Source organism: Lacticaseibacillus suilingensis (assembly GCF_016861845.1).
In the GTDB taxonomy this organism is placed as follows: Bacteria; Bacillota; Bacilli; order Lactobacillales; family Lactobacillaceae; genus Lacticaseibacillus; species Lacticaseibacillus suilingensis.
The window spans coordinates 1-57,671 of sequence record NZ_BOLV01000004.1; the positions used below are offsets into that span (position 1 = coordinate 1).

The 57,671-nt window shown below is 51.1% G+C and carries 49 protein-coding genes (1 of these 49 running past the window's edge); 28 read left to right on the forward strand and 21 right to left on the reverse strand.

All coding sequences use genetic code 11. The annotated features are described in order from the left end of the window. Nucleotides 1–642: 642 nt before the first annotated feature. Nucleotides 643–1,584: a magnesium transporter CorA family protein gene (locus tag JUF11_RS03335; RefSeq protein WP_204118317.1), complete on the reverse strand. Its 942-nt coding sequence runs from the start codon at nt 1,582–1,584 to the stop codon at nt 643–645. A gap of 701 nt (nt 1,585–2,285) precedes the next feature. Then, nucleotides 2,286–2,876 carry a TMEM175 family protein gene (locus tag JUF11_RS03340; protein WP_204118318.1) on the reverse strand — a complete coding sequence of 197 codons (591 nt, stop codon included), beginning with the start codon at nt 2,874–2,876 and terminating at the stop codon, nt 2,286–2,288. 276 nt (nt 2,877–3,152) lie between these two features. Between JUF11_RS03340 and JUF11_RS03345 the strand changes: the two genes are divergently transcribed. From JUF11_RS03345 to JUF11_RS03365, 5 genes are all read left to right on the forward strand, one after another. Next, nucleotides 3,153–4,112, forward strand: coding sequence for an alcohol dehydrogenase catalytic domain-containing protein (locus tag JUF11_RS03345; RefSeq protein WP_204118319.1), 960 nt, complete (start codon nt 3,153–3,155; stop codon nt 4,110–4,112). Between the two features lie 148 nt (nt 4,113–4,260). After that, nucleotides 4,261–4,983 (forward strand): NADPH-dependent oxidoreductase, encoded by a 723-nt coding sequence (locus JUF11_RS03350; protein WP_204118320.1) that lies wholly within the window; start codon nt 4,261–4,263, stop codon nt 4,981–4,983. A 414-nt stretch (nt 4,984–5,397) separates the two neighbouring features. Then, a complete protein-coding gene (locus tag JUF11_RS03355) occupies nt 5,398–5,670 on the forward strand; it encodes a hypothetical protein (RefSeq protein ID WP_204118321.1) in 273 nt (90 codons plus the stop codon). Between the two features lie 184 nt (nt 5,671–5,854). Then, entirely contained in the window at nt 5,855–6,394 is a 540-nt protein-coding gene (locus JUF11_RS03360) for a hypothetical protein (RefSeq protein WP_204118322.1), read from the forward strand. A 95-nt stretch (nt 6,395–6,489) separates the two neighbouring features. Further along, entirely contained in the window at nt 6,490–7,419 is a 930-nt protein-coding gene (locus tag JUF11_RS03365) for an ADP-ribosylglycohydrolase family protein (RefSeq protein WP_204118323.1), read from the forward strand. A gap of 710 nt (nt 7,420–8,129) precedes the next feature. Here the strand turns inward: JUF11_RS03365 and JUF11_RS03370 are convergent. From JUF11_RS03370 to JUF11_RS03380, 3 genes are read right to left on the reverse strand one after another with little or no spacing between them, the layout of a single operon-like run. Next, nucleotides 8,130–9,065 (reverse strand): beta-galactosidase small subunit, encoded by a 936-nt coding sequence (locus JUF11_RS03370; protein ID WP_204118324.1) that lies wholly within the window; start codon nt 9,063–9,065, stop codon nt 8,130–8,132. Beyond that, a complete protein-coding gene (locus tag JUF11_RS03375; RefSeq protein WP_204118325.1) occupies nt 9,046–10,914 on the reverse strand; it encodes a glycoside hydrolase family 2 TIM barrel-domain containing protein in 1,869 nt (622 codons plus the stop codon). Before JUF11_RS03375 ends, JUF11_RS03370 begins: the two co-directional genes overlap by 20 nt. A gap of 26 nt (nt 10,915–10,940) precedes the next feature. Then, entirely contained in the window at nt 10,941–11,618 is a 678-nt protein-coding gene (locus JUF11_RS03380) for a MurR/RpiR family transcriptional regulator (RefSeq protein ID WP_204118326.1), read from the reverse strand. A gap of 186 nt (nt 11,619–11,804) precedes the next feature. On the opposite strand from JUF11_RS03380, the gene JUF11_RS03385 reads away from it, so the two are divergent. The 7 genes from JUF11_RS03385 to JUF11_RS03415 all read left to right on the forward strand — a co-directional run bounded on the left by JUF11_RS03385 (nt 11,805) and on the right by JUF11_RS03415 (nt 20,502). Next, complete coding sequence (locus JUF11_RS03385) at nt 11,805–13,394, forward strand: family 1 glycosylhydrolase (RefSeq protein WP_204118327.1); 1,590 nt, start codon at nt 11,805–11,807, stop codon at nt 13,392–13,394. 224 nt (nt 13,395–13,618) lie between these two features. Continuing rightward, complete coding sequence (locus JUF11_RS03390) at nt 13,619–14,500, forward strand: AraC family transcriptional regulator (protein WP_204118328.1); 882 nt, start codon at nt 13,619–13,621, stop codon at nt 14,498–14,500. Between the two features lie 101 nt (nt 14,501–14,601). Further along, complete coding sequence (locus JUF11_RS03395) at nt 14,602–15,915, forward strand: PTS sugar transporter subunit IIC (RefSeq protein WP_204118329.1); 1,314 nt, start codon at nt 14,602–14,604, stop codon at nt 15,913–15,915. Continuing rightward, the gene (locus JUF11_RS03400; protein ID WP_204118330.1) at nt 15,890–17,632 is read left to right on the forward strand and encodes an amylo-alpha-1,6-glucosidase; all 1,743 of its coding nucleotides are present in this window, start codon (nt 15,890–15,892) and stop codon (nt 17,630–17,632) included. Before JUF11_RS03395 ends, JUF11_RS03400 begins: the two co-directional genes overlap by 26 nt. 482 nt (nt 17,633–18,114) lie before the next feature. Next, complete coding sequence (locus JUF11_RS03405; RefSeq protein ID WP_204118331.1) at nt 18,115–18,513, forward strand: hypothetical protein; 399 nt, start codon at nt 18,115–18,117, stop codon at nt 18,511–18,513. A gap of 195 nt (nt 18,514–18,708) precedes the next feature. Beyond that, the gene (locus JUF11_RS03410; RefSeq protein WP_204118332.1) at nt 18,709–19,515 is read left to right on the forward strand and encodes an oxidoreductase; all 807 of its coding nucleotides are present in this window, start codon (nt 18,709–18,711) and stop codon (nt 19,513–19,515) included. Nucleotides 19,516–19,524: 9 nt separating this feature from the next. Then, entirely contained in the window at nt 19,525–20,502 is a 978-nt protein-coding gene (locus tag JUF11_RS03415; protein ID WP_204118333.1) for a helix-turn-helix domain-containing protein, read from the forward strand. Between the two features lie 69 nt (nt 20,503–20,571). Here JUF11_RS03415 and JUF11_RS03420 read toward each other — a convergent pair whose 3' ends face one another. Further along, nucleotides 20,572–21,615, reverse strand: a complete 1,044-nt coding sequence (locus tag JUF11_RS03420; protein WP_204118334.1) for a MucBP domain-containing protein — start codon at nt 21,613–21,615, stop codon at nt 20,572–20,574. Next, on the reverse strand, nt 21,608–23,056 hold the full coding sequence (locus JUF11_RS03425) for a hypothetical protein (RefSeq protein WP_204118335.1): 1,449 nt from the start codon (nt 23,054–23,056) through the stop codon (nt 21,608–21,610). Before JUF11_RS03425 ends, JUF11_RS03420 begins: the two co-directional genes overlap by 8 nt. Before the next feature lie 225 nt (nt 23,057–23,281). On the opposite strand from JUF11_RS03425, the gene JUF11_RS03430 reads away from it, so the two are divergent. The 4 genes from JUF11_RS03430 to JUF11_RS03445 all read left to right on the forward strand — a co-directional run bounded on the left by JUF11_RS03430 (nt 23,282) and on the right by JUF11_RS03445 (nt 29,795). Then, entirely contained in the window at nt 23,282–27,586 is a 4,305-nt protein-coding gene (locus tag JUF11_RS03430) for a KxYKxGKxW signal peptide domain-containing protein (protein ID WP_204118336.1), read from the forward strand. 21 nt (nt 27,587–27,607) lie between these two features. Then, nucleotides 27,608–28,576, forward strand: coding sequence for a glycosyltransferase family A protein (locus JUF11_RS03435; protein ID WP_204118337.1), 969 nt, complete (start codon nt 27,608–27,610; stop codon nt 28,574–28,576). A gap of 3 nt (nt 28,577–28,579) precedes the next feature. Continuing rightward, nucleotides 28,580–29,128: an AP2 domain-containing protein gene (locus JUF11_RS03440; protein WP_236000398.1), complete on the forward strand. Its 549-nt coding sequence runs from the start codon at nt 28,580–28,582 to the stop codon at nt 29,126–29,128. A gap of 130 nt (nt 29,129–29,258) precedes the next feature. Beyond that, a complete protein-coding gene (locus JUF11_RS03445) occupies nt 29,259–29,795 on the forward strand; it encodes a TMEM175 family protein (RefSeq protein WP_204118338.1) in 537 nt (178 codons plus the stop codon). Between the two features lie 55 nt (nt 29,796–29,850). Here the strand turns inward: JUF11_RS03445 and JUF11_RS03450 are convergent, their stop codons facing one another. From JUF11_RS03450 to JUF11_RS03465, 4 genes are read right to left on the reverse strand one after another with little or no spacing between them, the layout of a single operon-like run. Beyond that, nucleotides 29,851–30,501, reverse strand: coding sequence for an NAD(P)H-binding protein (locus tag JUF11_RS03450; RefSeq protein ID WP_204118339.1), 651 nt, complete (start codon nt 30,499–30,501; stop codon nt 29,851–29,853). Between the two features lie 11 nt (nt 30,502–30,512). Continuing rightward, a complete protein-coding gene (locus tag JUF11_RS03455) occupies nt 30,513–31,115 on the reverse strand; it encodes an NAD(P)H-binding protein (RefSeq protein ID WP_204118340.1) in 603 nt (200 codons plus the stop codon). 18 nt (nt 31,116–31,133) lie between these two features. Beyond that, entirely contained in the window at nt 31,134–31,901 is a 768-nt protein-coding gene (locus tag JUF11_RS03460) for a hypothetical protein (RefSeq protein ID WP_204118341.1), read from the reverse strand. Between the two features lie 20 nt (nt 31,902–31,921). Then, complete coding sequence (locus tag JUF11_RS03465; protein ID WP_204118342.1) at nt 31,922–33,262, reverse strand: MFS transporter; 1,341 nt, start codon at nt 33,260–33,262, stop codon at nt 31,922–31,924. A gap of 267 nt (nt 33,263–33,529) precedes the next feature. Between JUF11_RS03465 and JUF11_RS03470 the strand changes: the two genes are divergently transcribed. Next, nucleotides 33,530–33,967: a MerR family transcriptional regulator gene (locus JUF11_RS03470; RefSeq protein ID WP_204118343.1), complete on the forward strand. Its 438-nt coding sequence runs from the start codon at nt 33,530–33,532 to the stop codon at nt 33,965–33,967. Between the two features lie 52 nt (nt 33,968–34,019). Here the strand turns inward: JUF11_RS03470 and JUF11_RS03475 are convergent, their stop codons facing one another. The 4 genes from JUF11_RS03475 to JUF11_RS03490 form a co-directional block, all read right to left on the reverse strand. Continuing rightward, nucleotides 34,020–34,883 carry an aldo/keto reductase gene (locus JUF11_RS03475; RefSeq protein WP_204118344.1) on the reverse strand — a complete coding sequence of 288 codons (864 nt, stop codon included), beginning with the start codon at nt 34,881–34,883 and terminating at the stop codon, nt 34,020–34,022. 9 nt (nt 34,884–34,892) lie between these two features. After that, on the reverse strand, nt 34,893–35,930 hold the full coding sequence (locus JUF11_RS03480; RefSeq protein WP_204118345.1) for a zinc-dependent alcohol dehydrogenase family protein: 1,038 nt from the start codon (nt 35,928–35,930) through the stop codon (nt 34,893–34,895). Between the two features lie 13 nt (nt 35,931–35,943). Further along, the gene (locus tag JUF11_RS03485) at nt 35,944–36,405 is read right to left on the reverse strand and encodes a flavodoxin (protein ID WP_236000399.1); all 462 of its coding nucleotides are present in this window, start codon (nt 36,403–36,405) and stop codon (nt 35,944–35,946) included. 184 nt (nt 36,406–36,589) lie between these two features. After that, complete coding sequence (locus tag JUF11_RS03490; RefSeq protein ID WP_204118346.1) at nt 36,590–37,546, reverse strand: helix-turn-helix transcriptional regulator; 957 nt, start codon at nt 37,544–37,546, stop codon at nt 36,590–36,592. 78 nt (nt 37,547–37,624) lie between these two features. Between JUF11_RS03490 and JUF11_RS03495 the strand changes: the two genes are divergently transcribed. Further along, nucleotides 37,625–38,104: a GyrI-like domain-containing protein gene (locus JUF11_RS03495; protein ID WP_204118347.1), complete on the forward strand. Its 480-nt coding sequence runs from the start codon at nt 37,625–37,627 to the stop codon at nt 38,102–38,104. A gap of 406 nt (nt 38,105–38,510) precedes the next feature. On the opposite strand, the gene JUF11_RS03500 is transcribed toward JUF11_RS03495, so the two are convergent. Next, nucleotides 38,511–39,233 (reverse strand): GntR family transcriptional regulator, encoded by a 723-nt coding sequence (locus JUF11_RS03500; RefSeq protein WP_204118348.1) that lies wholly within the window; start codon nt 39,231–39,233, stop codon nt 38,511–38,513. Nucleotides 39,234–39,363: 130 nt separating this feature from the next. Here JUF11_RS03500 and JUF11_RS03505 point away from each other — a divergent pair, with 130 nt between their 5' ends. From JUF11_RS03505 to JUF11_RS03520, 4 genes are all read left to right on the forward strand, one after another. Further along, a complete protein-coding gene (locus JUF11_RS03505) occupies nt 39,364–40,740 on the forward strand; it encodes a glycoside hydrolase family 1 protein (protein ID WP_204118349.1) in 1,377 nt (458 codons plus the stop codon). Nucleotides 40,741–40,770: 30 nt separating this feature from the next. Next, on the forward strand, nt 40,771–42,093 hold the full coding sequence (locus JUF11_RS03510) for a PTS sugar transporter subunit IIC (RefSeq protein ID WP_204118350.1): 1,323 nt from the start codon (nt 40,771–40,773) through the stop codon (nt 42,091–42,093). A 33-nt stretch (nt 42,094–42,126) separates the two neighbouring features. Next, complete coding sequence (locus tag JUF11_RS03515) at nt 42,127–45,459, forward strand: LPXTG cell wall anchor domain-containing protein (RefSeq protein ID WP_204118351.1); 3,333 nt, start codon at nt 42,127–42,129, stop codon at nt 45,457–45,459. Between the two features lie 71 nt (nt 45,460–45,530). Next, entirely contained in the window at nt 45,531–49,673 is a 4,143-nt protein-coding gene (locus JUF11_RS03520; protein WP_204118352.1) for a discoidin domain-containing protein, read from the forward strand. A gap of 370 nt (nt 49,674–50,043) precedes the next feature. On the opposite strand, the gene JUF11_RS03525 is transcribed toward JUF11_RS03520, so the two are convergent. Next, a complete protein-coding gene (locus JUF11_RS03525; RefSeq protein ID WP_204118353.1) occupies nt 50,044–50,736 on the reverse strand; it encodes a type 1 glutamine amidotransferase domain-containing protein in 693 nt (230 codons plus the stop codon). 207 nt (nt 50,737–50,943) lie between these two features. On the opposite strand from JUF11_RS03525, the gene JUF11_RS03530 reads away from it, so the two are divergent. The 4 genes from JUF11_RS03530 to JUF11_RS03545 are packed head-to-tail and all read left to right on the forward strand — an operon-like array spanning nt 50,944 to nt 53,219. Beyond that, nucleotides 50,944–51,357, forward strand: coding sequence for a cupin domain-containing protein (locus JUF11_RS03530; RefSeq protein ID WP_204118354.1), 414 nt, complete (start codon nt 50,944–50,946; stop codon nt 51,355–51,357). 4 nt (nt 51,358–51,361) lie between these two features. Further along, nucleotides 51,362–51,697: a carboxymuconolactone decarboxylase family protein gene (locus tag JUF11_RS03535; RefSeq protein WP_204118355.1), complete on the forward strand. Its 336-nt coding sequence runs from the start codon at nt 51,362–51,364 to the stop codon at nt 51,695–51,697. Nucleotide 51,698: 1 nt separating this feature from the next. Continuing rightward, nucleotides 51,699–52,331, forward strand: a complete 633-nt coding sequence (locus JUF11_RS03540; RefSeq protein ID WP_204118356.1) for an NAD(P)H-binding protein — start codon at nt 51,699–51,701, stop codon at nt 52,329–52,331. Nucleotides 52,332–52,346: 15 nt separating this feature from the next. Further along, nucleotides 52,347–53,219, forward strand: a complete 873-nt coding sequence (locus tag JUF11_RS03545; protein ID WP_204118357.1) for a LysR family transcriptional regulator — start codon at nt 52,347–52,349, stop codon at nt 53,217–53,219. A 62-nt stretch (nt 53,220–53,281) separates the two neighbouring features. Here JUF11_RS03545 and JUF11_RS03550 read toward each other — a convergent pair whose 3' ends face one another. Next, nucleotides 53,282–53,773, reverse strand: a complete 492-nt coding sequence (locus tag JUF11_RS03550) for a VOC family protein (RefSeq protein ID WP_236000400.1) — start codon at nt 53,771–53,773, stop codon at nt 53,282–53,284. A 33-nt stretch (nt 53,774–53,806) separates the two neighbouring features. After that, a complete protein-coding gene (locus tag JUF11_RS03555; protein WP_204118358.1) occupies nt 53,807–54,658 on the reverse strand; it encodes a MurR/RpiR family transcriptional regulator in 852 nt (283 codons plus the stop codon). Between the two features lie 173 nt (nt 54,659–54,831). Between JUF11_RS03555 and JUF11_RS03560 the strand changes: the two genes are divergently transcribed. Then, entirely contained in the window at nt 54,832–55,281 is a 450-nt protein-coding gene (locus tag JUF11_RS03560) for a heme-binding protein (protein ID WP_204118359.1), read from the forward strand. Then, nucleotides 55,278–56,255 (forward strand): Gfo/Idh/MocA family protein, encoded by a 978-nt coding sequence (locus JUF11_RS03565; protein ID WP_204118360.1) that lies wholly within the window; start codon nt 55,278–55,280, stop codon nt 56,253–56,255. Before JUF11_RS03560 ends, JUF11_RS03565 begins: the two co-directional genes overlap by 4 nt. A 52-nt stretch (nt 56,256–56,307) precedes the next feature. On the opposite strand, the gene JUF11_RS03570 is transcribed toward JUF11_RS03565, so the two are convergent. Continuing rightward, nucleotides 56,308–56,712, reverse strand: coding sequence for a GtrA family protein (locus tag JUF11_RS03570; RefSeq protein ID WP_204118361.1), 405 nt, complete (start codon nt 56,710–56,712; stop codon nt 56,308–56,310). A 15-nt stretch (nt 56,713–56,727) separates the two neighbouring features. Next, a protein-coding gene (locus JUF11_RS03575) for a glycosyltransferase-like membrane protein (RefSeq protein WP_204118362.1) crosses the window boundary here: on the reverse strand, nt 56,728–57,671 show its final stretch. The gene runs 991 nt beyond the window's last position; 944 of the gene's 1,935 nt are visible here — the last part of the coding sequence; its start codon lies off the right edge, out of view — the gene reads right to left on this strand; it ends in the stop codon at nt 56,728–56,730.

Sequence of the window (57,671 nt, forward strand, 5' to 3'; positions counted from 1 at the left end):
CGCCACAACTTCTATTTGATAACGGCCTGTTCTGGGATTGTCCTCAACGACTGGCTAACTTGTTCTTGCAATTTACGAATCCATAATTACGAGCAAAAAGCACTCAAAAAATGTTTGCCAAATTATTTCGGCTCTACGCTTTGGGTTGAGAGATTTTGAACTAAATTTGAGTGATTTTTGAAGTGAGCCGTTGATTTTCATCAATTAATCAACGGAGTGTTCTGTCGCGTCATAGAAATTTCTTGAAGGGGGAAAGTACTAACAATCAACTTTCTGTCAAAGAGAGTTGATTGAGTGATTTTGATGAGAGAGCTTTCCCTTTTGTGGCTTCTATCGTTTTCCGGACAACGTGGAACCATTTATACACGCGATTTGCTCAACTTTTCTTCTCGTGGCATGTCTCGGCATTCGGGACTCAGCTCCAGAAGAACACCATCAGATTAAAAGGGTCTCAAGTGCAAACATCTATCCTGTGAGAAACTATGTAGCCGCTTATAAAGGCATCTGTCACTTGAATCGTTGAGAGGGTCAACATGTGTTCATAAGGTATTATCACTTTTGAAACATTATCAAATTGCCCAGAAAGTTCATCAATCGGGGCAACTTCAGCCCAGCGCGTATCCTTTGAAGAGTTAATGAATCCTACAGATCCTTCACCGACAGATTCTTCCTATGCCCTAGCCGCCAAATCAACAGCCCCGCCGGAATCACCGACAGCAAAATGCTGAATGGCCAGTCGAGCCATCCGCCGAGAATTGGCAGTTTGACGTTCATGCCATAGAACCCAGAGATAATCGGCGGAATCGCCAGGGCTAGCGACCAAATTGTCATGATCCACATGGTGGTGTTGAGGTTTTTGTCTAGGAGATTGGCGTAAGTATCGGTCACCTGTTGCACGATTTCACCGTTGACCTGGGCCAGTTCCTTGGCTTGTTCGAACTCGTTGATTAGGTTGCGTAACCAGTAACGCTCATGGCGCGGCAACTTATCCGCGTATTCATCGGAATCGACTCCGGCTTGAAGCTGGCGGGCGGTGATGAGATTGGCGCTGGCCGCTGCTTTTAGGTACACCATGCTCTTGCTGACTTCGGCGAGGCTGACGATTTGGGCGTTGGTGGGCGTGGTCTTGTAGCGCTCAAGTTCGGCGCGGAGGTCGTCCAGCGCGTTGATCCGGTCAAAATACCGGCTATTTTGCGCGGTCATGACGGCCAGCATCAACAAGGTGGGACTTGGCGCCGCGGCGCCATGGTGCTTATATTCAGTGGCGATGGCGGATTCCGTGGTATCGTCAGCCGCTTGGGTCACTGTCACCAAGGTCTGGCCCAGTAACAAAAACGCGAAAGGCGTTGTTTTCACCTGTTCGCTATCCATTTTGTCATCCACCGCCAGTACTTTGAAAATACACATACCGAACTTTTGATCAATATCGTAGTCAAAGCGGGCCCGCGTTTTGGTACTGCGCAGATGAGCGATGAAGCGGTGAGGGACATGGTATTGCTCGGTTAAAGTGGTAAAGTCGGCATCGGTCGGGGCGGTGACGCGCACCCATTGCAGCGCGTCGCCCAAGGTTTTAGTGATCAGCATGGTAGGGCTCCTTCGTTAGTGATGGAAATCGTAGACAAGGACATTCTCCACTATTATATCGCCTCCACCAAGCCGGAGATAGCGAAGCCACTAAATCTGGCGATGGAGAAAAGAAGGTTACGCTGCTCAGCGTGAAGTTATTCCTAACGTTTCACCGTGTGGTTCTGATGGCTCGGTTTCTTCAGGACGGCCGGAATATCTGCAACAAATTACGCGTTTTCAGCATAGCAGACGGGTAGACTCGGTTCAGAGAAGTGAACATATTCTTGGACATGATCGAGCCTATTTATTGTCAGACAAAAACTCCCTCAGGCAACTCTTAGACCTGAGGGAGAAAATTTTAGCTAACTGTTGAATCAGTTTGGTGTTGAGCGGCGGTGACCGTCGACATGAGTGCCGTTGGCTTTAGTGTAAGGTTTTACAACAACAATTTTTTTGTGCTGTGTGCCACTTGTGCTACTTTTCGTTTTTGCCATCTTTATACTCCTTTCGTGTTAGTCATAACCGCAAAGCAGTTGTGCAAATATAGAGTATCACAAAACGGCGCAAAACACAATATGATGTATTAAATTGTAAATTTAAAAAGCTTAACCACAAGATATAGTGTTTAGAAAAAGCGCTGTTTATGACAGCTGTTTCCTAATTCGGCTGGCAGAAGAGCTTGTGAAATGCATAGTGAGTCTGGTATGTGATTGTACTAATTAAGCCACTCGGTCCGCGTCCGCATTAGTATTCAGCCCCATGTAAATTAGCTCGCCCAACGTCGCCACCAAGCAAAGCGGCGGGAAGAAGTAGGTGGCAATCGCCAAGGTGAGGGTGAAAGTCGGCATCTTCCAACCGTTCATGAAGCGCATGGTTGCCATCTGGTCGATTTTCTCTGCGGCTTTGGGGTTGGATTGTCGTAGCACATTGCGGATTTCGACACTCAGCCACACGAAGGCGAGGCTCCACAGGAAAAAGACCAGCAGGTAGAAATACTCCGGGCCGCGGGCGAAGATGTAGCGGCCAGTCCAGGCGGTGGCCACTGGAATCATCGACATCGTTAACAGCCACATGTTATTGACCCAGTAAATGCGCTTAGTGATGCGATTAAGTAGCGCGAATAAGTAGTGATGATTGTACCAAGCGACGGCCATGAAAAAGAAGCTGACCACATAGGCGAACAGGTAAGGCACATCGGCCAAAATGCCGGTCCAACTGGGCGTCTCTGGGGTCTTAAACTCCAAGATCATAATGGTCATAATGATGGCGACGATGGCATCGGTGAATGCTTCCACGCGTGATTGTTTCATAACAATTTCCCCTCAAAATAAGATAGCACTAGCATAGCACCCGGGGATGGTCATTAACATCTTGTTATTTATCGACTAACAAGTCCGTTGTAGCGGCAAAAATGGCCCGGTATGCTAGTCCGACTATCAAGGGGGCGGGGCTTGCGTTGTTAGAGTGGGACTGAACAATGAACCCAATGATTTGGCAGGACAGCGGCCAAGCACTGGTGTCGTTATTCTGGTGTAAGATAGTGTCATCGACAAGTAGCTATTTTGCCACGAGAAGGGAGCCCCAAAATGAAAGCAATCGTTGTGACTCAGCCAGGTGGGCCTGAGGTTTTGACCTACTCGGATGTGCCGATGCCCAAGGTTCGGCCAGGCTGGACTTTGGTTAAGGTGCGCGGTTTTGGCATTAATCACTCTGAAATCTTCACACGTGAAGGTCAATCGCCTTCTGTCCATTTTCCCCGCATTCTCGGCATCGAAGCCGTGGGCACCATTGCCGAAACGAGTGCACCGGATCAATTTACGGTCGGGCAGACGGTCGTGTCGTTGATGGGCGAAATGGGGCGCGCTTTTGACGGTGGTTATGCCGAATATGTCCTGCTACCGAATCAGCAGATTTTTCCCGTGACCACCGACCTGAGTTGGCCGGAGCTCGCGGCGGTGCCGGAGACCTTTTACACGGCCTTTGGCATCTATCAGAGTCTGCAGTTGAAAGCTGGTGAGCGGGTGTTGATTCGCGCCGTCACCAGTGGCGTGGGCGTGGCCGTACTGAAACTGATGAGAGCTTCTGGTTTGGCGCTTTCGATTGCTGGAACGACCAGGTCGGACCACAAGGACAAGGCCCTCAAGTCACTGGGGCTCGACACGATTATTCATACTCCAGATGCCAATCACTTGCCAGCGAATGCAGGTGAATTCGATAAAATCATCGATCTCATTGGCCCTTCTGCGGTACGGGACACCTTGTTGCATCTCGCCGAGTTTGGCATCGCCAATGTGACCGGCGTGCTGGGAGGCGTTTGGACAATTGACGACTTTGATCCGATTATGGATATTCCGAACAATCGGTATTTGACTGGTTTTAGCTCGAATGACGTCAATGCGCAAAAAATCAACGCCCTGTTTGCCTTTATCAAGCAACATCACGTTAATGTGACGCCGGAAAAGGTCTTTCGTTTGGCCGAAACGCGGGCAGCGCATGAATATCTGGCCGAGTCTGCTGGGTTGGGCAAAGTGGTGGTGCTGCCTTAGTCAAGGCAGTGGTGATTGGAAAAAATACTGGTTTTCGAATTTGTGCTGGTTTACCTTTAACCCAGCGGGCAAGCGCTCGCACCAATTCACTCGTTCCTCGCTTTCATACTGTGCTATGCTAACCGCAGAAAAACTTTGGAGGCACAACATGACCCAACCTCACCGCAGCATTCGCCAATTCACCACCGAAAAGCTCACTGACGCCGAAATCTCTGACCTGATTGACGTCGCGCAACATACCGCGACCTCGCATTACCTGCAGTCCATGAGCGTCATTCACATCACGGACCCGCACTTGCGCGCCGCGATCGCCGGCATTTCCAAGCAACAATACATCAACCAAAATGGCGAACTCTTCATCTTCATCGCTGATCAGTACCGCGCCAGCCTCAGCGCTGCGCTTGGGCACCATCTCGGCTCCTTCGATAAGTTTTTGCAGGCGGCTTCGGATGCACTACTGGCCACTCAAAACGTGGTGACGGCAGCGGAGGCGAAGGGCTTCGGCACCGTAATTCTGGGCAGTATTTTGAATGACCCGAAGCAGCTCATCGACCTGTTGGCGCTACCGAAGTTCACCTTCCCAATCTGCGGCCTGCTTGTCGGCCATCCCGACCAGACGCCTCAGCTGAAGCCGCGGCTGCCGCAAGCTACTGTCTTTTTTGAAAATACTTACGCGCTGCCGAGCGACTATGATCAGCAGCTCGCCGCTTACGATGACATTATTCGCGACTACTACGCCACTCGCGATACCAACCGGCGAGAGGAAACCTTCTCACACCTGTTGGCCGCTAGTGCGGCGGTCACGCCGGCCAAGCGGTCAGAGCTGTTCGCAGCAGTGAAGGCGCAGGGCTTTTTGTCAGCAGGGTATTAGCTGATTGACTTGGCCTTGTGATCGACGAGAATTACGTCAAGACCCGGCCCGTCTGTTACGCGAATCTTGCGTGATTGGTGGGCCGGGTCTTGATGTTCAGCTGGTGACACGACGACCGCTTCTTGCTTGCCCTATTATTAAGCGTATGGCTTGCGCGTGCCCAATCCATGAAAGCCCTAGGAGGATGTTGGCCTGCACTAGCTCATTGCCCGCTTACCACTCGTTTCTCCCCAAAATCTGCGGCGATGCTCGCCGTGGTTAAACCAACAGTGCCTGTTAATTGTCCTCGGTGCTGAGCAACGCCATGGTACAATAAGCTCGGATTTTACTTGCGATGACGAGTGCCGGGTGCGTTGGCATGTCATTTGTGGGCATTGGTTAACGAGAAACCAAAAAATTATGCGGGGTAGAATTATGGGCGAGACGTCATCCATTCACAGCCAGGAACGCATCATGACCATCTTCATGCGTTTGCTCGCAGGCCAAAGTCTGGCCAAGCAAGCGCTGGCGGATGAGTACCACAAGTCAGCGAAGGCCATTCAGCGCGACCTCATGCAAATCAACAGCGCCATCGAAGCGGCTGATTTTGCCGACCAGCTGGCGTTGGTGCAGCGGACTGAAGGTAGATACTTGTCTGAGGATTATGGGGCGATATTTGCGTGTTACCATACTCTAACGGATAATTGAAGTTAGGAGACTACTGGCACAGAATAAAGTCGTTATGCACTGCTTTTTCTGCCGAATTCATTGGCGCAATAGGTTCATGTATCAAAGGTAGCCTTGACTGGACGTTGTTTTCTTCAACGAATTGCGACGCTAATTACGAACTGACTTGTGACCGAAATACCTTGTTGCATATGGAGGCGAGCCAATGAAAGAGTACTTTAGAATCAGAAATAGCATAGTTGGTACTGATATTTCGGCTAGAGATGACGCTGAGCTATTTCCGATCAAGGCTGATTCGCTTGGTCGCATTATAGACACTCGTAGAGAGGCAGTATTTTTAAAAGGATGGATTCGTGTCGCGTTAGTCCCACATCATGAGGTGTATGTATTATTCTCAGATCTGATTTCTGCGGCTGAATGGCTTCCTTTCGACACGTACCAAGGCATGGTGACGAATGCTAAAATAATTGAACCAACCTGGTTAGATCAGGGGCTTCATCAATTTGAGTTGGTCAGGTCACTGGCTGTCAATCAATGGATTCGTAACGATATAAACGAACCCGCAACCCTCGCACATGCCGTTCTGCGCGTGGGCACAGTGGGGCGAGTGCTACAACTTTCGTGGGACTTTGAAGGTTCAGACGATAGGCAGTACTGGATGATGGAAATTGAGACTGCTGATGGGCAGCAATACGATGTGATGTATCCAGATTTGCTTAAGGCAGCCAAACCTTATAATCGTTGAGTCGGCTCTATTTTATGGATTTCCAGGCACTTTCGATTGTTGATATGTTCGTATCAAAAGGCAAAGGCTCTGATTTCGATAGAGGGAGTAGCCGAATGATTACAAAACAGAAAATCAGAAATTTCTTTGAAGCGGGTATGATTGCTGATGCCTTGGGTGTGCCGGTTGAATTTAACCAGCGCGATACTTACACTGTTTCAACGATGCAGGGCTACGGGACGTATAATCAGCCTGCTGGCAGTTGGTCAGACGACTCGAGTTTGACGCTGTGTTTAGCTGAAACATTAGCCGAGAAAGGCGACGCCGATGCCTGCATGACCAAATTTGTAGATTATTTGGAACACGGCTCGTATACACCTAGTGGGAAACTGTTTGATATCGGTAACGCAACGCGTGAGGCCATTTTCAACTTTGAAATAAAAAGTACCTCAGCAATTGAGGCCGGTAGCCGGTCACCTTCCGCCAATGGCAATGGTGCGTTGATGCGGATTGCCCCGCTTGCTTTCGCTTGCCTGAAATGTGCGAGACCCGAGCGACAGCGTCAAATACGTGAGTTCACCACCATCACTCACGGCCATATTCGTTCAATCATTGCGAATGATCTATATGTTGAATGCTTGCGGGCAATGCTACTAGGCATGCCTTTAATCGAAGCAATGGCTGAGGCTTGGGATGTCATTGAGGTGGCTGGGTATCCGCAGAAAGAGTTGGCGCTTTTCAAGAATATTCATGATACAACTTTCGCAATAACCCCCCGTCAAAATATTCGATCTAGTGGTTATGTCATTGATTCATTTGAAGCAGCGATGTGGTGTGCGCTTAATGAGCAGACGCTGAGAGGAGTGTGTTTGCTAGCAGTTAATCTTGGCGAAGATACCGATACGATTGCTCAGATTGCTGCGAGCTTGTATGCGGCGGGGCATCTTGATGAGCAAGCCCCACCGCCATGGCGATATGTACTGATTCATACAAGGCAGGAAGAGCGAATTGTTGAAACATTTGCGGAAAAATTTTGTGATGAATGATGATTACACTGACACTACTTGCTGAAACAGATCCAGTTCGAGAATATGCGGTTGAAGCTGACGATGTTTTTGGTCGGGTTCGAATTGACAAGTTAAAGCCTATAGCCAGATACTCCGGTAACTCGCTGCTCATGTTTCCTCCAAAGTGAATTGAACAATTCGCCTCAGGCACACTTGATCTTGCCGATGCTCCAAAGCGGTTTTCATATGGTTTTGGATGGGAATTCACTTAATTTTGCTAGAGCGAAGTTTCTTTTGGGGGCATACCATTAATACAAAGGACAATCAAACACGAGCTCTTTCGGTGTGTTGCCAACTATTACAGTAGCCAGTGTGTTTCTCTTATTTATATTTAGCAGCGAATCACCAAGTGGACTTGGTACTCGCCGCTACAATCGCCTGCTAGGATAGAGTTATCACAATAAGGCGGTATATGACGATGGAGAAGCTTGCTGCACGTTATGGCAGAGGACTTTATCAGCTAAGCATCAATCGCGGCCTATCACGCCAGTTGAGAGAACACGCGAAAGATATCAAATTAAATGAGTTTTTGCGTATCGAAATGGGGACGGCATCCCTGACACTAGACACTATGAATAAGAGTAGACTGTATTATAAAAAGAGCTCAGAGTCTTAGGCATCGAGAAGTGTCAACGTCTAGGATTCTAAACTCAAAATGACGAACCGTTTAATCTTGCGAGGCAAATCTGTCAGAATATCGTAAATCCAAAATCGATATCTTTTGAAACATCAATTGTTGCTTCAGGAGTGACATCCGCGCCCCAGCTGTCAATTCCGCCGACTCCGCGAACGGCTCCCAATAGTGTCAGAACAGTGCGACGAATCGGCGGTAATTCATCCTGATGCTCTGCCGATTCGATTTCTTCTGGTGTGTACGGCAGGCAACTGAAAGCAAAATCGTTATCAGCCTGAAAAGTAAGTGTAACGGGGCTTGTATCTCGTTGGGCATTGTTCAAGGTTGTGGTACGAGTCACCGCAACCTTTTTTGTTCGCATGTGAACCCCACAATCCTGAGGTACGAGATAAGGTGTCATTGGCATTCCGGCAATTTCGAATTCTCCAGTATGGGCGCCGTGCATCCTGTCAGGATAAGTCTCACCAGATAGGCCGTTATATGCAAAGCTTTGTGCGGGCGTTGGCATCGTCCATCGATAACCGAATGCTGGTAGAGGTGGCAAAGCTTGGTCACCGGTGAAGTGAATTGCTACGTGAAGTGCCGTCGTTGTCAGCCGATAGGTTATGGTGACATTGGTGCTTGGCTTTGTTAGGGTCTCATACGTATATTTCAACACCAAAGCCTGGCTGTTGAGCGCTTCAGAAGGTTCGATAGGGACAGGTTCTTCGTCAATCGTGGCATCACAACTAACGCAGCTAGGAAACATGTCGCTGGAATACCAACCTGCCGCACGAATTGGAAAGCGTTCTTTGCCATTTCGTCCTCGATCGTTATCTGTGGTTCCTCGCCAGTAGGCAGGTTGGGGAGCACGGTAAAGCCACTCTCTGCCTTGTGTACGTAAGGAAACTAGACCGAGATGACGATCAAAGATGCAGTGCATCCGTGGCGTGCGTGAGCCAATCACTTCACCATCAGGGATGATTTCGATGCTATTTAGTGAATTGACCATAATAATAGGCTACCTCCTGAAGGGCTGGCTTTGGGGTGCGATCTGCGAAAAGCAGTCCATCTCCGGAAAATGCCCCGTTATTTGGGCGATCGTCGAAGTCACCGCCGTATCGCAACTGTGGCCGAGTGGAATTTGTATCCTTGAGCAAAAGTGCTTGGTCAATGAAGTCCCAGATAAAGCCACCGACAAAATTTTCGTGGTCTTTGATTAGTTCCATGTACTGACCTAATCCGCCAACAGAATTACCCATTGAGTGCATGTACTCGCATAGCATCACTGGTTTCGGCGAAGAAGCCAAGAACGGCTCAAGCTCCTCAGGTGGAGTGTACATCTGACTTTCAAAGTCCGAGATAGACGAAGCATAGGCTCGGTTGTGTGCCACGCCTTCGTAGTGAACAGGGCGTGATTGATCAACTGACTTGAAATAGTCGTTCATCGCTTGGATATCATCACCGGCGTACGATTCGTTTCCCAGGGACCAGAACAGAATGCTGGTGTGATTCTTGAGTGTTTCGTAGACCGTTTTTGCGCGATCCAGTACACACGGCAACCATTCCGGCAACGACCCAGGGACGTTATATTGCGGCTTGGTTGGTTGGCTAACCCAGCTACCGTGCGATTCCATATTGACTTCTGCCATCACATAAATTCCGGCCTGGTCACATAAGCTGTACCAGGCGAGCTGATCGGGATAATGGCAGGTGCGAACCGCGTTGATATGGTTTGCCTTCATCACTTCGAGATCGCTACGCATGTCAGTGAGGCTGATTGCCCGACCAGTATGACAATTCCACTCGTGGCGGTTGACACCGGTCAGTATTAAGCGTTTCTGATTTAGTAGTAGTTCGCGATTTTGAATTATGATATTCCGGAAGCCAAAGTCGTATGGTATCACCTCTGTCACTTGGCCGGTGGAATCAAATAAAGTCAAAATGATGGTGTATAAGTAGGGAACCTCATGCGACCATTGAATGGGGTTGACGACCTTTAATTGAAATTCTGTTTTCTGCTTTGCCTCAACGGTTGCTTCTTCGCAAAGGGCACCGGCCTGATCAAATATCTGAGCATGAATTCTCTGAGTCACTGGTGTTACCTGTAAGCAGGCTTTGACTTGACCGATAGTGGAATCTGAGGATACCGGATTCAGCGCAAGGTCGGTCAAGTGCGCAGCTGGCAAAGCCAATAATTCGACGCTTCGAAAGATACCAAAAAATCGGAAAAAGTCCTGATCTTCGATAAAACTAGCGGTGGAGTATTTATAAACCTGGACTGCAATCAAGTTTTCCCCACGAGTTAGAAATGGGGTTAGGTCAAACTCTGATGGGGTGAAACTATCTTCGGCATAGCCCACAAACTGACCGTTAACCCAAAGATACATCGCAGCCTCAACACCGGCAAACTGAATGTGAACATCGAGGTCTTTCCACTGTGCAGGCAGGGTTATTACTCGCCGATAGCTGCCGACTGCATTGTCACTAGCCGCACTAAACATTCCTGTTGTATCCTGCCCAGTAACCGTACCAGGTGCACGCCGCATCATTTTAGCTGCCCAGGGATAGAGTGTATTGATGTACTGGAGCTGATCATAACCAGCTAGGGCGATGTGTTGTGGCACCTTAATGTAATCCCAATTTCGATCATCGTAGTCCGTGGCTTCGAAACCCGTGGGCCGATCCAGCGGACTCTTAGCAAAATGGAAGCGCCATTGTCCGTCGAGACATAGGCGTAAACTACTTTGCCGCTGCTGTAACTCTTTTTCATTGCGGTAAGTAATGTGGTCGCTATGTGCCGGAAGCTGGTTAATTCGGAAAGTTGACGGATCATCTAACCATTGTAGTTTTGGCGTCATATGCTTCTCCTGTTCTTGTTGAATGATTAACGAAGTGCTAATAGGACCTTTTGAATGATGACGAATAGGGGAAATAGGTTTTCCCGGTCAAAGGCATTTCTTGACTGATAATTGTCAAGATTATAGTCGATACATAATGTACTAAGTGTGGTATGTAGTGGCGAGTTTCGTTTAGTAATGGCGATGATTGGAATTGTGATTGTGCTAATCACTCCATTCATGTCAGTGTTTTTGCCAGAACTGGAAATGCAGACCAAAACGTCGCCTTTGGTGAACCCTCGAGCACGTTGCTCAAATTGGAATCGGTCATTAATTTGTACTGCAAAACATCCCAAATTAATGAGTTGTCTTTCAAAATATTCGGTCGCAATGGTGGAGGCTATGGTGCCATATAGAAACACACGATTCGCCCCTCTAATTTCTAGCGCAATCGGATGCAGATGCGAGAAGGAAATCTGGGTGTTCAGTTGTTCAATACTCAGTTCAAAATCGTCTGCCTGTTCCTGCTGGCGCGAATATTTGAGCTCTGTAAAGGTATGAAAACCCATTTTTTGACACACACGGTAAATCATGGTCCTTCCGACAAAGAAGTGTTTGGCAATCTCACCTGCGGTCAGGTTAGAAATATCAGTATTGAGCAGATATTGATAAATTTCGTATTCGGCATCGGTGAGGCTATCTTCATTAAAGCTTTGACTAGTCATTATAATTACACCATTCCCGTCTGTGAATGCGCTATCACAATGGTAGTGTATATCATCTCGAACCCTTTTTCGAATGGAAAAATAAGAATGGACAAGTGAATCTTTCGGGGGACATCTGTCCACAATGAAAGCGCATTCTAAAGTCTGGTGCTATATTTGGCTCATCAAACGGGAGGTGGAGATCGATTGACTAAGTTGTTAACATTTCCGGACGGGTTTTTATGGGGAGCGGCCACGAGTGCCCCTCAAACAGAAGGGGGGTATGACGAGGACGGCAAGGCCCTGACGATTTTTGATCGGTGGAGTCTTGACCGCCCACAAGACTTTTATGAAGAAGTTGGTTCTTTAGAGGCGTCTGACGTTTATCACCGTTACGTTGAGGATGTAAAATTGATGGCTGATGTCGGTATGAATTCCTACCGAACCTCGATTTCCTGGGCGCGGTTGCTGCCAGACGGTAAACATGTAAACCCAAAAGCAGTGATCTTTTATAACGATTTAATTGATAAACTTTTGGCTAACCATGTTCAGCCACTAATGAACTTATTTCATTACGACATGCCGGTACTTATGCAGGACAAAGGCGGCTTCTTAAATCGAGAGGTTGTTGATGATTTCGTTCACTATGCCGAAACCGCATTTTCACTTTTTGGCGATCGAGTTAAGCTGTGGAGCACTTTTAACGAAGCAAAAGCGCAACCATACGGCGGGTATCTTTCCAATGGTCAACCAGATGGCTATCCGCCCTTCCATCACAATGCGGTTGAGGCAGCGCAGGTGATGGCACATTTAATCTTAATCACTGCTATGTGTACAGAACGGTTTAAGCAGATTGTACCTGATGGAAGAATCGGTCTGATTGAGGATAGCGTGCCACAAATTGCGGGGGATGACAGTGCTGAAACTCAAACAGCCGTTGCGATGCTTGACGCCCTGAGAAACAGGGTACTGTTAGATCCTGCGACTAAAGGAACTACTCATCCGTTGGTTAGCCAGTTTCTTCGAGAAACCGGATTACAGCCGGTACTGACTCCGGAGGAACGAAATTGCATCCATCAGAACACAGTAGATTTTGTTGGGCTGACATACTATAGGCCAGAGCGGGTCAAAGCCCCTTCTGTGCATTATCGTGATATTGCAGACAGAACTCAGATTGATTTGGAAAATGTTGGCATCGAGGTTCATCCTGAGGGCGTGCGTATGAACACTTCACGTGGTTGGGAAATACGCCCTGAATGTGTTTATGACATAGCCATGGACATGAAGAATAATTACAACAACATGCCATGGTTTCTTGCGGAAAACGGAATGGGCGTCGAGGGAGAGAGTGACAATATTGGGGGGACTGGATCAACTCTCGGTTTGATTATTGCTATCTTTATTGTGGGACGCCAGTCTCAGCAATATAAGACAATGGCCAAGTTGACCTTAGTGCCAGGTATTTTTGGTATCAACGAGCCTTTGATCTTCGGATTGCCAATTGTGCTGAATCCGATTCTATTTATCCCGTTTGTGTTCGGGCCAACGATTACGTCAGGTGTCTATTTCGCCTTAATCAATGCACATATCATTCCTAATATTCCAATCACGATTCCCTGGACTACGCCTCCATTTTTAAATACTTTCTTGGCGTCTGGTGGCCAGATTATTGCGCCGATTGTCCAACTTCTATGCTTAGCATTCTGCACCCTACTGTATATTCCGTTTGTTAAAGTTGCAGTAGAAGCTGAACGTAAGGAGATGCTTGATCGGGAGGCTGAGGTTAAGGCAGCATAGCACTCACTTGACGACCGTGATACTTACAATTCGAATAGCTCAGCCATTCAGGAGATAACCTCTTGAATGGCTGTTTTTATGTTGAAACGCTTCTAGATAATATTGGGGGATTAAACACCGGCGCTTGAGTTTTTGAATAGTGATTGAAACCCCGTTTAAATATATGAGATAACATGTATAAATCCAAAACTTTAGGATTCGAAATCACCTTGGAGGAAAGCACTATGGGAACAGGAAATTTTGGGTCAAGTGCCTCTGCTTATTACGAGCAAATGGAATATCCGTCAAAAAATTTTCCGGTGATTGTCAGACGGAACTCTGGCGCTCATCTAAACTACCCACACTGGCACAAGGAATGTGAGATAGTGTATGTTCTAGAAGGGACACTCACGTTCGGCATTGGGGGCACTATCAAGCATATCAGAAAGGGTGAAATCTACTTCATCCCAGCGGGCCAAGTACATTACTTTTATATTTCACCTGGTTGCCGGCGATTTGTGGTGCAGTTTTCGGTGAGTCTGTTTGGAACACTCCCGTTTTCTGGCAATGATTTTGTTGTTGATCGGCTTCTGAATTCGATTGATGGCAACGGTCACCACTGGTCGAAGCAACTTCGCCGTGAAATTCAGTCGAACATAAACAGGATTGCGGAAAGCAGTGAAGGTGAGAAGAATTGGGACCGCTTTGTCATCATTTGTAGTTTATATAACATCGTCTATCAACTAAAACTTCATGCCCCGCGGCTTGAGAAAGAAACCATATCTGAAGATAAGGTTGGCTATATTTCGATGGTCGATGAAATCTTTAAATACATCGACAATCACTATACACAGAAGATTACGATTAAAACCGCTGCCTCGGTTCTTGGCCTGCAACCGAATTATTTTTGCCGGTTTTTTAAGAAGTACACAGGCGAAAGTTTCTTGAACTTCTTGAATAAGTACCGACTGGCGAAAGCATGTTACATTTTGGAGAATAAGGAAGAATCCATCGAGGACGTGGCCTACCAGTCGGGCTTTCAGAGCTATCAGACCTTCTATGCCCAATTTAAGCGCCATTTTGGGGTGTCACCGCATCAATACAACAAAGATAATATTCAAGAGTAATTCGAATACGATTCTGCATATCCTTCGCAGAACAGTCGCTTATACTTAGCAGTGTAGAAAGCGCTTACTATTCCTAACAATTACGAAGGAGGAAACATGTGATGCGAGAACAATTTGTTAAGAAATTCAATAGTTTTCGTGAGGGCTCTGCAAAGGTCATGCTTGCCATCTCCAATCAGCGTTATATCGTTGTATTGAAAAATGCCATGCCTGGCTATGTGCCGTTCACCATTATGGGTGCGATTGTCCTGTTAATTGCTAATTTTCCATCGCAACATTACCTAGATTTTATGGCCGGAGTGTTTGGGGCTAACTGGCAAGCCCCACTCAATGATCTGATGAACGGTGCGATGAATATCGGGTCATTATATGTTATTGCCTTAATTGCATATGAAATGAGCAATTATCACAAAGATCGTCCCATTTTACCCGTCATTCTTTCAGAAGGTATCTATATTTACCTGAGTCAAATCACCACCGTCAAAGGTGTGGCCATGATTGCCATCTCTGAATTTGGAGCCAGCAACATGATTGCCGCAATCCTTCTGGGGATTATCGTGCCGGAACTCTACCACTTTCTGATTGGCCATGTCCCGACCATCAAGATGCCTGAATCAGTGCCGCCAATGATTGCACAACCATTTGAAGCCCTAATTCCGATTTTGCTGATATTTGTTTTGGCTTTCGGTGTTCGAACTCTTTCTGCGATGACGCCATTTGGAACGTTTGCTGCAGCGATTAACGGCACAATCGGATTGCCTATGCGCGCGTTGAGCAGCAATATCTGGGGTTATCTATTAGCAGTATTCTTTGTTGAACTGCTTTGGTCCTTGGGTATTCACGGGAACAACGTGGTGATGAGTATTCTGACGCCATTCCTATTGATGAACAGCGATGCCAACCGCCTGGCCTTCCAAGCCGGGAAAAAACTTCCTTATATCATCACCAACGAGTACTTTGATTACTTTGGGAATGTTGCGTTTTACATGTGTATCGCCTGTCTTTTGATTGCCAAAGCCCCTCAGCTTAAGCAGGTTTCAAGACTTGGCTTTATTCCTGGACTTTTCCATATTTCCGAGCCGTTGGTATTCGGCCTGCCAATCATGTACAACCCATTTCTGGCCACAGAATACGTTCTCTTCCATGTTGCTGGTGCTGGTTTAACATATTTCGTGATGCACATTGGCCTCGTAGCACCGCTGAACGGGACTGGCGTGCCTTGGACAACGCCAATGATCTTACATGGTTTCCTGGCCTCAGGCGGGCATATTTCTACCGGGATTTGGCAGCTTGTTCTTGCAGTCTTGTACACCGTGGGTAGTATTCCGTTTGTCAGAGCATATGACAGAAAGTTGATGAGTGATAATGCAAAGTCTGAACGAGAAATTAATGAATCTGCAAATGACCCCGTTTAGTTCCAGAGGGAGCTACATTGCATTAATCGAGAAGGGGCCGGATACCGTCACGGCCAGTGACGTGGGTGAAGTTCCTCAAGACGGACTCTATCTAAAATCACTTCACGGGATTTCAAGTCATGCGCCAGCCGTCGCACGTGTTTTTCCTACTCTAGACGGCGAAGAAGTCGACTATGATTATTTGGTTGATCCAGAAATGGTTACACTAAATACAACTGAAGGCCATGTGTACTTTCGCTTTGATGTCTCAGGCAATCTCATGATGTCAACTAAGGGCGCCGGGCTTGGAATTGGACTGGATTTTATTCCCGATCCAAAATCAAAGTTTGATCATGCGATTCAAACCCTTGCGGACGGCATCGTTGTCAACAGTTACAAGACGCTGACAAAATATTCGCTGAAATTACTACAAGGACAATTCAAACTGCAGAAGTCGTCAGCCTATAAAAACGCCTCGCTGCACCCAGACGTGATCTTAATTTCGCCAGGATCGGATGATAAGTGTCAGTTGAGCCTGGCGGAAGTCAAACACTATATGAGTTGGGATTACGACAAATTGCAGCATGCGGCTGAGGAAGCTGAGCCATCTAGCATGCACTTCCATGATTTTGCTGAGCGTTATCATGCCGCCGTGCCAGACGACCCCAATCCTGAAGTCACTGACTTAGCGTTATACACCATCTGGACCTGCATCGTCAGCCCACAGGGGAACCTTACCCGCGAAACCATTTGGATGAGCAATACTCATTTTCCGGGAATTTGGACATGGGACCAGGCCTATGTAGCGCTCGGGCTTGCCGGCATCTATCCTAAACTAGCGTATGATGAGCTGATGGGCCCGTATGATTTTCAGGATGAATATGGGCAACTACCAGGTTCCTTTAGTGATTCGACAGTTCGATGGAACTTCTCGAAGCCACCCGTTCAGGGGTTGGTCTTAGACTCCTTTATTAAGCTCCAGGAGCTTAATCGAAAGCAGCTGACTGAATGTTATATAAAGATACCCAAACAGATTGATTATTGGCTGAACTATGCTGATTTGAACCATGACGGGCTTCCGGAATATCAGCATGGGAATGATTCGGGATATGATAATTCAACCGTTTTTGATAAGTCGGAATATGTTACAAGTCCTGATTTGACGGCTTATCTCATTCGTTCCTACGACGTTCTTGGCGAAATTGCAGCTAAGTTGGGTCGAAAAGCCGATATCGTCAAATGGGATACATTAGCGGCTGAGTTGACGAAGCGGTTTGTTGATAAACTGGTGGTGAATGATCTTCCGGTCGCTCGAGATGGGTTGACGTCAGAAGTTGTGGATAGTAAATCGCAGCTACCACTAGCAGCGCTCTCCATGGGATCACGGCTGCCCGAGGCAATTCGAAAGAACATTATTGCGCTATATCATTCGACTGATTATCTTACGGATTATGGTATTGCAACAGAGAGTACCAGTAGCGCCAAGTATGAGAGCCACAGCTACTGGCGTGGCCCGGTTTGGCCGTCTGAAATGGCCAATATCTACATTGCCTTAAAGCTAGTCCATGAGGATGAATTTGCTGCCGACCTAGCCAAGCGCTTTTGCAGGGCCGTCATCCAAAGTGGTATCAGGGAGAATTTTGATGCACAAACCGGTACTGGTTATGATGATACCGCTCATACTTGGACAGCAGGGGCATACCTGTTCTTTACACGTGAATTGTTCGGTTCCAAGTAGGAGATAGCGCGCGACCGATTGGCGTTTTATCATTTTGTGCCAGCCCGTCATGAAGAAAACTACATCAGATAGTCATCTAAGAACGATTTCTTGGATGGCTATTTATATTGGTCAAGTGAAGAAGACTATTGGAAAGTAGCCAGTCTTCTGGAGGGAAAGATACAAGCATTATCCTTCATAAACACTTCGTTCGATCGCCTAAATATCGTCTTTTACCTCGCGCACCTCTCTGCTTCTCGACACGGATTGCGTGGCCAAAGCAGAAACCTATACAGTGGCGCGCAAAAACTCTGCTAAGGACTTGAGGGAGAATGCATCTTATTTCAGACATTACCCCAGATGAAACGGGGATTGCCTTTGCGAAAGCGACCTAGTGGTGAGAATACTTGTCGCGTGTGCTCTTGCTTGACCACCACGTTAGCAGTATGGTTTAGGCGAGAGTTGCCAGTCGTGGCCAGATAGTTTTTCAAAGGAGGATGGCTATGAGTCGAGCAAAGCGCAAACGTAAAAATGCCATGAAGCGACACCAGACGCAAACCATTGAGGTGAACGTGGATATGACGCCGATGGTTCAGAGTGCTATTGAGGGGTTGAAGGTGAGCCTGCAGCCTTCGATAGACCAGTGGGCGCAGCAGTTGGCCCAGTCGGTTGTCAATCAGGCAACCGCTGCCCAGGAGGACCCGGCAGATTATGCGCCGCTACCGAACCTTGATGAAACCGACGATGACGATGAAGTACCTGATGTTTCTCACGAGGACGGCGAGTCCATGGGTGAAGATGAGGATACGGACGCTTGGCAGGAAGATGAAAAGCTAGCATACGGTGATGACTGGGATGGCCTGGGTAATGAAGACGATGAGGATGACGACGATGATTACTAATCGGCATGGCGGGCTTTCGAGTCACCCAGCCAAATCTTCCAGTTCCCCTCAATCATTGAATATAGCGAAATGAAGACCGCCCAATTTTTGGACGGCCTTTTTCGATTTCACCGCAATATTGGCGCGAAATGTCATGGCCGTTGCCGTCCCGGCTCCTTATAATGAATTTCATCATCAATTCAGGAGGCAACAAACATGGCAGTTATTTTTATCACCGGAGCATCAAGCGGCATTGGCAAAAGCACGGCGCAGCAGTTAGCGCAAGCTGGGCACACAGTATATGGTGCAGCACGGCGCGTTGAGGCGATTGAAGCAATCGCGGGAGTCCACGCGGTGCGGCTGGATCTGACCGATGACGCCAGCATTCAGGCAGCGGTGGCGCAGGTGTTGGCCGAAGCCGGGCACATTGACGTTCTGATCAATAATGCCGGTTATGGGTCCTATGGTGCCGTCGAAGAGGTGCCGTTGGCGGATGTGCGCCGGCAGTTTGAGGTGAATCTGTTCGGCGTCGCAACGTTGACGCAAGCGGTTCTGCCGGGGATGCGCGCCCAGCATCACGGTCGCATCATCAACACCAGCTCGATGGGCGGGCGCTTTACGACCTACTTTGGCGCGTGGTATCATGCGACTAAATATGCGTTGGAAGCCTTCAGCGATGCCTTGCGAATGGAAGTGGCACCGTTTGGCATTCAAGTCAGTCTGATTGAACCCGGCGCCATCAAAACCGACTGGGGTCGGATCGCCGCTAGCCACTTAACTGAATCCTCGGCAGACGGCCCGTATGCGAGTGAAGCAGCGCGGGCGGTGCAATTGCTTACCGGAACCTATGAGAGCCGCTGGTTGTCCCAGCCCGCAGTCGTTGCCAAGGCCATGGTCAAGGCCTCGACAGCGCGCAGGCCCAAGCCGCGTTATCTGGTCGGCTTTGGCGCGAAGCCTTTGGTGTTCTTGCATGCGATTTTACCGACGCGGGCCTTTGATTGGTTGGCCACGCGGTACCTTTAGGAGTAGTTCATGAAATTTACGTTACCAGCTGCATTTTGCCAATTTCTAACGGCGCTTAAATTGCCTGTCGCCGATCTGTTGGCCGAGGCCCACTTGACCCAGGCGGTTAAAAACGGTGAACTCAAGCTTTCGCCACTGGAATATTATCAGTTGATTGCCGCAGTCGAACCCTACCTGACGACGCAGGATGTGCTGCGCATTTGCGAAGTGGCGAACATGCAGCAATTTGCCACGCCGGTCTATGCCGCGCTGGTAGCAGAAAATGGCTTGGCGGCGTTGCAGCGGCTGGCGACGTATAAGCATCTCATTGGGCCGGTGACCATGACTATCACGGATCAAGGAACCACGGTTGAGGTGTGCTACCGGTTTATTTATTCGGAACTAGCGCAACTGAAACTGGCAGTGCTGTTCGAGCAGCTGCTGGCAGTCAATATCCTGCGGGCAGGTAGCCAGCAGCAGATTGTCCCACTGGTGGTGGCCAGTCGCTTCGACTATGACTCGGCCTTTACTGCTCATTTCGGCTGCACCGGGACGCGGCGCGATGGCAACTGCCTAATCTTTGCCAAAGAAGATGTTCAGTTGCCGTTTACCAGCGCAGACGAGCGCATCTCGGCGCTACTCTCGCCGATTCTTAGGGCCCAATTAACCGCCAGCGATGGCGATGATCCCCTGATGGCGGCGGTCCAGCAGCAGCTGGTCACGAACCTTGCACGCGCCGATGATCGGCTCGTGAGCGTGGGCAATCAGCTGGGGATGAGTCCGCGCAGTTTGCAGCGGGAGTTCGCCCGCCGCCACACCAGTTATAAGCAGGTACTCGCGCATGCCAAAAGAATGCTGGCCATCAATTATGCGCAGAATTTTCATCTACCACTGGTTGAAATCGCGTATCTGCTCGGTTACAGCGAACCGAGCGCTTTTTCGTGGGCCTTTCGCCAATGGACAGGGATGAGTTTTTCCGGCTATCAACAGGCGCAGACTGTCAGTTAGCATTTACAATATCATCGTAAAAGAAGCGACCTAGAACTTTGGACAATCGAAGTTCTGGGCCGCTTTAGTTTATCCGCGCAGGCCAAAATTGATTTTACCCGACAGGCTGACAAAGAACGCCGCCAGTTCAGCGCTGGCCTGATCTTGGCCATCCGGCCCTTTGCCCAGGGCTGGCCGGCTGAGTACGATAGCTTTGGGCATGACGACTTTCGGCTGCTGTGGCTGTTCAGTTTCAGCCGGCGCTGCCGCGGGTTCTTTGGCCGTGACGTAAACATCGACATGCTGCGTGGCGGCCGTAAAATGATGGCCCTGGGTGGTGGCATCAGCGGCCAATTGCAAACCAGCAGGGATGTGCTTCAGACCATCGGTGGCGTGATAAGCCAAGGGTTGGCCAACGACTCCTTGCAGGCAGTGCTGGTAGAACACTTTGCCTGTCAGCAGGTCGATAAAGCGTACGGTAATCAGCCCGTGAGCCACTGGTGCTGGCGCGGGGGTGCCAGGTTTGCTGACTTGAATGCTAATCTGGCCTGCGTCTGCCTTCGTGAAATGATAGGTGAACGTGGTTTTGCCATTGATGGTGTAGCCGGCCGGGGCGTGCAAGGTGACCGTGATGCTTTGGCCGACGATTCCGTTCAGCGGCAGGTAGCCCAGCACTTTACCGGTGGCGGCATCGACGTAGGCCAGCATGGCCTTGGCCTTAACGGGTTGGGCCTTGGCTGGCGCGGCGGGGGCTGGCGCTTTTGGCGTGACTGGTGGCTTGGCCTGGGGTTGGCTGACTGGGGCCTGTTTGACGAGATGAAACGTCATGGTGCCAGGCCGGGTCGACGTGAAGCGGAAGGTTACGGTTTGGTAGCCGCCGCGCACGGTGTAACCGGCTGGTGGCGCAACTTGATAAGTGGCGCTGCTGCCGAGCGTGCCTGCGACCTGGACACTTTTCAAAATCTGGCCGGTGCTGTCATCGACATAGCGAATCGTAGCGCTGGCTTGGGTCGTGGGGGTAGTGGGGCCTTCCGCGTGCACAATCTTGGCTGCCGGGGTCCCTGCCCACACTAAACCAACCGTCGTGGCGGTGAGTAAGATCAGATGGGTGAGGGCAAGATGAGTGTCAGACATCAGCACCGCCTCCTTTGAGGCCAGCATTCGTCCGGGTAAACGTGAGGATCAGATCTGCCAGCTCGGTCCAGTCATGCGGCGTTGGCGGATTTTGCCAGATCACCTGCGGTAGCTTCAAACTTGGGGCGCGAAAATCGGCAATATAAATATCGGTTTCTGCCGTTAATTTGTGCGTCACACAGATGTTGGCGTGACTGAACGCGCGCAAGGTCATGGTGACATACTCGCTGTAAAGCGTGCCTTCGGAGAAGTCGACGCAGATGTTCACGGTGCGCCGCAAAGCGGTTTGCGGCACGGCGCTGATCAGCGCAAACATCTCGCTGAAGTACAGGTTGATGCGGCGATTGGCGCTGAGCTTGAGATCTGGCCGCTCGTCGAGTTGCCCGAGGAATTGCTGAATGATTGCGTCAAAAGCGGGATATAAGTCGGCGAAAAAGGTGATTTGGCTGGCATCGATGAACGTGGTTGGCTCCAAAAACGCCGTGGTTAACCTGATATGTACCGGCATTAGGCGGGTGGTCAAGGCCTCGATGGTGTCGCCGGTGAGGTTGACCTGGTTGCTTTGGGCCACATCGGCGATGAACTGGCGCGTGAGCTCGTCCGCTCGCGGGAACAGGCTCGGCAGCTCGGTGGCCGGCAAAGCCAAAAAGCGCTGGGTGACCAGGAACTGATACAAATAATCGAGTTCGCTTGCGGTCAAATCTTCAGCGTCACTATCCGCAACCGCGGCTTCGAGGGTCGAATAGCCGGTGGCCTGAAAAGGCGTCGGCACTGCCGGCAACGCATCACCGTTTTGACGGCGCAGCCAGCTGACTTTGAGAAAGGTGGTGAGCTTCACCTGCTGCGTCGGCAGTAAGTCATGTCCGATTGTCGCGGTGCAAGCGGCCAGGAGCGGGGCGATTTTGCCGTCTAGCTCAGGAAACGGTGCCTTCACGCCGGTATACAGTTCATAAAACAGCTGGAACAAGTACTGGCGCAGCGCAAACTCGCTGTGCTCGCTGCTAGCCCGGCCGGGGTTGTCGCCAAACCGGTGTTTCAGCGTGCTGGTTTGGCGGAAAAAGACCGCTGCGGTGAGGTAGTGGTCTTTGGCAAATGCGGTAGTCGTGGTTTGTTTCGAGTACAGGAAATAGTAGGTGAACGCCTTGAAGCTCGCCGACTGTTCCAGCAAATAGAGCGTGGCTTGTTGAACGACGAAGGTGTTCAGGTGATGCGCCTGCCACAGATCCTTGGTGGATTCTTCGATGTAGCACGGCGGCTCGCCGCCCACTGCTTTGAATGCCGCATTGATCGCCGTGAATAGTTTGTTCAACTGGTAAGTCGTGAGCTCGTATTGCGATATTAAATCGTTGCGCGTGACCGTGTTGGTTGGTGCGTTGTTGAGTTGGTGAATGACCGCTAGTGTTAGTGTGTCATCCTTATTGAACAAAAAGTCGTATCTCATGGTTGCTCCCCCAAGCTTCATTCCACTTCTCTTCGATTGTAGCGCACCAACCCTATAAAATGGGATAACGTGGGGAAATCGACACTATCGTTTTTTTAAATTATTTACAAAATAGTGATAGTCAATCCCCCTTATCAATGGCTTTTTGCAGCGGTATCATTCACTCGTAACAAGAAATCAAAAATCTTGCTGATAATTGCATAAGCAAAAGAGTGGAGGAGAAACATGTCTAAAGAAACAAATGAAGCACGTTCACGCATGATGCAGGCAACATTCGAGCGTAAGGAACATTTCCGGCTTTACAAGTCGGGTAAGCTTTGGGTGTTTGCTGGTATCTTCGCGTTGAGTACGGCCATTGGGTTGAGCCAAACCAACGACGTGTCCGCTGCCACCACGGATCAAGCTCCCGTGGCGACGAACACTGATAAGAATAACCAGGCCTCAACAGTCGCTTTGCAAAGTGCCCCAGCGCAATCCGCTGCCAGCACCGCTGCGCCAGCTGGCAAAACAGTGACAACCGCAGCCAAGTCGGCGACGGCAGCCCCAGCCCCAGCGCCAGCTGCTGCCGATGATACGACAGCACAAGATACGACAGGCACTGACAACTATGCCCAGTCACAAAAGGATTTGCAGGACGCCGCCAACGCTGCTAATGATGCTGGCTTGACCGTCACTAAGGATCCAGATGCTACCGTTGATACAACTAGTGACAACGTGCAGGCTGATGCGCAGAAAGTTGCGGACAGTACCGCTGATACGATTGCGCAGTTGCAAGCAGCAACTGAGAAGCAGAAGGCAGACAACAAGGCTTATGAAGACTCAATTGCCACGCGGCAAAACGCCTTAAGCGGTAAAGCATTCGATCCTCTTGGTAACTTTACTGATGATCAAGTTAAGGGACTGCTTGGCGATGATATCCAGAATATCACTGTTGTTCACGAAAATGTCCCCGCAGTGGCGGCTAATGACGCGGCTAAGCAAGCTGAAACTGATGGCGGCTCACTTGAAGCCGGTGCCCAGTGGATATATAAAAACAGCATGGTCGATGCAAAGACTGGCCGTCATGTGGACTTGATTGAAACAATCACAGACGCTCAGGCCATTGATCCAACTAGCCCCATGATTTTGCAAAATACGTATACTGGTGAGGATGGTGTTGGGACAAATAAGCACACATCTTATAACATCAAATCAATCACGTATAATTATCAGTATGTGGACTCAGAGACTGGCAACCCAGTGTCGCTTGATGCTTTCTATGATGTTACCAATCTGTTTACAGCAACACTAACTTTTGACAATGGTGATGCCAACGCTAACCTCTATGGACCTTCTGTGGAAGCTTCAGAGGACGGTGATAAGCAGGTATTCAGTATTCCTGTGGACAATGATCAGCTGACTAATGATGGTTATTCCTCAGAGGTATTCGTTCTGCAGAAGAACAGTCAAGGTACTACTTTCACGGTTCAGAGCAGCAATCCGAAACCTACCGCCCCGAAATTTACGACCTTGGGCGGCATCTCAATCTTGAAGCCAATCGCGCCTAAGACAATCGAAGACCCAAGTACTTATCCGGCCTCATATCAACTGACTAATCTGAAAGTCGCCACGCAATACACTGTTAACTACATCGGCGGTCCAGATGGCGATACCAGTGTGTCCAAGCCAGTCGTCTGGACATCAAGCACGGCCGCTGATGGCACTGTCACCTATACGCCAGATGTAAACTCCGTCGCAACAGCAACGCCAAGTATTGATGGCTACAAGGCTGACGCAGACACCGCATTCACTCAGACATTAACTGCCACTACTGATGTCCCAACTGACAAGACCGCTACGGTAAACTATACGAAGAATGCTGATCCAGCAAGTCTCACGGTGACAATCGTTGATGATACGACGGGCGAGGTTGCTAAAACCACAGAAGTTGACGGCAATGTGGGCGAAGCAGCAACCAAAAGCATTTCAGACACAGGTTTCGGTGGATTTGAGTTGTCAGACGAACAACCGGATGCTGCCAAGTTCAATGCGACAATAGATGGTTCGACCATCACTGTTAATCCGAACGTCACCTTTACTAGCGACGATTCTGACAACATCACGGTTCATGTTCAACACATTATTAATCACATTGGTACACCGACGGATCCGAATGATGGCAACTATGCAGCCACCCATCGGACTTTCACGGTTGATGTCACGGGTGTCGCTCCGGACGGCGTGACTGCCGATGTGACGCCGACCAATGGCCAACAATCCTTCGTGATTACCCGGTCGATGGATTTTGATGAGGCTACTTCGAAGGTAACTTTCTCAGAATGGCAACCAGCCGAAAATGCCCCTCAGACCATCACGGCAGCCGCCTTGGATGGTTATACACCAAGCGTAGCGACTATCGATGCAACAACCTTGGCCGCTAAATTAAACGCATATACTGCTGATCCAGCCAATGTTGCGAACACATACACTGACACCATCACTTACAAACAAGCCGCAACAGATCAAACCGTCAACATCCATTATGTTTACAAGAATGTTGATGGTTCTGAGCTGCAAAAGACGATCACTCTGACCGGTAAGTCAGGTGATACGTATAAATTTGATATTCCTGCCACTATTGCCGGCCCGAATGATGATGCCGGCGCCAAGCTGGATGATGATAATGGCAAGCTCGATACGACGACGCTGTACTACTATGCTACTGCTGATCTCAATGGTGGCCAGTACAACAGCTTGGCAGATGACAGCGCCACCGATGGACAGTTTGGTACCACTGGTCAGGATGTTTGGGTGATGTACGTTGCCGCACAAAAGGCAGCGAGTTTCACGCCTTCAGTTAAGTTGGTAACCGGTGACGATGGCAGTAAGAATTATGTTTTTTATGTTACCGGTGATGATGGCAAAGAAACAGAAGTCGGCACTGTCCCAGCACCAAAAGACGGTACGAACGCTCAGACGCCACAAGTTAAATTGATCGACAATGCCGATGGTACCAAGAGTTATCTCTTCTACACTACTGATGATGCAGGCAAAGAAATTCCGGTCGGTACTGTCCCTGCACCAAAAGACGGTACGAACGCTCAGACGCCACAAGTTAAATTGGTCGACAATGGCGACGGTACCAAGAGTTACCTCTTCTACACTACCGATGATGCAGGCAAAGAAATTCCAGTCGGTACTGTCCCAGCGCCAAAGGACGGCGTAAATGGCACAAACGCGCAGACCCCGCAAGTTAAGTTAGCTGATAACGGTGATGGTACCAAGAGCTACATCTTCTACACCACCGATAATGAAGGCAAAGAAACTGTGGTCGGTACTGTTCCAGCGCCAAAGGATGGTGTTAACGGCGCAGATGGCCAAACTCCGCAGGTCAAGTTAGTTGATAACGGCGACGGCACTAAGAGCTACGTTTTCTTCACCACAGACAAAGACGGTAACGAAACAACCGTTAGCACCATTCCAGCACCAAAAGACGGTGCAGCAGGTGCCAATGGTAAAGACGGTCAAACGCCGCAAGTGAAGTTGGTTACCAATTCTGATGGCTCTAAGTCCTATGTTTTCTACACCACTAATCCTGATGGCAGTGAAAATACTATCAGTACCGTTGCTGCTCCTGCTGACGGCAAAGACGGCGTCGATGGTAAGGATGGCAAAGATGGTGTCAACGGTACTAATGGTATCAACGGTACAAATGGTACTAACGGTACTAACGGGACCAATGGTATCAACGGTACAAATGGCACCGATGGTAAAGATGGCAAAGACGGCAAGGATGGCGTCAATGGTCTGAACGGCCAAGACGGCAAAGATGGCGTTGACGGCAAAGACGGTGCCGATGGCAAAGATGGCGCTGATGGTAAAGACGGAGCCGATGGAAAAGACGGCGCAGACGGTAAAGATGGTCTGAACGGTCTCAATGGTCTCAACGGCTTGAACGGTCTTAACGGTAAGGACGGTAAAGACGGCAAGGATGGCGTCGACGGCCTTAACGGTAAGGACGGCAAAGACGGTGTCGATGGTAAAGATGGCCTTAACGGCAAAGACGGTAAGGACGGCGTCGATGGCAAAGATGGCAAGGACGGCATTGACGGCAAAGATGGCAGCCTCGACGTTGACTGGGGTGGCAATCCAACCGTTACCACCAACAACACGACTGGCAGCCACAGTAACACCACCGGTACCGATGGCGGCGTCACCAATGGTCAACCAACCACGCCGATCAGTTACAATGGTCATACTGGGGTAACCACGAGCTTGACCAACGGCGACGGCTCCAAGCTGACCAATGGCTCGAACCTGGTCGCTTACACTGGCACTATCGGTACGTCGACGCTGGGTAATGCGGCGAAGACAGCAACTACGGCGACGGCCACTACTGGCTCGACCAGCACGTTGCCACAAACGGGCGATGCTGGGGCCGATATGGGTCTGGCGATGTTCGGCGCCGGCTTGACCGCGATGGCCGCGATTTCCGCCTTTGGGGCGACGAGCCGCAAGCGGCGTGAAGACGACTACAGCGATTTGTACTAAACAAGTTAGTGGAGGTAAGGCATGAGCGTTCAATTAAGTATCATTTTGCCAGTTGATAATGCACCCCTAAGTGAGTTGATGATGCCCCTGGCGTCGCTTAACAATCAGTTGGGGCTGATGGGTAATCAGGTGGAAATTCTGTTGGTGGACAACGGTGAATTTCACCTCGACCTGCCGGCACAGTTAAATCTGTTTGTTCAGCTCACGGTGCGCACGATCACGCCAGATCAAGTGTGCGGTCGTATGGCCGCCTTTGAGGCCGGCGTGAAGGCAGCCAAAGGTGAGTACATCATGCTACTGGATGCGAACAATCAGCTTTACCATCCGTTCACACTGCAAAATCTGTTTGGACTGCAAGCGAAGCATCCTGATGCCGATATCATCGGCGGCGCGACGTTGCTGCAAGGATTGACCAAGGACCGGCAGCCCGTTTATCGGGCCGGCCGCAGCCAGACCTCGCTGCATGGGCTGATGATCAGGCGCGCACTGTTGATGTCAGAGCAGGTGCAATTCGATGATCAATACGGCGAGTACAGTGAAGAATTCACGGCCCGCCTGGTGCGCCAAGCGGCTGGCGGAGTGGTCGAAGGCGAAGATATCGCCTGCGTCATTTTCAGCAGTCGCACGCATGCCATCACGGGTCAGAAGCCGCAGATCAACGAGCAGTGGGTCTTGATGATGGCTGGGTATTTAGCGCAGCTGCGGGCCACTTCTGAGCGGTTCGACACGGAATATGCGAAATTCATCGTCCGGTTCTACAGCCAAGTGCTGCAGGTGCCGGCGGCGAGTCGCATGCCGCTGACTACCGCCGTGGCGCAAATCGTCAAGACGCATGCCGACAGATGGCCAGCCGTTCAGCAGTTTGTTGCTGGCGTGAAGCTAACCGATAAACATGCACAAGCGCCATGGGTCGCGGCGCCGGCATCATTTGCCAATTACCTCGACCAACTGACGCGAATTGCAGGCGTTGCAATAAGAAAGAGGGGGTAACTCGTGGCGGCACACAAAAGAGCACCGCGGGCGATTGATTTAACCGGGCAGCATTTTGGCCGCTTGACGGTATTGCGCAGAGCTGGCATCAACGCCGCCAATGGCAATGCGCGCTGGGAGTGTCAATGTGAGTGTGGGAATTTGGCTGTGGTCGATGGCTATGGCCTGCGTAAAGGGACGACCGCGAGTTGCGGTTGTCTGCGCAAAGAACTCGCGCGTGCTCGCGCCGGTCATGACCTGTTGCCATATGTGGATCACGAGGCGAAAACGTTGCGGAATGCGGAAGGGATTTATTACAGTTCATTGGTCAAGTCCAAGCGCAATCGTAGTGGTACGGTCGGCGTTTCCTTCGACCAGTCGCAGCAGGTCTATGTGGCTCGCTTGCGGTTTCATGGCGAACTGGTGCTGAATAAATCGTCCCATTCCAAAGCGGAGGCGATTGCCTATCGCCGCGAAGCAGAGCGCCGGTATTTCCCGCAAAAAGGCGATACCGGGTGCATGCTGCCGATGGATCATGATCACAAGTCGTCGTCCAAGCGGCGACGGTCATAACGCCAACGCGATTGGCGGGTAAAAGAGCGACTGTTGGTCAACCGACCGGCAGTCGCTTTTTGCTGTTTAGCGGCTATTGCTGCTGGATGGTACAATAATCCCAGATGAACTTCAGGTGGAGGCAAAGCAGATGACCAAAGACCGGGTAACGGCATTTATTGACGCGGTACTAGCGATTGTGATGACCATTCTAGTCTTGGAGCTGAAGGCCCCAGCGCAGGTGTCCTGGGCTGGCTTCTGGGCGCTGCGGGATCAATTCGTGGCGTATGCCATCAGCTTCTTCTGGATCGGTACGATGTGGGTGGGGATGCATAACTCCTGGCACAAGGTCCGCACCATTTCGAAAACGACGCCGTGGCTCGCCATCGTTTTGCTGTTCTTCAGTTCGTTGTTTCCGTATGTGACCAAGATTGTGGCGGATAACTTCATGAATGTGGGTGCGCAAGCCTTGTATGGGGTCGTGGTGCTGGCGGTGACTGTGGCTAACTTGTTCCTGTATCGGTCGGTGCTCGGTAAGGCGCGGCGGACGCAGTTACTGAGCTGGGATATTCTGGTCAAAGTGATTGCGCTACTATTAACCCCACTTTATCCGCCAATCATGGCGATAGTGACACTGCTGGCCGGGGTTTTCTGGGTCTGGGAAAGTCTGCGCGGCGCGACCGCATGAAAAATGGGTCTACTCAAACTGAACGAGCAGACCCATTTTTGGTGGGGACGGGCATTTAGTACACTGGCCGCGTTTGGCCTTGAGTGGCCGGATCCGCCATGCCGATGCTGTCATTGGCGGCAAAAGTCGGATCGGCGACGATTTTCAGTACCACATCGGCGACGCTCTGCCGCGAGCCAGAGACGCCTAAGTAAGGTTCGTGGCGGGTCGTGATGGTGTAATTGACCTCATCGCGGTCATTCAGCCACGGTAGGCGCAGGGTGGTGTAAGTCAGGCCGGAGTCAGCCAGCAGCTGATCTGAGGTTTGGGCGGCTTTCAGGCCGGACGCGACTTGGCTCAGATTCCAACGCCCGAATTCGCCAGGCACCTCATTGTAGAGGCCGAGAATATTGGTGAAAATGACGCGGTCAACGTGGTGCGCCTTCATGCCGGCAATCACATTGCGAGTCGCGGCGTTATCGCGGTCATGATCCACCACCGCCACGAAGACCATGTCCTGGCCAGTCATTGCGGCGGCCACGGAGGCGGCGTTTTCGAGGTCAACGTCAATCACGGTGACGCGCGGGTTGGCGGCCAGGTCTGCGAGCCGTTCTGGCCGGCGCAGCCCAATGGTTAGATTAATCTCGGCGAAGGCTTTTTCCGTCAAGATTCGGTGTTCAACAATGCGAGCGATTTGGCCGTTAGCAGCAAGAATTAATAGATTCATGTTTTATCTCCTTATTTCCGATTGATACCCAGGCTGTCACGGCTACCTAATGAAGGGTCATGCGCGAGTCGCATCACTAGGTCCGCGATACTAGCACGAGCAACGTCATGGCCGCCGAAGGGTTCGCCTTTGTGGGTCACCTCATAATCAGGACTGCCGTTATCAAACCAGCCGGGCCGGATGATGGTGTAGTTCAGCGGCGAGGCCTCAATAATGTCGGCGGCGCGGCGGTATGGTGCGAGTACTGGATTGTGGTCGAGGTTGCCACCGGCGCCAACGCTGGCGGGAATTTCATTGTAAATGCCCATCGAGCTGATGAACAAGAGGCGGTCTACGCCGGCTTGCTGCATGCCGGCGACGAGCGCTTCGGCCATGGACGGCAGGTCGCCACTTAAGGCCGCGAACACGACGTCCTGATTTTGTAACGCTTGTTGTAAAGTGCTCGGGTCAGTGACACTGCCTTCAAGGATATGTTCCCGATTAGGGTTGAGGGCGTTGATCCGGCTGGTGTGGCGCGCCATTAAAGTCAAGGCATCTTTGGTGTTTTGCAGTAAATAGTTGCGGGTGACCTGACCAATTGAGCCGGTAGCACCAATGATTAAGATGTTTGTCATGGTAAATACTCCTTTGTTTTAAAAATCTGGTATGAGCTCGTATTCTTGGTGGGATGCATATAACAGGCGCAGGGCGTCGTGGTCGTGCAACGTTGCGAGGTCAACCGGGTGGCCAAACCGTAGCGTGTCCAGACGGCGGATGTCTGCCGCCCAAGCTCGCAAATGACGCTCGCGGGCAGTGAGCCGGGTTGCGGTTAGAACATGGACGAGCCGATTTGTGTCCTGGCTGCTCCAAGCTTGGCCAGCGTTGGCCAAGATGGCAGTTAAGGCGCCATTAAGCGGCCGGTGAGTGCCAGAACCGTGGCCAGCAAGAAAACGATTGAAACGCCTCAACCCAGCGCTGCCACTGAAGCTGACCTGATTATACTTAAAATCGTGCAGGTATGCCGTTAGGAGTAACAAGTTGGTATCGCGCGGCGGCAAGTCCTTAAGGTCGGCCAGATACAAAGAAAGGTAAGCCAGGCGCTTAGCATGTGCGGCCTGATAGTGCACAGCGCCTTGTGCGAGAGGAGCGCTGAGTAAGGCTGCCAATATCGCAATCAGCCGGCCCTCGGAGGTGTGCCGGTGAGAGGGTGATAAGCCCGTATTTTCAAGCGTTACTTGAGGTTCGATCGTCGTTAAGAGACAATCATCGGTTTGATTGCCGGGGGCTTGATGGCTGATGAGCAACTTGACACTGTGATGGTGGTAGAGGTAAGCCGCGACTGGGGGCGAACACAGCGTCCAGTCAAGCCGAAAGTCGCCATTAGTTGCAATCACGGCGTAGTAATGAGTAGGGATAGCCATGAGCTTCACCATCACTGTCGCTAGTGGGAGCGGCGCTCACCTGGGCTGATCAAAAAGATCGCGGTGAGTAGCGCTAGCAGCAATAAGCCAGCGCCAGTCAAAATGGCGTGTTGAAAGCCAGTGATGGCGTTAGTAGATTGGCCTTCAACTGCGACCAAAATTGATAAGCCAATCGAGCCCCCGATTTGGTGCATCACGTTGACTACGCCACTGGCAGCCCCCGCATCGGCGTCGCGGGTATTGGCGACGCCAGCGGCAGTGAAGGGACTCAAGGATAGCCCTTGGCCAACGCCAATCACCGCCATCGGTAGGGCAATGCCCAACCAGTACCCGGTGGCCGGCGTGAAGCGACTGATCCAAAACATGCCTAGGCCGGTCAAGAAGATTCCAATCATCAGCAAGCCCCCGTTGCCGAGATGTGCGGTTAAACGAGCGACCTGTAAGGCAATCAAAAAGTTCACAATCGTCAAAGGGAAAAAGGCGATGCCGGCCATCAATGGGGTGAAGCCAAGCTGACTTTGCATCAGCTGTGGCGTGATAAACCAAAAGCCCAGCATCGCTCCCATGTACAGGAAGCGACCGAGGTAGGCACCGAGGCGTTGTCGCTCGTTGAAAAGACGTAGTGGCATGATGGGCTGGCGCGTATGTGCTTCTTGCGCAATAAAAAGTCCTAGTAAGATGATGGCCGCACCTAAAGTATACAACCGCCCGACCGTACCGACGATGCTATAAACCAGGGCAATCATGCCCAATAATGACGTGAAGGTGCCAAGCCAATCTAGCTTGCCAGCTTGAATTTGATCGTGATGTAGGTGGCGAATGGATAAATAAAACATCCAAACCGCCAGCGGGACGTTGATAAAGAAACCGACCCGCCAGGTCAGCAGACTGGCGAACACGCCGCCGATGACGAGGCTGACCGAGGCGCCGATACCGGCCATGGCGCCGTAGTAGCCGATGGCCCGCACCCGCTGCTCGCCGGTATAAGTGTCCATTAGTATTGCCAGCGTCGTTGGGGCCAAAATCGCACTGCCAACGCCTTGAAATGCCCGGGCCGCAATGATGACGACTGCCGAATTCGCCGCGCCAACCAAGAAGGAGCCAAGGCCGAAGATGACTAGGCCGATTTGAAAGACGCGGCGGCGGCCGAATAAATCACCAGCCCGACCACCGACGAGCAGAAAGCCGCCGAAAGTGAGTGAGTAGGCGCTGGAAACCCAAGATAAAGTGCTCTGGTTGAGGTGCAGATCCTGGGCAATTTTGACGGTACCGGTGAAGATAATGGAATTATCCAGTAGAATCATGAAGTAACTTAATAGAATGACCAGTAAGATCCAATCAAAGGGTTGTCGTTTGTGCATATTGGGCCTCCGTTTTTGTTGATGGATCCAGCATAAGGGTTAGAGTTGGTGGAAGCGCAAGCCTTTTTTGATTTATTTTGGTTCCTGCTATCACAGGCTTTTTCATGGCCAACGCGACAACTGCTCATTCAAGTGGAAGGGACGGCCATGGTGAATGTTCTAAAATGCTGTTACACTACGGGTTAGACCTGCTGTAATTAGGCCTTGCCTTAGAGTGGGTATAAGGGGTTATGATAAACACAGCGTTTTTCGAAAGGAGCGATTTGGATGACCTATACCGTTCAAGAGGTGGCTAAGAAAATGGGCTTAACCACCTATACCGTACGTTACTATCACGATCACGGTCTCTTGCCCTATGTCAAGCGAGACGAAAACAATAACCGCGTGTTTGATGATGTGGACCTAGAGTGGGTCCATTTGATCACTTGCCTGCGTCAGACCGGGATGCCGCTGGAAAGCATTAAGCATTATTTCGACCTCGTCATTGAAGGCGAAAGTACTGTGCCAGAGCGCTACCAAATCATGCTGGCGCAACAGCAGCGAACATTAGACGAGATTTCCGAGTTGAACCACCACTTAGAAACAATTAACAAAAAAGTCGCCCATTATGCCGATGTGTTAATTAACGCCAAGCCGGATACTTATGAGCCCTCCAACATTGCTGCTACGTCTGATTCCGAACCGGACATGGTCACGAAAGCCTAACGCAAACACGCGTCTACCCTTAAGGTAGACGCGCGTTTGCGTTAACGCTGAGTTATTGTGCATGAACGTCGAAGGCCCCAAGGAGACGGGCGGCCACCCCCGGCGCATCGGGGTCGTGGCGGCCGTGACCTTGGTCGAGGGCCACTAGCGCGGTCATTTCGTCATCACCCAAAGCAAAGTCAAAAATGTCTTGATTAGACGCAATGCGCGTTTCGTGTACAGACTTGGGGAAGACGACCACGCCGGACTGATACTCAAACCGTAAGATGATTTGCCCAGCATTTTTGCCGTACTTGGCGGCGAGCTGTTCAATCAAAGGCTCGTGAAGCAGCTGTGAACTGCCTTGGCCGAGCGGCGCCCATGCTTCTAAGCGGGTATCGGTGACTGCCATTAGCGCGCGTAGTGGCTGTTGCTGAAAGTAGGGATTGAACTCAACTTGGTTAACGGCAGGCTTGATGGTGAAGTTTGGAATAAACTTTTCCCAGAGCTTAGGGGTCATATTGGAGACGCCGATGGAACGGATTTTGCCTGCTTTTTGGGCTGTTTCCAAGGCCTGCCAGGCGCCGTCCACGTCGCCGTAGGGCTGATGCAAAAGGTAGAGGTCAATGTAATCCAAGCCGAGCCTCTCCAGAGAAGTTTCAATGCCAGTCGTGGCGGCGGCCATGCCATAGTCTTGCAACCAAAGTTTGCTAGTGACCCAAATTTGTTCACGAGGAATACCAGATTCGGCAATGGCCTGGCCAACCTCTTGTTCGTTGAAATAGGCCGCGGCCGTGTCAATATGGCGGTAGCCGAGCCGCAAAGCGGTGGCGACCGCCTTTTGGGTCGATCCGTCTGCCGGGATCTGAAAGGTGCCAAACCCGAATGCGGGAATTTGATTGCCGTCATTTAAAGTGAAAGTAGGAATACTATTCATGAAAACCTCCTATTGATTGATGATTAGCAGCGACTTGATGGCTTCGCGCTTGTCCATGGCTTCATAGGCTTGTTGCACGTCGGCTAAGGCAAAGCGTTTGGTGAAGACATGCCCGGGGTGGATCTCACCGCTTAACACGGCATCGAGCAAAACGCTGCGGTCGTAGGTGGTGACCGAGGCAATCCCGCCGCGCAGGCCCACATTATTCCAAAATGGGGTGGCATTAGCGTTGGTGGCTTCTTGCGGCACCCCAACGCGGCCGACAATGGCACCCGGCCGCGCCACGCGAATGGCGGTGTCAACGGACAGGGCCGTACCGACGCATTCCAGCACCGCATCGGCGCCGCCTTCGGTCATGGCCTGCACTGTGGCGACGGCTTCATCGCCGCGTTCTTCGATAATATCAGTGGCGCCGAACTCACGGGCCAGCGCCTGGCGATCGGCGTGCCGACTCATGGCGATAATGCGATTGGCACCCATCAGTTTGGCCGCAATGACCCCGCATAGCCCTACCGCGCCGTCACCCATGACCACCACGGTGTCGCCGGGTTTTACCTCGGCGCTGGCAGCGGCATGGTAGCCGGTGGCCATGACATCAGATAGCGCCAGCAAGTCGTTGAGCTGCTCATCGGTGTAGTCTTCGGGTTGCCCGGGAATTTTGACCAGCGACCAGTTGGCCTCGGTGAAGCGGACATATTCGCCTTGGAACCCGCTGGAGCCGTGTTCGGTGGCGTTCAGGCAATTGCCTTCAAACCCGGCGCGGCAAGCTGCGCAATGACCGCAGCCATGGGTGAAAGGCAAAATCACAAAATCGCCGGCTTGGACATTGGTCACCGCCGTGCCGACGCTTTCGACGATACCAATCGCTTCATGGCCGACTGGTGAGCCAGCGGGGCGCTCACTGAGACCGCGGAACCACCACAGATCCGACCCGCAGACACAGGCGCGGACAATTTTGATGATGGCATCAGTAGGTTTTTGAATTTCAGGGTGGGCGAACTCGCGAATGGCGACTTGGCCTGGTTCAATAAAGACAGCAGTTTTCATGTTTTTTTCTCCTTTAGAGTTGGTTTAACCAAGCTTGAAGCGCGGTGGTTGCAGCCGGTCCGGCAGCTTCGAGGCCCTTAGCGGTGACGCGGTTGCCCGCGGCTTGCTTAAAGGCCGCTTCGTACTCACCAGCGCTACCAGCGTCTGTGTAAAATGGCGCCAGTTTTGCTTGCCCAGTATCAGCACTGCCCAGAAAGCTAAGAATCGGCGTGGCCGGGGCGCCAGACCATACCGGACCACCGACGAGAATGAGATCGTAGGCGGTGAGGTCAGGCAGGGGCTGGGTGAAAGCCGGCAATTGGCCGGCACTGAGTTGTGCTTTAGCCATATCCGAGGTTTCATACATATCCCGACTGAAGGTACCAGCGGGGACCTTTAGTTCATAAGTATCGGCCTGGGTCAGCTGCTGCAACTGATGTGCCAGTGCAGCGGTATGACCGGACCATGAGTAGTAAACAATGATTGTTTTAGACATCAGCGACCTCCTTAAGTTGAGATAAGCATAGTCCCTTCGAGTAGGTGTAAGGCAAGCGCAAATCAAAAAAATATTTAGGCACTTGAATTGATCCTGTGTTGCGGACTTGGCCCGGTGGCGGCGTCAATCTCCAACCAGTGGGAAATACAGCACAATGAGAATGTTAGGGCCGCATCGGGTTGGTTTAACTCTCGGGCTTGATTGGCTTGGTTAGGGCACCGATGCGCTCACGCAGCGCCTGCATAAGCTGCGGCTCGGCCGCGGTCAAGGAGCACGCGGGCCCCAGGAACAGTAGCCAGTTCACCAGCGTTTCGGCAGACTGATACTGCGTGACGGTCAGCGTGGCCTGATGTTGAAAGGAATCAAGATAGGCTAGCTGCGTGCCGACCGGATGATACTGGCGAAATTGGGCAATCGCCGCTGGGCCTAAGGTTGCGGCCAGGCGCACCGCGGGCTGTGCGCGCTGTTTGAGTCGCCGCACTTGAGCGGGCGACCACTGAGCCGACTCGGCGACGGCGGCCACGCTGGTAAGGTCAGCAACCGGAAGTATCTGCTGTTGGGCAGTGGTGCCGTTGATTCCCGCCATCAGCCACTGTTCGGCGGAACGATACAGCTTGAGCAAATACCACTGCTCCGTCTTGCCAGCATGAGTCACCATGATTTGCCGAGAGTTCAGGGCCAAGGCAATCAGCTGTTCAAGCATCGGCGCCGGCAAATCAAATAATTCCAGTAAGCCGGTGGCTTGGGCGTTAGTGCCTTCAAACACTAGCAGCGCATTAAGGTCAAGCAGACTGTCTTGCTCCGTTTGGGGAATGAGGCCGAGTAATTTTTCGGTCAAGGATTGGCGGCTAGTCAGGTAGGGAAGCTGCAAATTTTGTGAAGCCATAAAGGCCGTAAACAGCGCTTTGACTTCGGTAGTGGTGAAGCGCACGGCCGGCAGTAGCGTATTTTGATGCACGACAAATCCGCCATCGCGGCCCACGCTGGCTTCAAGGGGCATGCCGAGGGCTTCGATTTCCTGGACATCCCGCAAAGCAGTCGACCGTGAAATGTCGAATTCGACCATCAGTTCGCTGAGGGTAAAAAAGGCGCGGTTATTGATGTAGCGCATCATCACATTGATTCGTTCCGTTTTTTTCATTGGGGCTCCTAAATGGTGTCATTTTTTGACACGATTAAGGCTTATTATAACCTCATCAACCAAGAGGAGGACAAATCAATGTCAAATTTCAAAATTGAATCAAAACCAGCTTTCACGGTGGCCGGTATCGGCACCGAACTGACCGCGGATTACAACGATTATGCTGCGATGGCGGCGCAAAAGGCTGCTTTTTGGCAGCAGCTGACCGCTGACGGCGACTTGGACGCGCTGACCGCCGCTGCGCAAAATGATTACCTGTTTGTCGCCAACGAAGCCATTGACAACAAAATGATGTATTATGCTGGGGTTGAAACCGATCAACACGTGCCAGCGGTCACTCGGCAAATTCAGTTCCCGGCTAGCGATTACCTGATTGTGCCAGGCACCGGTAGCGATGCCCATGCCTTGGCAGAAGCATTGACAGGGCAAGCGTTTGGCCAGACCTTGGGTGAAGCGAGCGACGTGGCTTATGTTGGCGGTCCGAATGCAGCCGTCATCATGGGTAAAAGGGATGGCCAGCTGTATGGCGAAATGTGGATTCCCGTCGTTCATAAGTAATGATCCGCGCCTGGCCCGCAGCTGGTTACGGTAGGGTCCGAGTTTAATGTGAAACATCGTCAGTGGCAGTGATGTCACTGATTTTTTTGTGTCGGCATGCAAGATACGCCAACGCTTTCTTCGATTCGCCAGCCGGTTGAGTTGATAGCGGAGACGGTGGTTAAGGAATTGGAAAAGAAGATACGACAGAATAAGCAGCAGGAAGAAGCAACTGCGCCGGCGCGTATTTACTTGCCTGTGAGCTTCCAGCAAGGGGAAACTACAGCGGTGCAGTCAGATGCGACTGCTGAAAGCTGATTCTATGGTGGAATCTTTATGAATCAACAAAGGCGATTACCTGAAGTTGTGAGGTTAACAACTCAAGGTAATCGCCTTTGTTGTGCCAAGAGTCATGGCTCAGCACGAGTTAAAGCATTGGCCGTTCAGGGTGATAGACCACAATGGAGCCCTCATCATAGCGATTGCGCGTAAACGAATACTCAAACGGGGTCCCATCGGCCAGCGAAACAATCTGCTCGACTTCTAGCATCGGGGTATCCGAGGTGGCGCTGAGGTAACGACGATCATAGGCATTAGGTTGCGCCGCCCGAATGATGCGATACGCGGCGCCAATCGTTTCGCCCAAGTCTGCGCGCATATAGCGATAAATGGAATGCTTCAACACGCCTTGATTGAGACCCGGCACGACTTTCACCGGCATGATGGAGTGCTCCATTTTCCAGGGAACGTCATCCACAATGCGCAAACGGTAAAAGTCGTAGACCGCATCTGAGAAGGCGAGGTTAAGGTTCTCCTGTTCTTTGGGTTGCGGCAACCGCACGTCGTAGTCAATCACATCGCTAGTGACAGTGTGGCCGCGCATCAACTCTGTCGTGCCAACATACTGGTCGATGGTGAAATCAAACTTAGACAGCAGATTAATGTTCTGTTTGACGTAAGTGCCTGAGCCTTGCTTGCTGTATATCAATCCTTCGTTAATTAACAAATCCAAAGCTTTTTGAATCGTGACGCGACTGGTCTTGAAAATCACCGCGAGTGAAATTTGATCAGGTAAAGGGACCTCACTGGTATATTCGCCCTTCAAGATCTTAGATTTCAGTTGCTTCGCGATATCAACATATTTTGCCACTTGTCTACCCTCCTAAAAAGCGCTGCCATCGGGACTTAAAGCTCTTTCTGAAAATTTGAATAGTCAGATATACTTATTTGTCTTTGCCAAAGGTGTATCCAGCGTCTATATTGCATCATGGAGGTGGGACATGACAACACTAAATCAAGATTTTTTGTGGGGCAATTCAACCTCAAGCATGCAAACTGAAGGCGCTTGGAACGTTGATGGTAAAGGTCCGTCGGTATATGACATTAAGGAGGCTGGAGAGCACAACGCTGATTGGAAAGTGGCAATCGACGAGTATCATCGCTATCCCGAAGATGTTGAGTGGATGGCGAAAATGCACATGAATTGTTACCGGTTTCAGATTTCCTGGAGTCGGGTGTGTCCAGAAGGCGATGGGGCCTTCAACGAAGCGGGAATTGCTTTTTATGACCGATTGATCGATGACCTTTTGGCGCATGGCATTGAACCGATGATTTGTCTGTATCACTTTGATATGCCACTGAGCCTGGCTAAACGCTACAACGGGTTCGTCTCCCGAGAAGTTATGGAAGCTTTTGTCCGTTATGGCAAGGAAATGTTAAAGCGCTTTGCTGGCAAGGTCAAATACTGGATTACCTTTAACGAACATAATTGTTTTACCTATAATCCTGGCCTTGACAGCGGGGGCAATCTGACCGCTCCTCGCGATATTCACACGCTTTATGCGCTGAGTCATCATACCTTGCTTGCTCACGCGAAGCTAACGGCGTTTATTCGTAGCCATTATCCTGATTTGAAAATTGGCGGCATGTTAGCTTACGCAGAAGTTTATCCGGCCTCTTCGGATCCCGAAGATGTTGAAGTAACGCGGCGCATCGATGAATTTGTGAATAACAATTATCTCGATGTTTTTGCTCATGGTCACTATTCACCCGAAGTGCTGCACTTCATGGCAGAAGCAGATTTGATGAGCTTGATTGAGCCAGGAGATCTTGAAACCTTGGCTCAGACAACGAGTGATTTTATCGCCTTCAGTTACTACGCCTCCTCCGCTATTGACCACACGAAAATTGACCAACAGGCGCCGGTCAATTGGTGGTTTGAACAAGGCACCGTGCCTAACCCCCATTTGGTTTCAAGCGAGTGGGGCTGGCAGATTGATCCGACCGGGTTCAAGAACGCCTTAACCAAGATTTGGAATCAGACGGGTTTACCTGTTTTTCCCATCGAAAATGGTTTGGGCGTGCGCGAACAATGGGATGGTGAACATCCCATCGATGATACTTATCGCATCAATTATCATCGTGATCACATTCAGGCGCTTAAAGCGGCAGTGCGTGATTACGGGGTGCCAGTCTTGGGTTATCTAGGCTGGGGGTTAATCGATATTCCAAGTTCCAAAGGCGATATCGATAAGCGCTATGGGGCGGTGTATGTCAATCGTACCAACCACGAATTGCGCGATTTACGCCGCATTCCTAAGCGCAGCTTTGAATGGTTCCAAAAAGCATTTGGCTCTAATGGTGAGGATTTAAGTTGATGAATTCTTTATAGGATTGGAGTGAAAAAAATGGAAGAATCTAAGAGTCGTAAATTCTTAGATAAGTTCTCCGAGGTGGCCGGCCGTATTGGTAACCAGGTTCACCTCAGGTCATTACGTGATGCGTTTGCCACCATCATGCCATTATTCATCCTGGCAGGGCTGGGAACGTTGATCAATAACGTGGTGTTCCCTTGGATTGCTAAAGGTGAAACGTTGGCTCACCTCCAAGTGTGGGGGACGCTGATTGCCAACGGGACATTGAATATTGCCGGCTTAATGTTGGCTCCGGTCGTTGGATTCATTCTCGCGCGGAATAAAGGCTATCGTAACCCCTTGACTGCAGCGGTCATTTCACTGGCCAGTTTGATTGTGATGATGCCAATCACCACCCAGATGACACCAGCAGGCAAAACGGCAGCCATCAACGTTACCGGCGGTTTAAGTTTTGCTAACTTGGGCACCACGGGAATGTTTGCTGGGATTATCATCGGCCTGTTGGCAACCGAAGTCTTCATTCGGCTAAGCAACATCAAGCGGCTGCAGATTAACTTGGGCGACCAAATTCCGCCGGCAGTTGGTGATTCATTTAATTCCTTAATTCCTGCTCTTATGACGTTAAGCTTGTTTGCTCTGATCAGTGCTTTGCTCATTGTGCTGTGGAACAGTAATCTGATTGCTTTGATTACCATGATTATCCAGGAGCCACTGCGGCGGATGAACACCAGCCTACCAGGTATGCTGCTGATTTACTCCTGTGGTAACTTCCTCTACACGTTGGGGATTCACCAAGCGGTTATCAATGGGACTTTGCTCGATCCAGTGCTGTTGGTCAACATGGCGAAGAACACAGCTGCTTATGCCGCCCATAAACCTATTCCTTACATCATGTCCAATACCTTCCGGGATACCTTTGGCATGATGGGAGGCACCGGCTCTACGATTGCTTTGCTGATTGCAGTTTTCCTGTTTTCTCGCGTGAAAGCCAACCGCGACATTGCTGCTTTGTCAGCTGTGCCTGGGATTTTCAACATCAATGAACCGGTCATCTTCGGGTTTCCAATTGTCTTCAACATTCCAATGATGATTCCGTTCGTCTTGAACCCAGTGATTGGGATCCTGATTGCCTATGCAGTTACTGCTGCCGGTTGGATGAGTCGAGTCGTCGTGATGGTGCCTTGGACCACCCCACCTTTGATTAGTGGTTTTCTTGCTACCGCCGGGGATTGGCGCGCTGTCATTGTCCAAATTGTCATTTTAGTCATCAATATTGCAGTTTATGTACCGTTCTTAAAGGTCAGTGAAAAAGTCACTGCTAAGCAGGCCGAACAGGCCCGTGCAGCAGCTGAGTAAGGGTAAGAATACTTTCGATTATGGAGGATAATCATGAAGCAAAATGAGATTGGCAAGCTGGTCACCTTGGGTTCGGCAACGGTGCTGGGTGCACTGCTGATGCTCGCTGGACCGCAAAATCATGGGGTGTTGGTTCACGCTGATGATCAAGCACCTGCTTCCCAAACTCCGGAAAAGACGGCTGATGCCGTCTTTTCTCGGATTAGTGATGAAAGCGCCACCAATAATACGCAAACGGATGCCACCACGGTTAAGTCGGATGGTGACCAAGCGACAACGCAAGTACAGACACCAGTCAAGTCGGCCACGCCTAGCACTGCAGCTGATGCCGAATCTGATGCAAGTCAACCGACAGGGACAACAGATCCAGCTGATTCAAAGGATGATACGACTCAACCAGTCACTGCTACTACTGAAACGAGTGCCACGACCGTTGATGATGTTTGGCATGATGGCGTAACTGATGCTTGGCAAGAACGCTGGCTGACTGAAGAAGGCAGCCGAATGGTCGAAAATCCTACAGAAGGCGGGGTTGGCGGCCAGGATGTGACGCAATCAGATGATACCGCGCGAGCCACGATGCCATTGAATGCTGCGTATCTCGGCAGTGAGGATTATGACAACGAATCAGACATCATTACGCTGTCAGATGGGCATAGCCCTTATCAACCAGGCGAAAACGTCTATCAGTTCAAACTAGATGCCGCTACATGGACCAAGCAAGCCCGCCGCGGGCCAAGTTTCACTGATGATGGCCAAATGGTACTACAATCCGATGGTTCATACAGTGTTGAACAGGCGAAAACGACAGGATTAAGCCTAAAGCCAGGGACGCGCCTAGCCGTAACGATTTCACAAATCAGTCCGAATGCGACTTTTGAACTAAAAATCAATGCGGGTAAAGAATTCAAGATTGTGACGGGCATCAATCGTCCGGGTACGTATTATTTTGACCTGAGTGCTTATGGCGACGACTTGTGGTCGGCCAAAGACATCACATGGTTGCCTGCCATTGTGAGTGGGGATGATACCGCGACCTTGACCATCAGTGACATCCATCTGGACTACAATGCTGGCTTTGATGCGAAAAAGAGCCAAGCGGAAACCTACACGAATTCTTGGCGACCTGACCGTCTGGATTACACGGCGGATTATGAGTCAGGCATGAAAGTGTCAGGGACAGACTTCTTTAAAGACAAGAACACGATTGTGCGGACCGTCAACGTGAACGACCAGGGCAATCTGTTTGTGAATGGTAAGATCTTTGGCTCAGATCCGCAGCTGATTGGAAACACGCTGGTGTTCAAAGCGAAGACGAATTGGGCAGGTATCAGTTTCTCACAGACCCCGGTGAAATTGACCTTCTACGCGAACCTCCAAGATTTGGAAAATGAGCAAAATGCTTTGGCAGCCCCAATCGAAGGCGGCTACTATGCAGCTGACTTTTCTAATCTCAAGAATTCAACCCTGTATATCGCTTACACCACGGCGGCCCTTGCCCTCGATGACGCCAGCTTTTCTGCCCAAGCACAGGCAGCCGCGCAAGGCGATATGGTCGCCGCGCAGCAAGCTGCGACCGACCGGGTCAATGCCTTCTATGCTAAGATTCCGCAGCCAACTGCGCAACAACTGAATATTTTGGATAAAGGTACCACCGCGGAAAGTCAGCTTCAGACCTATTACAAGGCCTGGACGATTATGCATGAGAGCAATATGGATCCAGAACTTGGCTATGACTATGCCTATCCAACTTATGCCACCAGTAAAGCCTATATCTGGCACAATGGCTCGGAAGTAACCCGCTATGCGGCATCTTGGGAAGCCTTCTACACCATGCAATACGAATCCTTCATCGATCCTGACACGGCTTGGCAGAACTTCATCGGCCAAATCTCACAGGTTTCCGATGATGGCTCTTTGGCCGGTGAAGGTTTGCCGGTCAATCGGGCTCGGGTAGCCCTGATTCTCTACAACAATTCCACCAGCACTGAACAGGGCCTGAACGGCTTGAAGCAGACCTGGCAGAAGATTGAGCAGAATCTGAAATGGGCCCTCGAAAATCCTTATTGGGTCTTCCCTGGGAGTACCGGTTCGGATCAGCCTGATACCGACTTCCTAGCCTCGGCAATCATTGATATCCCATACATGGAGCAACTGTACGATTTGCTTCAGGCCAATGGGGTTATCACGGATGCGGCCGCTAGAAAAGCAACCCTGGAGCAGATGAAGGCCGAGCAAATCAAGAACTATGAGGATTACTTCTTCTTTGGGCCAGATGGTAAGCCAATCCAGAAGGTGCTAAAGAAGGATGGCAAGCTCAGCGATCCTAATCCTGATATTGTCAATGAGTTGATGGTGACCAAGGCCCTGCACATGCCTGGGTTGACTGATGACGAATATGCCAAAGTACTCTCCTATTTCAACAGTTTGTTTGACTCAGACCAGGACTTTGGTCACATGGGAGTCGACAAATACGAAGAATGGGCTTATACGGTCTACGGCTTGTTGGAACATGGTCAAAAAGATTTGGCGATGCAGCTGATTGACACCACGCTGCGGGATGCCCCACGTGCGCATACCTTAGGCGAAGAATTGCGCGGCGGTGAAGACGGCAAGGATCCATACATTGCTGGTGTCCATGTCAGTGCCTTCGGTTCTGCGCAGATGATTGACGCTTTCTGGATGGCCAATGGGCTGCGTTATGATGCCGGCGGCTTGCGCGTGTACAACTTGACAGCCGATGGCGCGGTCAGCGGCATCCGCTCTGGCAACGATGTCTACAGTTACACGTTAAAGGATGGTGTTGTCACGGACTACAAGAACGGCAAACTCTTTAAAGTTGAGACCATTGGCCCGGATGATGACGATTTTGTTGATTTGCGGACTGCACCGGTTGTTGATCCGACTGCGTTGAAGGCGGCCATTGCTGAAGCCAATCAGATTGATGCGGCTAAGTACAGTGCTGATTCGGTTAAGTCGTTGGATCAGGCGGTAAGCCAAGGGCAAACCGTGCTTGCCGATACTTCCAGCACGCAAGCGGGGCTCGATGACGCCACAGCGGCCATTCAACAGGCGCTCAAGGATTTGGACTTGATTCAAAAGAAGACTCAAGTGGGCCCGGCTTTATCAGTTGATCCTGCTGACTTCTATGACCATACAAAAAAGGCCGTGACTGCAGGCCCTGAAAGTGTCGTTGTAGCCAAGCCTTTAAGCCATACCGAAACGCCACAAACCAAAGCGGCCAAGGCGAAGACAACCTTGCCAAAGACTGGTGAGGCCAGTTCGGTCGAAGTTGGAATCCTTGGCGGGCTGGTAAGCGTGCTGGCTTTGCTGGGGTTGGCTAGTCCGCTACGGAAGCAAGATTAGTGGCTAAATTAAAGGCAAATAAATTTGATATTGAATATGTGGAGTTGGGAAAGGAAAAGAGGCGGCAATAGTTGAAAAAGTGGGACTCGCACTGTGCCAAAGCACTTTTACTCTTAGCACCATTAGCGCTAGCTGTTACTCTTGTACCACAATTACCGAACGTACCGGCGCCAGCAATTGTCCATGCGGCTACGGTTGATGACGCGGCTGATCACCAAAACTTGGTGCAGCGAAGTGTCGATACGATTGATGCGATGCCTGATTTACCCAATAATTTTAAGCTGGTGGATTGGAAGGCGAGAGGCAAGGCGCTGATTGACTTTGTCTTTAATCCGTCAGCAACTAATTTTTCCGAGAAAACAGAAATTTCAGTCGATCCATCGCGCTCATTTTCGACGATTTATCGTGATGACAGATATGGTGGCTACATGCTTCCGGCCTTTTATGGCGAAGACCGGCCATTAACTGATAACGTAGCGAATAACCATTACGGGGCGGACGATCAAGAATCAATCTCAGTGACCAGTGGATTGATATCCGCTTCCTTAATGGGTATGAATGTGAACCAGGAACTTCCAAAAGAGCTACAAGGCTCGGTGGCTGGGGAAGTCAAGGATGCCGATGCACTTAACATCAAATATGAAACGTATCTAGATGATGCGTTGAAGTTTTTCTGGACGAAAAAGGGCACGAATATCTTTACGAATGTGCCCAATGGCTCAATGAGCACACTTCAGAACATGCCGGGGGCGTATCAAGCCTTTGATGATTTCTGGTACATGTTGATTGCGAACCAGAATTTTTTCCGTCTGGCCTACCTAAATAAGGATTGGCGACCAGATTTAATCAAAGACTTGCAAGAAAAAGTCGCTGACAAGATGGTGAAGATGGTTGATGCCTTGGGCGGCCAGCATTGTGACTTTAACATCCAAGGGTATGACATGATGAACATGAAGGTAGTCACCACGGCTCATCGGATGCAGCCAGACGGTGCGGTGGGGACGGCATACCTTCTATATGATGCCTATAACATTTTCAAGGCAAGTGATCCCCAAAAGGCTGAGCAGTATTTGACCTATGCAAAGTATTGCATGGATTATCTTGATGGCTTAACCAAGAATCCGTACTACGAGAATATGCTGATTGATGCGGTTTATCTTGCCAACCGGATGAACGCAGAGCAGGGTACACATTACAATACCGCCAAATATATTGGCTGGATCACAACCGCGGCTGGTAGCTCTGTTCGTCAATGGGGTGGGGTCAACTACACCGCAGACGGAACAGATGTATACGGATTAACCGGTAACCCGAAGAATGGCCTAGCCTATTTCTTTAACTCAATTTATCCCATGACCTCTATCCTTCCGGCTGCCAAATATGATCCCAGTTATGCAAAGATGACGGGAAAATGGGCGCTCAACATTGTTAATGCGACGCGTTACTTCTTGCCAACCGAATTAGCCGCGGATCATCAGACTGATGGTAATTACATTGGCAAGCCAGAAGGTAATGTCATGGCTTATGAGGCTTTGGATAAACAAGCTAATGGTGTATCAATTTATGGTAATGGGGACGTCGAAAAGAATCGCACCACAGGGTGGAAAGCCGGCAAAAATGCCACCAACTTTGGTCTCTATGGCGGCTTTTACACCGGAGTGCTAGGGGCTTTGGTTTCTGGAACTAATGTGTCTAACATTCTTCAGCTTGATTGCTCAAAGACTGATTACTACCAGGATGATATGTATCAGACGTATCTTTACTACAATCCGAACAAACAAACAGAGAATGTCAAAATTGATCTAGGTGAAGACAAGTTCGATCTTTATGACTCAGTAACAGGGACATATTTGGCAAGAAACGTTTCCGGTCAGCAGAGTTTTAAGATGCTTGCTGATTCAGCACGAGTTATCGTTCTTGCACCAGCCAACAGTACCCAGGTCGTTAAAGGCAATCAGGTGTATATTAACGACAAATTGGTTGATGGCACTAGTGCTGAACGTACTGCCAAGCCCGGCACCGATTCAGTGGCTAACATCACTATTGAAGGTAATACGAGCTTTAACTACTTTGGCGAGCAGCATCAGTTTTCTGCAAAAGCTAGTCCGGCAACAGCAGAAGACTCACGGGTCTCTTGGTCCTTGCAAGATGCAAGTGGTAATGCCAGCAAGATTGCTAGTGTTGATCAGCAAGGTAATGTCACCAGTACGGTCAATGGTACGGTGTACCTAGTTGCCACAGCGCTAGATGGTTCTGGTGTCAGCGCCAAAGCTAAACTCACGATAACGGGTCAGGATGTGCCTCCGCTTTCCCTTCATAAGCCAGTTACGGTTTCTACCCAGACTGGAGATTCGGGCGGCGATTTAGCCGTGGATGGCGAGGCAGGCACGCGCTGGAGTGCAGATAAGAACGAAGATCATCCCTGGTTGATGGTGGACCTAGAGCATACATCATCGATTCAAGCCATTCGCTTGAACTGGGAGGCAGCTCGGCCGCCAAAGTACGAGGTTCAAGTCTCCAATGATGGGAAAACCTGGCAAACTATCAAGGTCGAGGAAGATGAAGGCAACACGCCTAAAGTGGTGACAGTTGTGCCAACGCAGGCGACCGAGGGACGATTTGTCAGAGTCTATGCAGATGAAAAATCTAGTTGGGGCGCTTCTTTGTATGAAGTGACAGTGTTCGGAAAAGTCGCGATTACCCAGCCTGTGACAAGTATGACTATTTCTGGTCCGACCACGGTCAGTGTGCCCGGTGCCGCGGTTAAATATGCTACCAAAATTGTGCCCGACAATGCAACTGACCAGCGCGTTATTTGGTCGGTGGTTAACTTAGATGGTTCGCCGACCGATTTGGCTACAATCAAGGCAAGCGGCTTGCTGACCCCTAACCACGACGGTGTTGTTCTTGTTCAGGCGAAAGCTGTTGATGGTAGTGGCGTGGTTGCCGAACAGGCAGTGGTACTTTCTGGTCAGGATCTGCCCAATCTTGTACTTAACAAAGCCGTCAAGGCCACGCAACACGAGGATGCGAACCCTGATAGTCACATTAACGATGGTGATCTTGGAACGCGCTGGGCTTCTGGACGTACTGATAATGCCGAGGTAACTTTTGACCTTGGGGCACCAACGACGGTCAACAAGGTCATTCTGCAGTGGGAAACTGCCTCTGCCCAGGCCTATAAATTGCAGGGGTCTCTTGACGGGGAAACCTATTCAGATCTGTTAACGAATAATGACGGCCAGGGCGGGGTCGAAGTCGAAACGTTCAAGCCTACAAAAGTTCGGTATCTTCGTCTTCAATGTCTAAAGGCCCGGCCTGGTTTGGCCTTTTCACTTTGGGAATTGGCAGCCTACGATGATAGCCAGGTTGATAAAACCACGCTGAAAACTGTCCGTGATCAGTACCTAGGATTGAGTGCGTCCGGGTACGAGACTAGTAGTTTTGCAAAGCTCCAGGATGCATTAAAAGTCGCGGAGAAGGTAGTGGATGATGAAGCGGCAACCCAGTCAGATGTTGATACTAGCCTTCAGACTCTGGTGACAGCGGCCCGGAACCTCACTCAAAAGCCTGAAGTCAACTTTGATAGCCTAGACAATTTGATTGCCAAAGCGAGTGGGCTGCATCAGGCAGACTATACCGGTGACAGTTGGACTGACTTCTCTAGTGCATTAGCCGCGGCTAAGCAATTACGGCTAACGGCGAGCCCAACGCAGCGAGCAATCGATGCGTCAATGCAGCAACTGACCGACGCAATTCAAGGCCTTAAATTGGCAATGAAAGTTGATACGCATGCTGCACAGGCTGCCCTTAGTAAGCTGGCATCATTACACGGTGCGGATTACACCAAAGAAAGCTGGCAACATGTAACAGCTGCAGCAACCGCATTGAAAGCCGCGTTGAAACAAACCACGACCCAAGGAAATCTGGATAAGGTCACAGCAACTTTGACTTCAGCCATTGGGGCTCTATCGCCAAATACGGTTAAAGCCCAGAGTCAAAATGAGCCAACTGCCAAAGCAGACAGCCACTTGAAGTCAAGTTCATCCAACCAGCAACGAGCGACTACCGTCAAAACTAAGGCCACCAAGAAGACAAAATTACCAAAGACTGGTGATCAAACTGCTGCATTTGCCACAGCTACGGGTGCTATGATTGCGTTCGCATCGGTGATGTTTGGCCTTCACCGTCGGCGGCATTCTGAAGAAGACTGAATGCGGCATTTCTATTGATCGGTGTCCAAAGTAGATAGTCAAGTATCATGCTTGTTAGACTGGCTTCATCAGGTTGAAGCGATGTCACATTTGTTCGTTGCCTCTTTCAAGTAACTATTTCTTGCCCCTCCCATTCAGAAATAGCGACAACATTGACGGTAATCGATTTGCATAATAAATGAGATAGTATGCAAACTTGGTACGGCCAGTCGGCTGTATGTAGAGAAACATTACAAATTTGATAAAGATTTCATGGCCAGTGGCATGCCTGTCACTGGCCTTTTTGTTGACTTATGAACAGTAAGCTAAAAAAGCACCGATGGCTTTGTAGTCAATCGGTGCTTGAAATCGGTGATGCAGAGGGTCGAAGTTAGGCTTTCCCTGCCAGCCATTTCACCGCGGCTTCACCGACGCCATGCGCCGACTGCGGGTTCTGGCCAGTGATCAGGCGACCATCCACGATGACATTTTCAGTGTAAGCGGCGGTTTTGTGATACGCCGCCCCGGCCGCTTTCAAGGCATCTTCAGCGAGAAAGGGGACTGCCGTCGTCAATTGGTTGATGGCTTCTTCTTCGTTGGTGAAGCCGGTGAGCTGTTTGCCGGCAATGAACGTGCTACCGTCAGGATTTTGGATGGGCAGCAAACCCACGACCCCATGGCAGACCGCGGTGATGAGGCCGCCTTGGGCGTAGATGGCTTCGGCGATTTTGGCGATGGCCTGACTATTGGGGAAATCCCACATGGTGCCGTGGCCGCCGGCATAGTAGATGAGCGCATAGTCTGCCGGATTGACTTGACTGGGCGCCAGAGAGTTGGCCAAGTTGACTTGACGATAGCGCTGGTCGCCATAATAGCGCCAGTTCAGCTCATCCATTTCGGACTCGGCGATGCTACCTGGGTCAAGCGGGACGTAACCGCCAGTCGGGCTCACATAATCAACGTCAATGTCATGCGCCGCCATGACATCATGGAAATGTGTGGCCTCACTGAACCAGACGCCAGTGGCTTTATTTAGTGTGCCGAACCGAGCCGTGTTCGTGACCACAATTAAGGCTTTTGTCATAGATCAATGCTCCTTCACTTATTATTTGTAAGAGTGGCACCATTATGCCCAGCTTTATTTTAGATGTCAAATCCGCCAAAATGGTATGGACCTGCTGTCTTTGATATGCCTAGAAAGCATTGCCAATACTCATAATGAGCATTGGCGATATGGCTAAAGCCTGCCTATACTGAATTTGATCATTCAATCTGAAAGGAAGCATTCACAATGACAAACAACGAACAAGCAGTCAAAAACGGGATTTTCGCGATGGGCGCCAAGAACGACGGCTACGCGCAGTATTTTGTCGGGCAAAGCTATCTCAATAGCCTCATCAGCGATCCTGATATCAACGTCGGCGTCGGCAACGTTACCTTTGAACCAGGCTGCCGCAATAACTGGCACATTCACCACAATGGTTTCCAGCTCTTGCTGGTGACCGGCGGCGAAGGCTGGTACCAAGAAGAAGGCCAGCCGGCGCGCAAGTTGCATGCTGGCGACGTGGTGGTGACGCATGATGGCGTGAAGCACTGGCATGGCGCGACCAAGGATAGCTGGTTCTCGCACCTCGCCATCACCGCCGGCACGCCTGAATGGCTGGAACCAGTGACCGACGCTCAGTACAACGCATTGGAGGACTAAAATCATGGCGAAAAAACAAACGGCTGGCCGCGACAACTTAGGGGAATTCGCCCCGCAATTTGCCGTGTTGAATGATGATGTGCTGTTCGGTGAAGTTTGGGCCAAGGAAGATGAACTGTCGGCTCGCGATCGCAGCCTGATTACCTGCGCCGCGCTGATGGCACAAGGCCTGTTCCCACAGCTCGAATCGCACATGAAAATCGCTAAGGCGAACGGCGTGACCAAAACTGAAATGGTGGCCTTGATTACCCACTTGAGCTTTTATGCCGGCTGGCCAAAAGCCTGGTCGGCGTTCGGCCTGGCCAAGGACATTTTCGGCGATGAACCGGCGGCCAAGTAGCATGACTCATGTGTTGATTTTAGGCGCGAATGGCCAAGTCGCGCAGCTGGTGCGCCGGCGCCTGCTTGCCGAAACGGATGCGCATTTGACGCTGTATCTGCGCCGGGCTAAGCGCCTCGGCCAAATCGATCCGCGCCGCGAGTCGGTGGTGGAAGCTGATGTTAATGACTATCAGGCCCTGTTTCAAGCGATGGCTGGGCAGGACATTGTGTACGCCAACCTCGGCGGCCCATTTGAACCGCTCGCCAAGAACATCGTCAAGGCGATGCAGCAGGCCGGCGTTGCGCGGCTGATTTACCTGACTGGCCTCGGGCTTTACCATGAGGTGCCAGGCGAGTTTGGTCGCTGGCTGGAGGCCTCAATTGGGCCGGCGGTGATGGATGACACGCGTCGAGCCGCTAAGCTGATCGAAGCAAGTACGCTCAACTACACCATCATTCGGGCGGCTTATATGACCAACGCTGACCGGATTGATTACGAGTTAACAGCCAAAGGGACGCCGTTCAAAGGCACGATTGTCTCCCGCGCTAGTATCGCCGATCTCATCGTGAAGACGATTGTCAAACCCGAGCTGCACCGTTATAGTAGCCTTGGGATTGATCAACCGGGCACAGATGGTGATCGTCCGTACTAACAGGGAGGTTGCGGCATGGAATTGCGCTTACTTGAATACTTTTTGGCCATCGAAGATGCGGGCTCGATTTCCCGCGCGGCGGAGCGGCTACATATTACGCAACCCACGCTGTCGCGCCAGCTCAAGGGCTTGGAGGACGAGCTTGGGGCGCCGCTGTTCACCCGTAATAATCACGGCCTGACGCTGACAGAGGCTGGACTGTATCTGAAAACGCGGGCGCAGGAAATTCTGACGCTAACCGAGCAGACCCAGCAAACTTTTGTGAATCAGCAACACCAACTCTTCAGTGGCAACATCAATATTGGGGCGGTGGAAGCCGACAGCAGCCATGCTTTGGCCAAGGAGCTTGCCGATTTTACCCAAACCTATCCGGCGGTGACTTTTGACTTATTTACCGGCACCAGCGATGAGCTATTTGACCGTTTGGACAAAGGCTTGATTGACCTGGCGCTGCTCTTGGAGCCGGTGAATGCCGAGAAATACGAACGCATTACGCTGGCGCATACCGAACGCTGGGGGCTGGTGGTCAACGTCGACGATCCGCTGGCGCGCCAGCCGGTGATTGAACCCAATCAACTGCGAGAGACGCCTTTGATTATCTCAAGCCGCGCTCCGGTGCAGCAATTACTGTCAGATTGGGCGCAGCTGGACTTGGCGGAGCTCAATATTGTTGGCCACTTCAATCTGATTTTTAACATCCTGCCGCTGGTGCGCGCTGGGGTCGGGGCGGCGCTGACGATTGAAGGCGTGATTGAGCCGAACGACCACCGGGACGTGAAATTTATCCCGTTTTCGCCGCGGGTCCAGACCCATACGGTGCTGGCTTGGCGTAAGCATCGGCTGCAAACGCCGGTGACGACCGCGTTTATCGATCGCTTTAGGAAATAGTAGCCCATACTGAAAAGCGCGTTGATTAGTTTTTCGCTAATCAGCGCGCTTTTGCGGTACCGTCAAATCAGTTCGTCAATATGTCCTGTCAGCTGAAACGACTGGTCCGTGTATTGCATCAGTTCAATCATGTTGCCGTCAGGATCATGCGTCCACATTTGCCAAGTATGGGAATTGCCAATGTTGGGCTTGGTGTCGATGGGGGCGCCATGCGCCACTAAATTCTGATAGCTGGCTTGAATATCATCGACCAGAATGGAGAAGTGGCTGTAATGGGAGGTGCCATCGCCCAAAGTTGGCGCTTGAGGCAGCGGCTGGTCGACTGGGAACAGCTCCAAGAATTGCCCCGGCGCCAGTTCCTCGAACACATAGACGATACCGTTGGGATTAGTTTCCGCCAGCTTGGCCCAGTCGCCGCGGTTCTTGACGCCTTTGTAGGCGCTGAAGCGGACGATGGTTCTCGGCTTGGCGCCCAGCGTATTTTCATAGAAATCGCGCAGGGCCGGTAGTTGGTTGGTGTAAAACGCGAGGTGCATGATGGATTGGTTTGCCATGCGACAAACCTCCTTTACCCGAATTTGGACGGCTTAACGCTGCGGGTGAATGGTGGACAAATCGGTCATCAGTTTGCCGACGTGGGTTTGATACTTGTGGCCATAGATAATGGCAAAGAGCGTGTCGAGCAGATATTCAAAGCTGATTTGTGAGGCGAAGGTGCTGACCTTATAGAGCGCCGATTCTTTTTGCGTGACCACCAAAGCGCAGGTGGCGTTGGTCAAAAGTCGGCTCTTGGCATTGCCCGTGAGCACCAACTGCGGCGTCTGACTTTGGCCCAGCCGGTTAGCGATGCGCAGGTTGCTGTCGCCGCTGTCAGAGTAGCTGAGGAAAATGGCGAGGTCGTCAGAGGTCAGGCTGGTGGCCACCCAATCAGCATCGTTATACTCGTCGGCAATCACTGGGTAGAGGCCGATTTTGCTCAGCTTATTTTGAAAACTGCGGGCGCGAATTTGCGAGTCACCAGAAGCAAAAATAAAAATCCGGTGCGCCGTTTCAATCAGCTGAGCAGCCTGGGCGAGGTCAGCCGCCTCGAGCGGGGTCAGCGCAGTTTGGATGGTGTTAGTGGTCAGATCCGCGATGTGCTTGGCCACGGTCATGGCCGAATCACCAGGTTGCACAGGAAAATTCGCATCGACGGCTTTAGGCTGCAGGAGCTGCGCCTGCACTTCCTTGATGAGGCCCTCGTGCAAGGCGCGATAGCCCGGATAGCCGAGCTTTTTGGCCAGTCGGACGATGACCGAATGCGAAGTGAAGGTCGCTGCCGCCAGCTCCTGGCTCGTCATCTGGGCCGCCGCATTGAGATGAGCTTTAATGTAGGCCAGAATCTGGCGCTCGTTGTCACTTAGATTTTCCGTTACGTTAAGCTTGTCCATGAACGTCATGATAAACCCTCCTCAGTTGCTGTGCCTCACTTTGCCCGCCATTAGAACAAAATGTCCGGCCTTTTGCTTCAAATATACACTAGTTTGGCACATTTTGACCTAAGCCGGCTAAAAGCCTTCCCACTAGCGGTCTGGCGGCTATACTAACCGTGTTAAGGAAAGGCGGTGCCGTTATGCCAACGGATCAAGCACTTCAAATTTTGGAACAACAACTTACTTTTAAGCATTTCACCAGCGTCGACGCCTTGCGTTGGGCGCAGATTGTGGTTGCCCGTGTGCAAGCGGATCAGCTTAAACCAGTGGCACTGCGGGTGGTGCTCGATGATCAAATCATCTTGCAATACCTGATGCCGGGGCGCAAAGATGCCGGCTGGGTCGCCCGTAAGGTGTACACGGTGCGCCAAACCCACCACAGCAGCTTGTACACCTTCCTGCATCGCGAGGAAGCGCCATACCGAGACTGGCAAACCGATGACCGTTACGCGATTTGCGGCGGCGGATTCCCGCTGGTCATTGACGGCGAGCTGCGCGGGGCTTTTGCCATTTCCGGGTTGGTCCATGATCAGGACCACGCGTTGTTGGTCGCGTCACTGCAACAATTGCAAAAGGAGGAAGCAAAATGAAATTAGCGATTTTTGGCGCCGGGATGATAGTGAAAGACTTTTTGACCATGATCGACCGGGTGCCGAACGTTCAACTGAAAGCCATCATGGGCGTGCCGGCAGATCTGGCTACCATGGAGGAGATGCAGGCGGCGCACCACATTGATGAGGTGTATACCGACGTTGCCGCTTGTTTGAGCGAAGCGGATATCGATACCGTCTATGTGGCGCTGCCGAATTTCCTGCATTATCGTTTCACCAAGCTGGCGCTGGAGGCGGGTAAAAACGTTATCTGCGAGAAGCCCTTTGTGCTAACTAGCACGCAGGCGCAGGAACTGGCCGCGCTGGCGGAAGCTAAGGGTTTGGTGCTGGTGGAGGCCATCACGAATCAATACCTGAGTAATTACGCCGCGATTAAGCAGCGGATGGCCGCGCTAGGGGACATCAAGGTGATTGAATGCAACTACTCCCAGTACTCGCACCGCTACGACGCCTTTCAAGCCGGCACCATTTTGCCCGCCTTTGATCCGAAAAAAGGCGGCGGGGCACTGATGGATCTGAACATCTACAACATTCATTTTGTCGTCGGGCTGATGGGGGCGCCGCTGAGCGTGCATTATTACGCGAATGTTGAGCGCAACATCGACACCTCAGGCGCGTTGGTGCTCAACTATCCAGGGACTCAGGTGGTGTGCGTCGCCGCGAAGGATTGCTCCGCGCCGGTGCGCTCGACCATTCAAGGCAACCGTGGGTCGATTCAAATCGCTGGCCCGGTGAATGTGCTGACGGGCTTCACTGAGGAACTGAATGACGGCACCAAGGAAACAGTCGATGAGAAAGTCGACCAGCATCGCATGTACGAAGAGTTCGTCGCGTTCGAAGCGATGATTGCCGATCACGATTTGGCCGCCGCCAAGCAGCGCATGGCGCATTCGCTGGCCGTGATGAACGTGGTCGACGCGGCGCTGGCCGATGCCGGCATTAAACTCGGCTGAGTAGCAAAAATGGTCCCAGCAGCGGGATGAAACTGCTGGGACCATTTTTTCGTTAAGCGAAGATCAATTTGCTGAAACCGTAATTCAGTACGATGACGACGACCTGGTCAATCAGCTTCACAATCAGCGGTGAGCCGTGCATTAAGGTGAGGCCGACGAACAAAATCGCCGTGTCCGCCAGCAGTGACGCGCCGCGCAAGGTGAAGAAGCTGGCACCTTCTTTGATCACGGTCCGGAAGGTCATGTCGGCCGAGTTGAACACGACCTTTTTGTTGGCGATGAAGGCAAACAGCACGCTGAGGACCCAGGCGATAATGTTCGCCCAGAACCACGGCATCGCCAGGTGAGTCAGGCCGAAGAACAGCACCACGTTAATGCCGGTGGTGAGGCCCCCGACGATCAGGTAGCGCAAGGCCGTGCCGTATTTGCTGTAAAGGGTAGTGATTGGTTTTTCCATGAAAAGGCTCCTTTCTCAGCGCCGCATGCAGGTGTAAATCAATGAGGCGGTAGGCTGCGACTGGCCGTTCACCGTTAGCGGGTGGGCAGCGAGCTGATAATGGTAGGTGTGGGTGACGTCGACTTGCTGACCGCGAGCGGTGATATTTTGCACGGTAATCCGATATTGTCCAGCGGCGAGTTGGTGGTGCAGGCGCGCCACGCTGCCAGCCATCTTTAACCGATAGTGTTGCCCGGTGGCGAGGTTCGTGAGGGTGACTTGCACCTGACTACCAGCATGGGTCTGAACGGAAAAATAGTTGGCGTCGGCATTCACATCAACGACTTCAGTCAGCACGGTGCCTGGCGTCACGGTCTTGGGCTTGGCGTGATACTGAACGGACAGCTGGCTACGCTGGGCGGCAATCACTTGCTTTTGTGGCAGCTTGGCGCCAAGCAAACCAGCGGCCCCAAAGGCGACGAGCAAAGCAGTGGCACCACTGAGGAGGCTAGCTTGGTTCGCCCAGCGTGGGCGCGAGTGGCTAGCCTGGTGCGGGATGGCGGCCAATGCCACCCAGAGCAGCGGTAAAATGGCTTGGCCGTAGCGCGGTTCAACTTCCCAGAGGAGCGTGTGGAAAGCCAGATAGCCCAGGGCAGTGGTCACTGCCAGTAGCGCAACGATTTGGTGCGGGTTGGTGAGATCTGGTCGCCACTGCAAGAGCTTTAGCATCAGGGCGCCCCACATGAGCAGGGTCGCGGCCACATAACCAATCACGGTCAGGCCTTGATACAAGCTCGCGTGATTGCTGTACCAACTGGGCGCGGCGCGGAAACCGCCGTTATACCAGCGCTGAATGCCTTGGACATTAAGGACGATACCTAACTTCACCAGCCACAACCGGACGACGCCAACCACGCCGAGAGTTTTGATGCGCTTGGGGATGGTTTTCAAATCATACTGCTGACGGGCGGCTTGGCTGG

Coding starts and splice junctions, on each gene's coding strand:
- JUF11_RS03530 (WP_204118354.1), top strand. CDS start 50,944: ATGACAAACAACGAACAAGCAGTCAAAAACGGGATTTTCGCGATGGGC.
- JUF11_RS03445 (WP_204118338.1), top strand. CDS start 29,259: ATGACCAAAGACCGGGTAACGGCATTTATTGACGCGGTACTAGCGATT.
- JUF11_RS03480 (WP_204118345.1), bottom strand. CDS start 35,930: ATGAAAACTGCTGTCTTTATTGAACCAGGCCAAGTCGCCATTCGCGAG.
- JUF11_RS03570 (WP_204118361.1), bottom strand. CDS start 56,712: ATGGAAAAACCAATCACTACCCTTTACAGCAAATACGGCACGGCCTTG.
- JUF11_RS03345 (WP_204118319.1), top strand. CDS start 3,153: ATGAAAGCAATCGTTGTGACTCAGCCAGGTGGGCCTGAGGTTTTGACC.
- JUF11_RS03350 (WP_204118320.1), top strand. CDS start 4,261: ATGACCCAACCTCACCGCAGCATTCGCCAATTCACCACCGAAAAGCTC.
- JUF11_RS03375 (WP_204118325.1), bottom strand. CDS start 10,914: ATGACGCCAAAACTACAATGGTTAGATGATCCGTCAACTTTCCGAATT.
- JUF11_RS03405 (WP_204118331.1), top strand. CDS start 18,115: ATGAGTCGAGCAAAGCGCAAACGTAAAAATGCCATGAAGCGACACCAG.
- JUF11_RS03470 (WP_204118343.1), top strand. CDS start 33,530: ATGACCTATACCGTTCAAGAGGTGGCTAAGAAAATGGGCTTAACCACC.
- JUF11_RS03410 (WP_204118332.1), top strand. CDS start 18,709: ATGGCAGTTATTTTTATCACCGGAGCATCAAGCGGCATTGGCAAAAGC.
- JUF11_RS03400 (WP_204118330.1), top strand. CDS start 15,890: ATGAATCTGCAAATGACCCCGTTTAGTTCCAGAGGGAGCTACATTGCA.
- JUF11_RS03490 (WP_204118346.1), bottom strand. CDS start 37,546: ATGAAAAAAACGGAACGAATCAATGTGATGATGCGCTACATCAATAAC.
- JUF11_RS03335 (WP_204118317.1), bottom strand. CDS start 1,584: ATGCTGATCACTAAAACCTTGGGCGACGCGCTGCAATGGGTGCGCGTC.
- JUF11_RS03535 (WP_204118355.1), top strand. CDS start 51,362: ATGGCGAAAAAACAAACGGCTGGCCGCGACAACTTAGGGGAATTCGCC.
- JUF11_RS03390 (WP_204118328.1), top strand. CDS start 13,619: ATGGGAACAGGAAATTTTGGGTCAAGTGCCTCTGCTTATTACGAGCAA.
- JUF11_RS03465 (WP_204118342.1), bottom strand. CDS start 33,262: ATGCACAAACGACAACCCTTTGATTGGATCTTACTGGTCATTCTATTA.
- JUF11_RS03485 (WP_236000399.1), bottom strand. CDS start 36,405: ATGTCTAAAACAATCATTGTTTACTACTCATGGTCCGGTCATACCGCT.
- JUF11_RS03540 (WP_204118356.1), top strand. CDS start 51,699: ATGACTCATGTGTTGATTTTAGGCGCGAATGGCCAAGTCGCGCAGCTG.
- JUF11_RS03425 (WP_204118335.1), bottom strand. CDS start 23,056: ATGAGATACGACTTTTTGTTCAATAAGGATGACACACTAACACTAGCG.
- JUF11_RS03550 (WP_236000400.1), bottom strand. CDS start 53,773: ATGGCAAACCAATCCATCATGCACCTCGCGTTTTACACCAACCAACTA.
- JUF11_RS03360 (WP_204118322.1), top strand. CDS start 5,855: ATGAAAGAGTACTTTAGAATCAGAAATAGCATAGTTGGTACTGATATT.
- JUF11_RS03495 (WP_204118347.1), top strand. CDS start 37,625: ATGTCAAATTTCAAAATTGAATCAAAACCAGCTTTCACGGTGGCCGGT.
- JUF11_RS03355 (WP_204118321.1), top strand. CDS start 5,398: ATGGGCGAGACGTCATCCATTCACAGCCAGGAACGCATCATGACCATC.
- JUF11_RS03510 (WP_204118350.1), top strand. CDS start 40,771: ATGGAAGAATCTAAGAGTCGTAAATTCTTAGATAAGTTCTCCGAGGTG.
- JUF11_RS03475 (WP_204118344.1), bottom strand. CDS start 34,883: ATGAATAGTATTCCTACTTTCACTTTAAATGACGGCAATCAAATTCCC.
- JUF11_RS03340 (WP_204118318.1), bottom strand. CDS start 2,876: ATGAAACAATCACGCGTGGAAGCATTCACCGATGCCATCGTCGCCATC.
- JUF11_RS03370 (WP_204118324.1), bottom strand. CDS start 9,065: ATGGTCAATTCACTAAATAGCATCGAAATCATCCCTGATGGTGAAGTG.
- JUF11_RS03435 (WP_204118337.1), top strand. CDS start 27,608: ATGAGCGTTCAATTAAGTATCATTTTGCCAGTTGATAATGCACCCCTA.
- JUF11_RS03415 (WP_204118333.1), top strand. CDS start 19,525: ATGAAATTTACGTTACCAGCTGCATTTTGCCAATTTCTAACGGCGCTT.
- JUF11_RS03560 (WP_204118359.1), top strand. CDS start 54,832: ATGCCAACGGATCAAGCACTTCAAATTTTGGAACAACAACTTACTTTT.
- JUF11_RS03455 (WP_204118340.1), bottom strand. CDS start 31,115: ATGACAAACATCTTAATCATTGGTGCTACCGGCTCAATTGGTCAGGTC.
- JUF11_RS03365 (WP_204118323.1), top strand. CDS start 6,490: ATGATTACAAAACAGAAAATCAGAAATTTCTTTGAAGCGGGTATGATT.
- JUF11_RS03380 (WP_204118326.1), bottom strand. CDS start 11,618: ATGACTAGTCAAAGCTTTAATGAAGATAGCCTCACCGATGCCGAATAC.
- JUF11_RS03460 (WP_204118341.1), bottom strand. CDS start 31,901: ATGGCTATCCCTACTCATTACTACGCCGTGATTGCAACTAATGGCGAC.
- JUF11_RS03525 (WP_204118353.1), bottom strand. CDS start 50,736: ATGACAAAAGCCTTAATTGTGGTCACGAACACGGCTCGGTTCGGCACA.
- JUF11_RS03395 (WP_204118329.1), top strand. CDS start 14,602: ATGCGAGAACAATTTGTTAAGAAATTCAATAGTTTTCGTGAGGGCTCT.
- JUF11_RS03420 (WP_204118334.1), bottom strand. CDS start 21,615: ATGTCTGACACTCATCTTGCCCTCACCCATCTGATCTTACTCACCGCC.
- JUF11_RS03430 (WP_204118336.1), top strand. CDS start 23,282: ATGTCTAAAGAAACAAATGAAGCACGTTCACGCATGATGCAGGCAACA.
- JUF11_RS03515 (WP_204118351.1), top strand. CDS start 42,127: ATGAAGCAAAATGAGATTGGCAAGCTGGTCACCTTGGGTTCGGCAACG.
- JUF11_RS03565 (WP_204118360.1), top strand. CDS start 55,278: ATGAAATTAGCGATTTTTGGCGCCGGGATGATAGTGAAAGACTTTTTG.
- JUF11_RS03545 (WP_204118357.1), top strand. CDS start 52,347: ATGGAATTGCGCTTACTTGAATACTTTTTGGCCATCGAAGATGCGGGC.
- JUF11_RS03555 (WP_204118358.1), bottom strand. CDS start 54,658: ATGACGTTCATGGACAAGCTTAACGTAACGGAAAATCTAAGTGACAAC.
- JUF11_RS03505 (WP_204118349.1), top strand. CDS start 39,364: ATGACAACACTAAATCAAGATTTTTTGTGGGGCAATTCAACCTCAAGC.
- JUF11_RS03450 (WP_204118339.1), bottom strand. CDS start 30,501: ATGAATCTATTAATTCTTGCTGCTAACGGCCAAATCGCTCGCATTGTT.